Source organism: Halobacterium sp. DL1 (genome assembly GCA_000230955.3).
Classification (GTDB): domain Archaea; phylum Halobacteriota; class Halobacteria; order Halobacteriales; family Halobacteriaceae; genus Halobacterium.
In genome coordinates, this window is record CP007060.1 from 2,604,352 (window position 1) to 2,660,444 (window position 56,093).

A 56,093-nucleotide genomic window follows, 5' to 3' on the forward strand; every position below is an offset into this window, starting at 1 on the left:
AACACTTCGAGCGCGTGCGGGACTACGTCGACGTCGGTGTCGAGGAGGGGGCGACGCTCGCCACCGGCAGGGAATCGCCGGACCGCGACGGCTACTTCCTCGAACCGACCGTGCTCGTCGACGTGGACAACGGGATGCGGGTCGCCCAGGAGGAGATATTCGGTCCGGTGTTGACCGTCATCCCGTACGGCGACGACGAGGACCCGGTCGACATCGGCAACGACGTCGACTACGGCCTCGTCGCCGGCGTGTTCACGAACGACGTGCGGCGCGCCCACCGCGCCGCCCAGCGATTGGAGGCGGGGAACGTCTACGTGAACAAGTGGTTCGCCGACACGAACCAGACGCCGTTCGGCGGGTACAAGAAGTCCGGCATCGGCCGAGAGAAGGGCCTGGAGGCGCTGGACTCCTACCTCCAGTCGAAGAACATCGCCATCAACCTGGAGGAGGGGTCGGGCGGCGACCTGCCCGGCGCGTAACGAGAACTGCCGGTGCGCCCCGGCTTTTTGTGCGTCGGCGCCCTCCGGTGACTCATGACAGTGAGTGACAAAGTGGTGGCTGTGACCGGCGCGGGCGCCGGGATGGGGCGGGCGACCGCGGAACTGTTCGCCGAGCGCGGCGCGTCGGTCGTGGTCGTCGACCTCGAGGAGGACGCCGCCGTCGAGACGGCCGACCGCATCGCGGCCGACGGCGGTGAGGCGACCGCGGTCCGCGCGGACGTCTCCGACGCCGACGACGTCGAGGGGTTCGTCGAGCACGCCGTCGACACCTACGGGCGTCTCGACGTCCTCCACAACAACGCCGGCATCCCCCAGCGGTCGACGCCCGTCGAGGACGTGACCGAGGAGACGTGGGACCGCATCCAGGACGTGAACCTCAAGAGCGCGTTCCTCGGTGCGAAGTACGCGGTGCCCCAGATGCGCGAGCAGGGCGGCGGCGTCATCCTCAACACGGCGTCCACGGCGGCCATCCGCCCCCGGAACGGGTTGTCGGCGTACTGCGCGTCGAAGGGCGGGATGGTGACGCTGACGAAGCAACTGGCCCACGAACTCGCCGAGGACGGCGTCCGCGTGAACGCAATCTGCCCCGTCGCGACTGACACGGAGATGCTGCCGGAGTTCACCAGCGAGGGGCTCTCTGTCGACGAGATGGCGGCGACGATTCCGCTCGGGCGTCTCGCGGAACCCGACGACATCGCGCAGGCGGCGGCGTTCCTGGCGTCCGACGACGCCGACATGATCACGGGGACGGCCCTGGAAGTCGACGGCGGCCGCGACCTCTGAGCGGCGACCGCTCTCGCTGCTCCATGAGCATCGCTAGCGGAGTGGGTGATTGTTACCAACACCAGAATGCTTTTAGCCCTATCCTGTGAGAAACATTCACATGAGAATCGACAGACGGCGATTCCTTAAACGAACTGGCGGCGTAGCAACAATCGCGGCCCTGGCCGGCTGTACCGGCGGCGACGGTGACGGGGGCGGCGACGACACGACAACCAGTAGCGGTGGCGACACGACGACCACGAGCAGCGGCGGCGGCGGTAGCTCCGACCCGCTGAAGATCGGCGTCCTGCTGCCGTTCTCCGGCGACTACGCGTGGGTCGGCGCGAACGTCCTCCCGGTCGTCAACATGATCGTCGAGGAGATCAACGCGGAGGGCGGCATCGGCGGCCGCAACCTGACCGTGGTCCAGGGCGACACCGAGGCCTCGCCGGACGCGTCCGTGTCGGCGACCAACCGCCTCGTCAACGTCGAGAACGTCAGCGGCGTCATCGGCCCGACGAGCATCACCATGTCGGCGGTCATCGACACGCTCGTCGAGAACGAGGTGCCCGTCGTCACGCCGACCGCGGGGACCACGTCGCTGGACTCCCGGGGCGGCGAGTACATCTTCCGGACGGTGTCCTCAGACTCCCTCGGCGGCCGCGCCATCGCGAAGGCGGCACGCGAGCAACAGTACAACTCCATCCAGGACTACGAGCGGATGGCGCTCATGGTCGGGAACAAGGAGGTGTTCCAGTCGTTCAAGGAGCCGGTACGCTCCTCGTTCGAGGAGTTCGGCGGCACCATCACCACCGCGATGGACATCCGAACGGGCAAGGCCTCCTACACCTCCGAGGTCCAGCAGATGATGGACTCTGACCCGGATATCACGGTGCTCATCGCCTCGGTCGAGGACAGCATCAAGATCACGGAGGCCGGCTTCCAGGCGGGGTACGAGGGCAACTGGTTTGCGACCCAGGACCAGACCAACCAGGACTTCCTCTCCCAGAGCGAGAACCAGGTCACTGACGGGATGCTCGGGCTGAACGCCGCGACCTACCAGCCAGCCCAGGAGGCTGGCCGACTCGAGAGCTTCTTCGACCGCATCACGGAGTACGCCGGCTGGGAGGAGGGCGGGAAGGTGTTCGCGACGAACACCTACGACGCGATGAACGTCATGGGGCTCGCGATGAAGCAGGTCGCGGCCAACGACGGAGACCTCTCCGGGCCGAACATCGCGTCGGCCATCCCCGAGGTCGCCAAACCACCCGAGGAGCAGGTCACCAGTTACACGCAGGGTGCCTCCTCCATCGAGGGCGGCGCCGACGTCGACTACGAGGGGCTCGTCGGCCCCATCAACTTCGACGAGAACGGCGACATCGTCGCGCCGTTCGCCATCAAGAAGGCACAGGACGGCAGCTGGACCGAGGCGGGTCGCCTGCCACCAGAGGCACTCTAAGCGCGCCCTCCCTCCAGCATGGTTCTCGACAACCTCCTGCAGACGGTCGTGTTCGGCCTCATCGAGGGGAGTGTCATCGCCGTCGGCGCCGTGGGGCTAACGCTCTCCTACGGCGTGACGCGGTTCATCAACTTCGCGTACGGGGAGTTCCTCACGTACGGCGCCTACCTGACGGTGTTCCTCGCGGGCGGCCTCTTCGGGCTCTCGGTGCCGCTGCCGGCCGCCGCCGTGCTCGCCATCGTCGTCGTCGGCCTGCTCGGCGTCGGCGTCTCCCGCGTGTTCTTCGAACCCATCTCCAATCGCGGCGCGCTCCCCCTGCTCATCACCTCCATCGGCGTCTCGTTCGTGCTCCGGAACCTGCTCCAGGGGTGGGTCGGCGTCAGCGCGCGCCAGCTCCCCATCCCCCTGATGCGGCGCACAGACTACTTCGGGCTCGTCCGGCTCACGGACCTCGAGCTAGGCGTCATCGTCGTGAGCGTCGTCACCATGCTCGCCATCCACCTGCTGCTCCAGCGAACGATGCTCGGCAAACGCATGCGGGCGACAAGCGGCAATCGGGCGCTGGCCGAGGTGGCGGGCATCGACACGACGAACGTCGTCCGCCAGACGTGGTTCATCTCCGCCGGGGCGGGCGCCATGGCCGGCATCCTCTACGCGGTGCTGTTCTCGCCGTTCCGGCCGGGCGTCGGGTTCGAGTACCTCATCGTCGTCTTCGCGGCGACGCTGCTCGGCGGCATCGGGCGGCCGTACGGCGCGATGCTCGGGGCGGTCTTCATCGGGCTCGCGATGAACTTCGGGTCGACGTACCTCTCCGCGAACTACACGCGAGCCTACGCGTTCATCATCCTCGTCGGCGTCCTCCTGTTCAAACCGGAGGGCATCCGCGGAGGTGAGTTCTGATGGCGCTGCTCACGGGGTGGGCGGCGTTCTTCGTCGCCGTCGCCACCATCGGCTGCATCTACGGGCTGCTGACGCTCGGGCTGAACGTCCACTACGGCTACACGGGGCTGCTGAACTTCGGCCACGTCGCGTTCTTCGCGGCGGGCGCGTACGCGTCGGCCATCGTGACGATGCCGCCGCCGTCGACAGTGACGAACGCCAGCTACGTCGTCTGGTTCGACCTCCCGATGCCGTGGGGGTTCCCCGTCAGTCTCGCCGCCGCAGCGCTCGTCGGCGGCGCACTGGCGCTGCTCATCGGCCTGACGAGCGTCCGCCTCGGCACCCACTACCTCGCCATCGCGACGTTCGCGCTGGCGGGCGTGTTCAGCGACGTGCTCGTCAACGAGGCGTGGCTCACCAACGGCTCGTTCGGGATGAACAGCGTCCCGAAGCCCGGACAGGCCGCGCTCGGTCCGGACGCCTGGCAGCTCGCGTACCTCGCGTTCGCCGTCCTCAGCCTGCTCGCGGTCTACCTGCTCGTCGAACGCGTGCTCGAAGCACCGTTCGGCCGGCTGCTGAAGGGCGTCCGCGAGAGCGAGGCCGCCGCTGAGATGCTCGGGAAGAACACCACCGTGGTGAAGCTGAAGTCGTTCGTCATCGGCGGCATGATCGCGGGGTTCGCGGGCGGCGTCTACGCCCACTACCTCGGCAGCGTCGTCACCGCGCAGTTCGTTCCCCACGTGACGTTCACGGTGTGGGCCGCGATGCTGCTCGGCGGCGCGGCGTCGAACACCGGCGCGGTCGCCGGCGCCCTGCTGGTCGTGGCGTTCGAGGAGTCGACGCGGTTCATCACGACGGCCTACAACTGGGTCCAGGGGACGCTCCCCGACCCGCTGACCGGCGTGCTCCCCGCGCTCGCCGGCCCGCTCCCGGACAACCCGTCGTTCATCCCGAGCATGCGGTTCGTGGTCATCGGCCTGCTGTTCGTGCTCGTCATCCGGTACCGACCGGAGGGACTGTTCGGCGACCCCTCGGAGATCGAGGCGCTGGGGGAGGAGGAGTGACCGATGTCCACTGACGACACACCGGCCGGCGGGCAGCCGGCCGACGACGGTACGGAGTTGCTCGAAGTCGACAACGTCGTGAAGACGTTCGGCGGCCTGGTCGCCGTCGACGGCGCCACCTTCGGCGTCGAGCGGGCGTCCATCACGGGACTCATCGGCCCGAACGGCGCCGGGAAGTCGACGCTATTCAACTGCATCACGGGCGTCCACACGCCCGACAGCGGCGAGGTGCGCCTCGACGGCGACCCGATCCAGGGGCTCTCGCCGACCGAGATCGCGCGCCGCGGCGTCGGGCGGACGTTCCAGACGCCGAAGACGTTCCGCGGGATGACCGTCCGCGAGAACCTCGCGTTCGCCGCGAAGGGACAGCTCGGCGAGCGAGCGCTCAGCACCATCTTCCGGTCGGGCGCCGTCGACGACCAGGAGGCCGACATCCAGGCGACGGTCGACGAGACCCTCGAGTTCCTCGAACTCGACCACCTCGCCGAGGAGTACGGGAGCGCCCTCTCCGGCGGCCAGCGGAAACTGCTGGAACTCGGCCGGGTGCTGATGATGGACCCCGAGATCATCCTGCTCGACGAACCCATCGCGGGCGTCAACCCGTCGCTGACCGACGAACTACTGGCCCGGCTCCGCGAACTCAACGACCGCGGCCGGACCATCCTGCTCATCGAGCACGACATGGGCGTCGTGATGGAGAACTGCGACCGCGTCGTCGTGATGCACAACGGCCAGACGCTGGCGTCCGGCCCGCCCTCCATCGTCCAGGAGGACGAGCGCGTCGTCGAGGCCTACCTCGGGGGGTACGACCGATGAGCGACATCGAGACCGTCCGGCGGTACGACGACGCGGTGTTCTCCGCGCGCGACGTCGAGACCGGCTACGGCGACCTCCAGGTGCTGTACGGCGTCGACATCGACGTGCAGGACGACGAGATCGTGCTGGTGTTCGGGCCGAACGGCGCCGGGAAGTCGACGCTGATGCGCGCGCTGTTCAAGCAGCTGCCGCTGTGGGCGGGCACCATCGAGATCGGCGGCGAGGACTACTCGGGCCTCGAAGCCAACCAGATGGTGTCCCACGGGGTCTCCTACGTCCCGCAGACGTCGAACGTCTTCCCCAACCTCACCGTCGCGGAGAACCTCGACATCGGGGCCATCCACGCTAGCGACGCGGACGACCGCCGACAGCGGATGTTCGAACTCTTCCCGCGTCTGGAGGAGCGCCACAGCCAGGACGCGGAGACGCTCTCGGGCGGCGAGCGACAGATGCTCGCGATGGCGCGCGCGCTGATGCCCGACCCCGACGTGTTGCTCATCGACGAGCCCTCGGCGGGGCTGGCGCCCCAGCTCATCGAGCGGACGTTCGAGCACGTCGACCAGATCCGGCAGACGGGCACGGCGGTGTTGATGGTCGAGCAGAACGTCGACGCCGCGCTCGACGTCACCGACCGCGCCTACGCCCTCGACATGGGCGAGAACAAGTTCGAGGCCGACGCCGAGACCATCCGGAGCTCCCAGCGCGTGCGGGACCTCTACCTCGGCAAGTAGGTCGCTCGCGTCCGGACTTTCAGAACACCTTTTGCCGCCGCCCACGACCCACCGGACATGTTCATCGCTTTCCGCCGGGAGGTCGAGACGGCCCTCGCGGCCGCACTCGACGACCTCGGCTACCCGACCGGGGACCTCGGCATCGAGGAACCACCCGCGGACGTTCCCGCCGTACTCGCGTCCAGCGCGGCGTTCCGGCTCGCGGGCGAGGCGGGGGCACCGCCGCCGCAGGTCGCCGCCGAACTCGTCGACGCGCTCGACTTGACAGAGGCGGACTACGTCGGCGGCGTTAGCTCGCAGGGCCCGTACGTGAACTTCACGCCGAGCGAGGAGTACTACGCAGCCACGCTGGAGTCCGCGCAGGCCGACGACTGGGGGCGCCTGCCCGACACCGGCGACTCCGTCGTCGTCGAGCACACGAGCGCGAACCCGACCGGCCCCGTCCACGTCGGGCGCGCCCGCAACCCCATCCTCGGCGACGCCGTCTCCAGGGTCCTCGACTACGCCGGCTACGACGTCACCCGCGAGTACTACGTCAACGACGCGGGCCGCCAGATGGCCGTGTTCACCTGGGCCTACGAGCACTTCGACGAGGACGACCTCCCGGAACCCGGCCGCGACAAGCCCGACTACGACCTCGTTCGCTACTACCGGGCGGGCAACGAGTTCTTAGAGGAGGGCGAACCGGAGGCCGTCGAGGAGGCCGAGACGGAGATCGCGGCCATCATCGAGGGCCTCGACCGGGGCGACGAGGAGACCTACGAGCGCGTCGGCGAGGTCGTCGAGGGCGTGCTCGGCGGGATGCGCCAGACCCTCGAGCGCCTCCCCGCGGAGTTCGACGAGTTCGTCCGGGAGACCGAGTTCCTCCGGGACGGTTCGACCGACGAGGTGGTCGAGGACTTGAAGACGTCGGCACACGCCTTCGAGGAGGAGGACGCCTGGCAACTCGACCTCGAGGAGTGGGACATCGAGCAGTCGTTCGTCTTCCTGCGCTCGGACGACACGACGCTGTACACCACCAGAGACCTCGCCCACCACGAGTGGAAGTTCGACACGTTCGACCGCGCTATCACCGTGCTCGGCGAGGACCAGGAGCTCCACGCGAACAAGCTCCGTGCCGCCCTCGACATCCGCGGCAACGACACCGACCAGCTCGAGGAGCTGTTCTACGCGTGGGTGAACCTCCCGGGCGGCGAGTCGATGAGCACCCGACAGGGCACCGGCGTCGACATGGACGACCTGCTCGACGAGGCCGTCCTGCGCGCCGAAGAGGCGGTCCGCTCCCGGCTGGACGACCGCATCCGCGACGACGACCTGACCGAGGACGACGTCGAGCGCATCGCCCGCCAGGTCGGCATCGGCGCGGTCCGCTACGACATCGTCTCGAAGCAGCCGACGAAGGCCATCACGTTCGACTGGGAGGACGCCCTCGACTTCGAGGGGCAGAGCGCGCCGTACGTCCAGTACGCCCACGCTCGTGCTTGCGGAATTCTGGGTGAAGCTGGCGACGCGAACGCGGCGCTCGACGCGGACCTCCTCACGACGGACGAGGAGCAGAACCTCCTGCAGGCGGTGGCGCGGTTCCCGGTCGTCGTCGAGTCCGCGGCGGACGAACTCGAACCCCACCAGGTCGCGACGTACGCCCGCGACTTCGTGGACACGTTCAACGCGTTCTACCGGTCGTGTCCGGTGCTCGCCGACGACGTCGACGACGACCTGCGGGACGCGCGCCTGGCACTGGTCGAGGCGTCGCGGACCACGCTCGCGAACGCGCTGTCGGTCCTCGGCATCGAGGCGCCAGACTCTATGTGACCTACAGCGCGCCGACGAACGCCAGCGAACCGTAGAGGACGGCGAGCGCCAGCAGGACGTAGAGAATCAGCCAGCCGGTCGAGATCGAGTTGTCGGTTGCCATACCCAACCTCCGTCGTGCCGTTCGCTTAATCCTTCCCGTTCGACCCGAGGAAGCCGCCGGTCACCCGGGAGAGCAGCGACGGACTCCCGGTTTCGGACTCGTCTGTGACCTCCGCGAGCGCGGCGCCGGCGGCCGCCGACGCCTCCTCGTCGTCCTCCTGGAACGACAGCGGCGGCGACTCCCCGAGCAGTTCGTAGCCGAGTTCCCGGTAGGACTGGGCCGCGGGGCTCTCCTCGGCGTGGACGACCAGCGGTTCGCCCGCGTCCTCGCTGTCGGCGACGCCGCTGTCCTCCGGGATGGCGGCCAGCAGCGGGACGTCGAGGTCCGCGACCGCGTCCTCGGTGTCGGCGCTCCCGCCCTCCCGCGTCAGCACGAGTCCCGCCACCTCGCCACCGACGCGCTCGGCGAGCGCCAGCGTCTTCGCGGTGTTCTCGAGGGCCGCGACCTGCGGCGTCGACACCAACAGGACGTCGTCGGCGAGGCCGAGTGGCACCGTCGTGTCGTGGCTCAGGCCGCCGCCCGTGTCCACGACCACCACGTCGTAGGCCTCGCGGAGGTCCGCGGCCACGTCCCTGAGCTTCGAGGGGTCCGCGCGCCCGAAGTCCTCGATGTCCGTCCCGCCGACCATCACGTCGATGCCACCCGGCGCCGACCCGACAGCGTCCAGCGTCTCGGCGTCCCCCGCGAGGACGTCGTGGAGCGTCGCGTCGGCCGGTTCGACCTCGAGGACGGTGCCGAGGTTCGCCATCCCGAGGTCGTAGTCCACGAGCACCACCGACCGGCCGGCCTCCGCCATCGCGGCCGCGGCGTTCACCGCGGTCGTCGTCTTGCCGACGCCCCCCTTCCCGGAGGCGACGGCGAACACGTGCCCTGTCATGTGCCCGCATACGCAGAGCGCGACTTAAAGCGTTGGGCGCGAGTGGGGGTCAAAGCTTACTTACACGCTGGCCGGCTACTTCCGAGCAATGAGCGAGCAGGAGGGCGTACCGTCCGAGGACCGACGAAAGTACGAGTTCCAGAAGGTCATCGAGGAGCTCAAGGACTACTCCGGGAGCGGCACGCAACTCGTCACCATCTACATCCCCCCGGACAAGCAGGTTTCGGACGTCGTCGCCCACGTCACGCAGGAGCACTCCGAGGCGTCGAACATCAAGTCGAAGCAGACCCGGACGAACGTCCAGGACGCGCTCACCTCCATCAAGGACCGCCTCCGCTACTACGACACCTTCCCGCCGGACAACGGGATGGTCATCTTCTCCGGCGCCGTCGACTCCGGCGGCGGCCGCACCGACATGGTCACGGAGGTCCTCGAATCCCCGCCCCAGCCCATCGAGTCGTTCCGCTACCACTGCGACAGCGCGTTCCTCACCGAGCCGCTCCAGGAGATGCTCGGGGACAAGGGCTTGTATGGCCTCATCGTCCTCGACCGCCGGGAGGCCAACGTCGGCTGGCTGAAGGGCAAGCGCATCGAGGCCGTCAAGTCCGCGAGTAGTCTCGTTCCCGGGAAGCAGCGGAAGGGGGGCCAGTCCGCACAACGGTTCGCCCGACTCCGCCTCGAGGCCATCGACAACTTCTACCAGGAGATCGCGGGGATGGCCGACGATCTCTTCGTCCCGAAGCGCCACGAGATCGACGGCATTCTCGTCGGCGGCCCCTCACCGACCAAGGACGAGTTCCTCGACGGCGACTACCTCCACCACGAACTCCAGGACCACGTCCTCGGCAAGTTCGACGTCTCCTACACCGACGAGTCCGGCCTGAAGGAGATGGTCGACTCCGCCCAGGAGACGCTCGCCGAAGCCGACCTGATGGACGACAAGGCGGACATGGAGGAGTTCTTCCAGGAGCTCAACGGCGGCGACCTCGCCACCTACGGCTTCGACCAGACCCGCCAGAACCTCATCATGGGCTCCGTCGACCGCCTGCTCATCTCCGAGGACCTCCGCAAGGACGTCGTCACCTACGAGTGTCCGAACGACCACGACGAACGGGAACTGATCGCCCAGCGCGCGGACACCCCCGAACACGAGTGCGCGGAGTGTGGCGAGGAGGCCGAGATCCTCGAGCGCGAGGACGCCATCGACCACCTGATGAACATCGCCGAACAGCGCGGTACGGACACCCACTTCATCTCCACGGACTTCGAGAAGGGTGAACAGCTCCTCACCGCCTTCGGTGGGTTCGCCGGGCTGCTGCGGTACGGAACGGGCGTCTAAGACGCACTTTTTGCGCTGCACGGGGTAGCCTGCGGCCACCCCGTTCGGCAAAAACTTGTGGAAAAAGCACAGCGTCGCTCCCGATGGTCGCTCCTCGGCCCGAGCGCTCACTTCGTTCGCGCTCGGTGAACCGCGACCCTTCCGGGGTCTTCGACCCGCTCGGGTCGCGGATGCTCGCAGCCGGCTCTTTCTCGGTCAGTCGTCGGCGTGGGCCAGTTCGAACGGGTACGGCGGGAGCCGTAGTTCGTCGAGGCCGGGGAGGTGTTTGACGTCGTAGACGACTTTCAGTTCGTCAGTGACGGGGACGCCGTTGCAGGAGAGGCGGAACCCCTGGTCGAGGAGGTCCGGCGAGAGGATGTGGTCGATGGGCTGGGAGAGGTCGCCCTCCGTGACGGCCACCGCGCAGTTCGCGCAGGCGCCGCCGCGGCAGGCGTACGGCCACGCCCACCCGCGGCCCTCCGCGGCCTCGAGGAGGGACTCGCCGGGTTCGACGACGAACGTGCCGTGGTCGACGGGGCCGAGGTCCGCGTTCGCGGCCTTCTCGAAGAGGTCCGCATCGTCGAGGGCCCAGCCGCGTTCGTCGAGGGCCGTGTGGCTCAGGTACTCGACGGTCGTCTCCGCGGACACCGGCTGGTCGTCGACGTCCGCGGCGCTGTCGACGTCGCGGGGTTCGATGGCCTCGTCGCTCTCGATTGCCTCGTAGGCCGCCCGAACGAGCTTGAACTCCTCGACGGACCCGCCCTGGTCGGGGTGGGTCTGGATGACGCGGCGGCGGTAGGCTTCCCGGATCTCGTCGTCGTCCGCGCCGGGGTCGACGCCGAGAATCTCGTGTGGGGAGTCCACAGAGGGGGTTACGGCCAGAGCAGAATAAGTCTCACCGCTCCCTACACCATCGCGTCACTGGAAATATCGGGGTTGGCGTCGACGTAGGCGGCGAGTGTCTCGACGTAGCTCTCGAATGCCGGGCAGGCGGCGCCGCTGCCGGCGAGCGCCCGACGCGCGTTCGGGTTCACGTACCGCGTCGGGTGGGTGAAGTAGTCCAGCGTCTCCGGCGGGATGCCCGTCAGCGACCGGCCGAGCCCGGTGCCGAGCAGGCGCTTCGAGAGGCCGGGGGTCGACGGAATCGGCAGCACGCGCGTGTCCGTCGCTGCGGCGAGCAGGCGGGTGAGTTCCGGAATCGTCGGCGGGTTCGGGTCGCAGAGCTGGTAGACCGCGCCGGCGTCGCCGTGCTCGGCGAGGTAGTCGACGGCGTCCACGACGAAGTTCCGCGGAACGACGTTGAGTTCCGTCGAGCGCGCGCCGGGGAAGACGGGCAGCGGCGCGACGCCTGGACAGCGCCGAAGCCACCGAAGTACGAAGTACGGGCCGTCGTACTTCTGCGTCTCGCCGGTCTCGCTGTCTCCGACCGTGATGGCGGGGCGGTAGACGGTCGCCGGCAGCCCCTCGGCCATCCGCTCCTGGACCAGCACCTCCGCTTCGAACTTCGTCGCCTCGTAGTGGTTGTTGAACGACTGCCCGACGTCCAGGTCGCCCTCGCCGAAGACGCCGTCGTGGCGCCCGCTGACGTAACACGTGCTGACGTACTGGAAGCGACGCAGGTCGCAGTCCGCCGCGAACGCCAGGACATTGCGGGTGCCCTCGACGTTGACCGCTTCGCCGACCGCGCGGTCGACGGCGAGGTCGTAGACCGCGGCGAGGTGGAACAGTTCCTCGACCTCCCGCTCGAGCGCGGCGCGCGCGCTGGCGTCGAGGCCGAGGTCCGGGTCCGTGATGTCGCCCTCATGGACGACGATGCTGTTCTCCCACTCCCCGCCCGCGAGTTCCCGCGCCCGGGATGCCGCGGCGTCCCGGTACTTCGGCTGGACGAGGCAGTGGACGGTGTCGGTCCGGTCGAGCAGTCGATCCACGAGCGCGGACCCGAGGAACCCCGGGAAGCCGGTGAGGAAGACGCTCACCGCAGCCACCCCGGGAACCGGGAGAGCGTACGCGTCCCCGCGGTCATCAGGCGCGTCCACAGTTCTGTCGGGAGCGGTCCGGGGTCGATGCGGGCGCCGCGCTGGACGGCGACGGTCTGCGATTCGGTGTACTTCAACAGCCCTTCGTCGCCGTGCCGGCGGCCGATGCCGGAGTCGCCCATCCCGCCCATCGGCGCGTCCGTCGAGGCCCACGCGGCGGCGTACCCCTCGTTGACGTTGACGGTCCCACAGTCGACGCGCCGGGCGACGCGCTCGCCGTGCTCCCCGTCGCCGGTCCAGACGGACGCGTTCAGGCCGTACGGGGAGTCGTTCGCGAGCGCGACCGCCTCGTCCTCACCGCCGACCCGGTAGAGGCTCACCACCGGGCCGAACGTCTCCTCGGCGTAGGCTGCCATCTCCGGCGTGACGTCCTCGAGGACCGTCGGTTCGTAGAAGTACGGCCCGAGGTCGGGGCGCTCGCGTCCGCCCACGAGCACCGACGCCCCCTGCTCGACGGCGTCCTCGACGTGCCGGGTCGTCTTCGCCAGCTGGTCGGCGTTCTGAAGCGACCCGATGTCGGGAGCGTAGTCGAAGCCGGTGCCGAGACGGAGCGCCCGGGTTTCGCCGACGAACGCGTCGCAGAACTCGTCGTAGACGGCGTCGTCGACGTAGAGCCGCTCGGTGCTGATGCAGAGCTGTCCGGCGTTCGCGAAGCAGGCACGGACCGCGCCGCTGGCGGCCCGCTCGGGGTCCGCGTCGTCGAGGACGAGCAGCGGGTTCTTCCCGCCGAGTTCCATCGAGCAGTCCACGAGGTTGCGGCCGGCGCGCGCGGCCACCTCGCGGCCCGTCGCCGTCGACCCCGTGAAGCAGACGTAGTCCGTGTGGTCGACGAGCGCCGTGCCGACCCGGTCGCCCTCCCCGGAGACGACGGCGAACAGTTCCGGCGGCAGCCCGGCCTCGACGAGCAGGCGGCGCACGAGCAACGCGACGTGTGTCGTCTGCTGGGCTGGCTTGAGGACGACGCCGTTCCCAGCCGCGAGCGCCGGCAGCGCGTCCGAGATGGCGAGCGTTACCGGGTAGTTCCACGGCGAGATGACGCCGACTACGCCCACCGGCCGGTGGTGGACCGTCGTCTTCGTGAGCCCCGGGAGCGCGCCCCGCCGGCGCTCGCTCGACAGCAGGCCGGGCGCCGCGTCGGCGTAGTGGCTCGCCGTCGCCGCGACGTCCAGGACTTCCTCGAAGGCGTCGCGGCGGGCCTTCCCGGTCTCCAGTTGCGCGAGGTCCATCACTGCGCCCTGCTCGTCGAGTACGTCGTCGGCGTACCGGTCGAGGACGGCGACGCGATCTTCGACCGGACGGTCGGCCCACTTAGCCTGGGCCTCCCGGACCCGTGTAACGGCGGCCTCGACGTCCGCCTCAGTGCCCGCAGGAATCTCGGCCAGCGGCTCGCCAGTGTACGGCGCTTCGACCGTGATTCGTGGCCGCTCGCCCGTGACGACGAGGTCCTCGCGGAGGCCGGCGAGCGTTTTGGCGTCCGTCCACTCCGTGTCCATACGCGGTCTTGGGAGGCCAGCCTGTTAACTGCGGGCGCCGGCAGTCACTCGCGGCGCGCCACCGCCGCTGCCGCCAGCGCGGCGACGACTGCGGCACCGACGTCGAGTCCGGGAACGTCGGTCCCTGTCGCCTCTCCGGACGTCGACGGCGTTCGACTCGACGTGGGCGTCCTGGGGTTTGGCGTCGTGGACCCCCGTGTCGTCGTGGTCGTAGTCGTCGGCGGTGTCTGGAGCCTGAACTCGACGCTCGCAGTCGCCTCGACGGGGTCGCCGTCCACCCGGTATGCGGCGTCCGTCTCCCGGTCGAACTCGCCGTCGTCGTCGGTGTCGTGGACGACGGTCGCGGTGAACTCGCCGTCCGTGGCGGCCGCCCGCGGAATCTCTACCTGGGGGTGGGCGGCGCCCGCCGCGAAGTGGTCGCTGACGCCGACCACGCGCCCGGACTCGTTGCGCACCACGACGAACCCGCCGTCAGTCGTCACGAGCCCCACCTAGTAGAGGTCCAGTTGCTCGGTCTCCTGGTCGGGGAACCCCAGGGTCGCGCCCGAGGCGTCCCCGGCAGCGACCAGCAGGTCCGTCGGTACGATGCTCGAGGCGTTGACCGCGTACACCCCTCTCGGTACGTCCAGGGTCACGGAACCAGTGCGGTTCGCCGTCACCACTGCGCTGTCGCTGCGGGTGACGTTCCCGTCGAGCGAGCGGAGTTCGACCGTCAGCTCGGTTCCGGGCGCGACCGTGGTCTCGAAGGCGAACGGCTGGGTCTCGCCGGCGTCGGTCCACAGCAGGTCGTCGTCTGCCGCCTCGAAGGACACGGTGCGTGTGTCCGTGTGCCACTGCGTCTCGCCGGCGGCGTCTACCTCGTGGCCCTGGACTGTCCCAGCCTCCAGGGAGAGCGAGTGCGGGCCGTAGTTCCAGCGGTCGGCCCGCGGGTTCGAGGCGGACTGTCCGACGAGGTACCGCTCGGAGTCGAAGACCAGGTACAGCGTCTCCCGGTCGACGTCGGGGACGACGCGAATCGCGTCCGCGGCGAGCGACGCGTTCAGTGCGAGCTCCGGCGGGCACGCGGTCGGCCCGCGGAACGAGAGGTCCACGCCGTCGCCCGCGACGAGTGCGCGGAAGTTCGCCGCTGGCGACCCCTCACCCTGCGTGGACATCGCGTCCAGGACCGCGGTGGCGTTGCCGGCGAACGACACCCGGTGCAGGACGACGTCTCCGTACGCGACCCTGTTCTCGGCGTATTCGGCCTGTGCAGGTTCGACGAGCGTCCCGTCCGCCACAGCGTCCCGGATCGCGGACGCGTTCGCCAGGCGCGCGTACGTTCGCCCGGGGGCCGTCAGCGTGGTAATCGTGAGGTTGTCGCCCGTCGAATCCGCGGCGGACGGGGTGCCGCAGACGGGGGTACTGTCGGTGGTCCCTGTGGTGTCGACGGTTGTCGCTGCTGTCGGCACCGCGACCCCGGCGACGGCTGCCACGGCGAGGAGCAGACGGCCAGAATGGCTCTGGAGGGCATTTCGCCTGACTTCTGGCGGGTCGAAAATAAGCCTTGGCCAGACTAAATCAGTTGTTCGAGCTGATCGCGGCGCCGCTCGACGTCGAGTTCCGGGTCGACGGACTGGTCGGCGGCGACCCTGTCGAGGAACAGCAGCACGTCCACGCCGCGGCGCTCGGCCTCGGTGGCCACCCTGTCGGCGTCCTCACGGTGGAGGACGAGGCGGTCGAGGAGCGCGAGCAGCACGGCGAGGACGGCGCTCGTCTCGCCGTCGTCCGGAAACGCCTCGCTGACGGTCGAGAAGTCGGGGTAGTCCTCGGGGGCCTCGTCGGCGGGCGAGACCCGCAGGCAGTGCGCGCAGATGGTCGCCCCGACGCGGTCGTCCGGCAGGTGCTCGCGGACCGCTTCGAGGACGGGGAAAACAACTTCGTCGCCGCCGCAGTTCGGACAGGTCATGGCTCGACGTGGGGCGGACGGCGACTTAGCCGACCCGGACTAGTCGTCCGAGGACAGCTCGGCCTCGGCAGCGGCTGCTTCCTGCTCCAGGCGCTCCTCCTCCTCCTCTTCCTCGCTCTCCTCCTTCTTCGCCTTCACCTTCTTCATGCGGAAGATCTCCTCGCGCTCCTGCTCCTCGAGTTTCTGCTCGATGTACTCCTGGCCCTCGTAGAGGTCCGGGAGGAGCTTGAACTCCAGGGCGTTGACGCGGCGCTTGGTCGTCTCGATTTCGGTGAGCATCTTCTTCATCGCGGTCTCGACCTCCGCGGCGAGCACGATGGACTCGAGGAGTTCCTCGTAGGCCTCGGCGGCCTCGTCGATGCGGGCGCTCGTCCCGAGGATGCCGTAGCCGCGCTCGTCGAGGCTCTTCTTCACCTTCGAGGACTCGATCTGGGGGACGACGACGCCCATGATGTTGCGGGACTCGACGGTGATCTCGGGGTGCTCCTCGAGGGCCGCCGCGGCGCCGCGGACCGTGATGTCGCCCTCCATCGCGCGCGCCATGTTGATCTTCTTCTGGGCGGTCTCGTAGTTCCCCTCCAGGTCCTCCCGGACGTCCTGTGCCTGGTCGAGAATGTCCATGAACTCCATGATGAGGCCGTCACGCTTCTGCTCGAGCGTGTCGTGGCCCCGCTCGGAGAGTTCGATGCGGTCCTCGATCTCCATCAGATTCTTGCGGGTCGGCTTGATGTCCTGAGCCATGCTGTCTCTTGGACGGGGCTAGTTCTCGCAGGGAGGTAAACGTTTTCAGTCCCGCCCGAGAGCGACCCGCGAACGGCCGACGAAGACGACGCCTCCTCCCGGCGAACGCGTCGCTAGTGGTGCGGGAGAACAGAGAGAACGGGGAGAGCCTCAGTCGGCTGCCGCGGCTTCCTCGGCCTCGGCGTCCTCGACGTAGTACTCCTCGATGAGCTCCTCGTCGACGCGGTTGAGCTCGTCCTTCGGGAAGATGGAGAGGAGGTCCCAGCCGATGTCGAGGGTCTCCTCGACGGAGCGGTCCGTGTCGTAGCCCTGGTCGACAAACTCGTCCTCGAAGCTGTCCGCGAAGTCGAGGTAGAGGTTGTCGCGCTCGGAGAGCGCCTCGCGTCCGACGATGTTCACGAGGTCGCGGAGGTCCTCACCTTCCGCGTACGCCGCGTACAGCTGGTCGGAGACGTCGCCGTGGTCCTCGCGGGTGAGGCCCTCGCCGATACCGTCGTCCATGAGCCGGGAGAGGCTCGGGAGGACGTTGACCGGCGGCGTGACGCCCTGGCTGTTCAGGTCGCGGTTCATCATGATCTGGCCCTCGGTGATGTAGCCGGTGAGGTCCGGAATCGGGTGGGTGTCGTCGTCGCCCGGCATCGTGAGGATGGGGATCTGGGTGACAGAGCCGTCCCGACCCTTGATGCGGCCGGCGCGCTCGTAGAGCTGCGCCAGGTCCGTGTACATGTAGCCGGGGTAGCCACGCCGACCCGGCACCTCTTCGCGTGCCGCGCCGATCTCGCGGAGCGCCTCACAGTAGTTCGTCATGTCCGTGAGGATGACGAGCACGTGGTAGCCCTTCTCGAAGGCGAGGTACTCGGCGGTCGTCAGCGCCAGCCGCGGCGTGATGGTCCGCTCGACTGCGGGGTCGTCCGCGAGGTTCATGAAGACGACAGACCGTTCGAGTGCGCCGGTGCGCTCGAAGTCGTCCATGAACTCGTTGGCCTCCTCGGCGGTGATACCCATCGCGCCGAAGACGACTGCGAACTCGCTGCCCTCCTCGTCGCCGCCTTCCTCCTCCTCCGGCACGGAGGCCTGGCGGGCGATCTGGAGCGCGAGGTCGTTGTGCGGCAGGCCCGAGGCCGAGAAGATCGGTAGCTTCTGGCCGCGGACGAGCGTGTTCATCCCGTCGACCGCGGAGACACCCGTCTGGATGAACTCCTCGGGGTACTCGCGGGCGTGGGGGTTGATTGCCTCGCCGACGATGTCCTGGCGCTCCTCGGGAACGATGTCTGGACCGCCGTCGATGGGGTCGCCGGAGCCGTCGAGGACGCGACCGAGGAGGTCCTCGGTCACGGGCATCTTCAGCGTCTCGCCCAGGAACCGGACGGACGCGTCCTGGCCGATACCTTCGGTGCCCTCGAAGACCTGAATGGCGACGAACTCGTCGCTGGACTCGAGCACCTGGCCGCGCTTCACGTCGCCGTTAGGGGTCTCGATCTCGACGATCTCGTCGTAGGCGACTGGCTCGTCGACGTCGACGAACACCAGCGGGCCACTGATCTCGGTGATTGTCTGGTACTCTTTCATTAGTACTTGTCACGCAGTTGCTCGGTGAGCTCTGCCTTGAGGTCCTCGATGTACGTCTCCCAGTCCTCCTGGACGCCCATCCGGTTCAGCTTCGGCGCGGCGTCGACGTCCTGGATCTCCTCCGGGGGAACGCCGGCGTCGAGTGCGTCGAAGGCCTCGTCACTGAACGTCTGGATGGCCGTGAGCATCTTGTACGTCTTCGCGGGCTCGCAGTTCGTGTCCACGTCGTGGAGCGCGTTCTGCTGGAGCCACGCCTCACGGAGGTAGCGAGCCACCTCGAGGGTGAGCTGCTGGTCGTCGGGCAGCGCGTCCTTGCCGACCAGCTGGACGATCTCCTGGAGTTCGGCCTCCTCGTCGAGGACGTCGACGGCCCACTGCCGGACCTCCGGGAAGTCCTCGGAGACGTTCTCGCGCCACCAGTCGTCGAGCTGGTCCTTGTACAGCGAGTACGACTCGGTCCAGTTGATGGCGGGGAAGTGCCGGCGCTCGGCGAGGTCCGCGTCCAGCGCCCAGAACGTCTTCACGATGCGCAGCGTGTTCTGGGTGACCGGCTCGGAGAAGTCGCCGCCCGGCGGGCTGACCGCACCGACCACGGACACCGACCCCTCGTCGTCGTTGAGGGTGGTGAAGAGGCCGGCGCGCTCGTAGAACTGCGCGAGGCGGGCGGCGAGGTACGCGGGGTACCCCTCCTCGCCCGGCATCTCCTCCAGTCGGGAGGAGATCTCGCGCATCGCCTCGGCCCACCGCGAGGTGGAGTCGGCCATCAGCGCCACGTCGTAGCCCATGTCGCGGTAGTACTCCGCGATGGTGATGCCCGTGTAGATGCAGGACTCGCGGGCCGCCACCGGCATGTTCGACGTGTTCGCGATGAGGCAGGTGCGGGCCATCAGCGGGTTCCCGGTCTGGGGGTCCTCCAGTTCCGGGAAGTCCTCGATGACCTCGGTCATCTCGTTGCCCCGCTCGCCACAGCCGATGTAGACGACGATGTCCGCGTCGGACCACTTCGCCAGCTGCTGCTGGGTGACGGTCTTCCCGGAGCCGAACGGCCCCGGAATCGCGGCCGTGCCGCCCTTCGCGAGTGGGAACAGACCGTCCTGGATGCGCTGGCCCGTCACGAGCGGCGTCTTCGGCGTGTGCTTGTCTGTGGTCGGTCGCGCACGGCGGACCGGCCACTCCTGATGCATCGAGATCTCCTCGCCGGAGTCGAGGACCGCGACCGGCTCCTCGACGGTGAACGAGCCGGCCTCGATCTCGGTGACCTCGCCGCCGTCGCTGCGGGGCGGCACGAGCACCTTGTGCTCGATGCTGACCGTCTCGTCGACGGTGCCGAGCACGTCGCCGGCCGAGACCTCGTCGCCGACCTCGACGGTGGGCTCGAACGCCCACTCCTTCTCGAGGTCGATACCGGGCGCGTCGACACCGCGGTCGAGGAATGCGCCCATCTCCTCTTCGAGCACGTCGAGGGGGCGCTGGACGCCGTCGTAGATGGAGTCCAGCATCCCGGGTCCGAGGTCCACGGTGAGGGGTTCGCCCGTGTTGTCCACGGGACCGCCCGGGCTGACGCCCGAGGTCTCCTCGTACACCTGGATGGTTGTGATGTCGTCTTCGATTTCGATGACCTCGCCCATCAGACCCTCGTCGCCCACGTAGACGACGTCGTTCATCTGGGCGTCGAGGCCCGTGGCGGTCACGACCGGACCACTCACGCTCTCGATTTCGCCGGAGTCAGTGATTACTTCTGCTTGGCTCATTCGTTCTCACTCTCACCTTCCTCGTCGGCCATCAGGTCGATCCCGATGGCGCGCTTGATCTGGTCGCGCAGTCCACTGCCGCCGGCGGCGCCGCCGCCGATAGTCACGAACGTCGGTTCGACGCTCGTCTCGACGCTCTCACGGACCTTCCGCGAGAGGTGGTCGAGGTCCTCGTCGTGCATCACGGCGATGCCAACGTCTTCGTCGCCGAGGACCGACTCGACTGCGTCGTCGAGGCTCTCGTCCTTGTCGTCCTGGGGGACGTTCTCGAACTTCCGAACGCCCGCCAGTCGGAACCCGGTGGTGAACTCCGGGCTCCCGATGACGGCTATCTCCTGGCTCATAGGATGACGAGTTCCTCCTGAATTTCGTCCTCGCTCAGGCCGGCTTCCCGGCCGCGAGCGATGGCGCGGATGTTGTCTACTTCACGTTCCTTCGCGAGTACGTATGCGAGCACCGGACAGACCGACAGCGGGTAGACGTACGAGAGGTGGTCGGAGTACTCCAGCAGCGCCCGGTCGAGGGCGTGCTCGAAGCCGATGAGGCTCTCGGCGGTCTCCAGGTCGTCCAGTGCTCCCGAGAGTTCGTCGCCGTAGCGGCTCTCGCGGATGCGAGTGACGAGCTCCGAGCGGTTGCCCACGAGCTGATTCATCTCCGAGCGCGAGAACAGCGTCCCGCCCTCGATGAAGTACTCGCCGGGGTCGACGTCGGCGCCCGAGCGGGCGAGTCGGAGCGCGTTCCGGGCGTTCCGGAAGTCGATCTCGGCCTGCAAGAACTCCGCGTACAGCGCCTGCGGGCTGTCGCTGTCCCCCACCGTCCGGGGGACGAGATTCTCGTAGTACGCACGGTCCACGGCGTTCTCCAGGGGGACGAGTGTTCCGGTGGCCTCGTAGTCGCCGAACGCGGGTTCGACGTACGGACCGAACATCGTTCCCTCGAGCAGGTCGACGACCGCCTCGATGTTCTCGGCGGCGACCAGTCGGTCGAGGAACGTCTCGTCGAACTCGCCCGCGTCGATGAGGTCGGTGCGGATCTCGTCGTTGGTCGCGTCGGAGTACCGACCGCGGAGCACCGTCTTGACGTTCCACGCGTCGAACTTCCGGAGGTAGCGGGCGACCTGCTCGTACAGGCGGCCCTCGCTCCAGCGGAGCAGGTCGTCGAACGTCTGTGCGAGCGTCTCGTTGAGTGCGTACTCGATGAGGTCGACGCCGCTGTGGCGCGACCCGAGCGCGTTCACCGCGTCCTCGTACACAGACTCCTCCATGAAGCGGGCGATCTCGCTCGTCCCCATGCGGAGGAGCTTCCGGTAGTCGTCGTCGCTGAAGAGGCTGGCGCGGCGGTGACGGACGCGGGCGACCACGTACTCGTAGTTTGCCGTGCCGGACGCGCTCATTGGTCCTCGTCGAACAGTTTGGTGCTGATCTCCTTGAGGTTGTTCTCCCAGACGTCCTCGAGCACCGAGTCGAACGTGTTGTTCACTCGGACGCGAGACGCCTCGCTCTCTACAACCACGCCGCCGAGACAGTCGTACTCGCCGGCGTACTCGTATCCGTCGTAGTCGTCGAGGATCTCCGAGATGAGCGCCTCGTCGTCCGAGCGGCCGTGGACGCGGACGTCGTCGCCCTCGTCGAACTCCTCGGCGGCGGCGGCGAGCAGGTCGCGGGTGAGCGCGTCGCGCTGGTCGCCGTCGATGGCGGCGATGCGCTCGCGGACGGTCTCGCGGACCTCCTCGAGGGCGTCGCGGCGCGCTTCCAGGCGCATCTGCTTGGCCTCCAGTTTCGCACTGGATAGCTGCTGTTCGCGCTCGCGCTCGATCTCGCGGTCGGCCTCGGCTTCGGCCGCCTCGAGGGTGGCTTCGGCGTCAGCCTCGGCCTCCGCGACGAGTTCGTCGGCGCGCTCTTCCGCGTCTGCGCGAATCTCCTTCGCGCGCTCGCGGGCTTCGTCTCGGATGTCCTCAACTACTGTTTCCAGGCTCATGGAATAGGGGAAAACGGGGGAGTTACGCCGCGAACACGACGACGAGCGCGAGAATGACGAGAGTCTCCGGGAGGACCGTCAGAATGAGGCCCGTACCGAAGAGGTCGCGGTCCTCGGCGATTGCGCCGACGGCCGCGCTACCGATACCGCGCTCCGCGTACCCTGCGCCGAGAGCCGCGAGGCCGACTGCGAGTGCTGCGGCGGCGCCCTGCGGGATTGCCGGAGCTGCGCCACCGTCCTGTGCAACGATCGAAGCGATCTGAGCGAATGTGTCGAACATTTTACTTAGTCCTCAGTGGTGTAGTTTCGCGTGTAACCGAACGGGTTGTACTTCTCGCCACCGCCCTCATAAAACTTGTTAAAGAACTCCACGTATTCGAGGCGTAGAGACTGTAAGCCGGCCGATGTGACGCCCAGCCCAAGTACGAGAGCGTGGCCTGCGACAAGCACGATGACGCCGCCGAGAATGCCGGCGGGGCCCTGCCAGAGCAGACCGGGGAACAGCACCTCGCCGTGCGAGACGCCGTTCAGCATGAAGTGTGTCACGTGTCCGGGCATCTCGATAGTCCACAGCCCGAAGAAGTACGATACTGGTTCGCCCGCGTTGGCGGGCACCTCCTCGTAGGCGCCGAACACGAGCAGGTTCACGACGTACGCCATCGCCGCCTTGGCGAGGAGCACCGCCGCGAGCCGCGTGTACGACACCGTGTGGACGAGGGCGTACGTCGGGCTCTCGACGAACCCGACCGCGCCCTCGCCGATGGTCAGCAACACGAGACCGACGAGCGCCACGACGAGGGCAGCCAGCCCCACTTCGGGGGAGAACTGCGCGACCTCGTAGAGGAACTCGGGGCGCGGACCGCCCTCGCCCTGCACGTGCGTGCTGAACAGCCAGACGGTGACGCCGGCCATCAGCATCAGCTTGGCACCGGACTCCGTCATCGCGGTCTTCACGCCGTGTGCGCGGCTCTCGTTGACGAACCCGAACACGTACGCGACGACGAGGTGGAGTGCGCCCGCGACGAGGCTGAGCGTGAGCCACAGACTCGCGAAGGCGCTGACGTGGAGCCCCTTCTTCATGGGCGCGTCTTCGAGACCGACGACACCGTGCCACAGGTACTCCGTGATCAGGTGGAGTCCGAAGAACTCACCGTAGAGCACGCCGAAGATGGCGGTCGCGATGCCAGCGAGCATCGCCACGCCGCCGAGCTTGTTGATCATGTCGCTGTCGAAGCCCGCGTACAGCCAGTAGCCGATGGCCGTGTACAGAATCCCGTAGCCGAGGTCCCCGATCATGAAGCCGTAGAACGCCGGGAACGTCAGGAACAGGATGACCGTCGGGTCGATCTCGGTGTACTTCGGTCGGTTGATGACCTCCGTGAGCGCCTCGAACGGCTTCACGGGACCAGGGTTGTCCTGGACAACCGGCGGGCTCTCGTTGGATTCGAAGTCGACGGTCGTCCCGCCGTCGGCGGCCGCTGCCGGAGCGTCACCGTCGTCCTCGGCGGCCTCCGCGGCCTCCTCGTCCGAGGGCTGGTGGTGTTCCTCCGGTTCGTAGTCCGCCTGCTCGAGTTCCTCCACGGCGGCGTGCTCGCCGACCGCGGTCTGGACCGCGTCCTCGAACGTCGCGTACTCCTCGGTGGGAATCCAGCCCTCGGCGACGAACGCGTGGTCCGTCGTCGCGAACTGGAGCGGCACCTCGGTCTTCTGGACGTCGATGGAGAGCTTCTCCTCGGCGGCCAGCAGGAAGCCGGCGTGCTCCTTGCGGAGCTCGTCGAGTTCGCTCTCGACGCGCTCGAGGTCCGCCTCGACGTCCCGGCGCTCGGCGCGCAGGTCGTCGAGGTACGCCTCGGGGCGACCCTCGGCGTCCGGAATCTCCAGTCGTGCGAAGTCGACGCCGACGAGCGCGTCGTCGAGCGCCTCCGGGTTGCCGTCGCGCGGGTAGACGAAGACGCCGACCGTCTCGTCCCCCTCGAACACCTCGTACGCCTCGACGGCGTCGCTGGCGTCGAGTTCCGCGCGGATGTCCTCGGCGTCCCCGTGGCCGACGGCGACCTGCAGGCTGTCGTAGCCCGACAGCAGGTCGAGGTCGAGGCCCAGGTCGGCGAACGGCGCGACGCTGTCGATGCGCTCCTCGACCGACCGGAGGTCGTCCTCCAGTGCGGCGCGCTCGTCGTCGAGTTCGTTCACCTCGACGCGGATCTCCTCGAGTTCCGTCTCGAGGGCCTCCTCGCTGACGATGCGGGTCGGTCCCGCGTCCTCCGGCGAGACGTCCAGCATCGACTCCAGCGAGCGGACGGTGACGAGCTTGTCCGAGGCCTCGTCGGCGCCCGCGAGCGGGTCGCCGACGTCGAAGCCCTCGATGGAGCCGTCGTAGTCCGAGAGGTGGACCAGGTCGAGGTCGTGGATGGCCTCGATGACGTCCCCCTGCACGCGCTGGGAGCCCGCCACCGACACCTTGCTCATCTGCTCAGGTCTGAGCATCTACCGCCTCCGTGAACCGTTCGAGGGCGAACTCGACCGCGTCGTCGACGTTCTCCTCGGCCTGCGCCTGCAGCGCCTCGCGCTCGGCCTCGCCCTCCTCGAGGATGTGGTCGCGTTCGGCCTCGATGTCTTCCCGTGCCGATTCGATCCGTTCGTCCTTCAGTTCGCGAGCCTCCGCCTCCGCGTCGCTGCGGATTTCATCGGCTCGCGACCGGGCCTCGGACAGCCGCTTCTCGCGGTCCCCCTCGGCCTCCGCGACGATTTGGTCGGCGTCCGATTCTGCCGATTTGATATCTTCGAGAACCTCTGCTCTTGGCATGCGCTCTACCGGTTGAGGGTTTGCCCACGGCCTATATGGTAGTTGCGAAGTCCAGGCCGTAACGCAAGCTATTATGCTGGTACGGAGTCAATTCGGCGCCAATGGGAGTCCTGGAGAACAAGTCGCGGGCCCGCACCTTCTACAAGTACCTCTCGAAGGTGTACGACCGCGTCAATCCGTTCGTCTGGAACGAGGCGATGCGCGACGAGGCGCTCTCGATGGTCGACATCGGCGCCGACGACCGCGTCCTCGACGTGGGCTGTGGCACCGGCTTCGGCACCGAGGGGCTGCTCGAACACACCGAGCACGTCTACGGGCTCGACCAGAGCCGCCACCAGCTACAGCAGGCGTGGAAGAAGCTCGGGAAACACGACCCGGTGGCGTTCCACTTCGGCGACGCGGAGCGCCTCCCGTTCAAGGACGGGAGCTTCGACGTGGTCTGGTCCTCGGGCTCCATCGAGTACTGGCCGAACCCGGTGGCCGGTCTGCGGGAACTCCGGCGCGTCGTGAAACCGGGCGGGCAGGTACTGGTCGTCGGCCCGGACTACCCGAACTCGGCGGTGCTCCAGCGGGTCGCCGACGCCATCATGCTGTTCTACGACGAGGCGGAGGCCAACCGGATGTTCGCCGAGGCCGGCTTCGTCGACGTCGAACACCGCGTGCTGCAAGCCAAGCCTGGCAGCCCGCGGGCCATCGCGACCGTGGCCCGAGCGCCCGACCAACGGGAGGGCGCAGACTGAGCGAGCGGTGACCGGAGGGAACCGCGAGCCGCGTTGTCCGACGAAAGGAGGACAACGGAACGCTCGAACGGCGACCAGCGGGAGCCGTGAGAGTCGCGCGCCCGAGCAAGGAGTTGCCGAGTAACGCGACGGGCAGGCAGCACGAACACGTCTACGACCCTTCTTCGACTGTCGTCGTGGCGCCGGCGACGGGGCTACCGCGGACGCGCAGTTCGACCGCTACCTCGGCGCCCGTAGATAGCGCCGGGTCGTTGGTGGCTGCAACGCGGAACGATGCGGCCTCCCCCACCTGCCAGGTCGGGTCGGCGGCGAAGTTGAACGGGCCCGTCGGGCCGCCACGGAACCCGCGTGCCGCGAAGAACGGCACCGGCGGCTGGTGGCGCAGGGGCTCTCCGCCGACGACGACGCGCACGTCGAGGTCGCGGGTGTCTACCTCCGCCCCCGAGACGAGCGTCAGCGACACCCGTCCGTCGGCGGTCGCCTCGGCTACGACGCCGCGTTTCGGGGGCGGTTCGGCCGAGAGCTCCGGGAGCGCGAGCGCGACGCCTGCCGCGGCCACCACCGTGACGGCGAGCAGCAGGACGACGGCGACGGGTGCGTAGCCGCGAGCCACGCGGTCGGGTGGTCCCGTCCTCCGACAAGAACTCTCGCGTCGCTCGTGGTCGGAAGTGGACGTCTAGAACTGAGAAGTGGCGTCGGTCGTCGGGTTACGGCGCTGGGGTGGCAGTCACGTTCACTTCGAGCGTGACGTTATCGTAGGACGCCGTCACCGCGTACTCGCCCGCGGGGCTGAGCGTCCACAGCTCACCGTCGGCGCCGGTCGGACCGACCTCGTTATCGGCCAACGTGACGGTTGCGTCGACGGGCGCGCCCGTCGTGTTCTCAACCCGGACCTGGAGCGGACCGCCCGTGTACGTCTGCGAGACGAGCATCGTGGTGTTGTTCGCCGATGCGGTCGCCTGGACCTCCGCTGGGAGCTGGGAGAGGGTCTTCCACTGGCGCTCGACGAATATCCGCTCGGTCGTCGAGTCGCCGAAGACGACGAGACGGCCGTGGGCGTGGTCGACGCTCGATTCGAAGGCGTACCCCCGGAACACTCTCGTCGACGACGGGCCGCCGGAGGTGTTCCAGATCCACGGGTAGAGGTCCTTGATCATCGCTCTCGCGTCGGGGAGCGTGTTCGTGACCTCCGAGTCGAGGTTCCCCGGGCGGTAGGTCTCCCGGACGTACTGGCCGTCGATGGTCGAGAGCATCACGCCGTTCCCCACGGTGACGTGCAGCCGGAGGCTGGCCCGGTCGCCGGTGACGACCGCAGCGACCCGCTCGCGGACCGGCCCCTGAACGGTCGCGAGCTGTGCGCGGAGGTGGCTGATCCGCGTCCGGATGGAGTCGTCGACGATGGCGTAGGCGTAGAGCGTCCCCTCGCTCGTGGGGCGGCCGAGGTAGTCGCGCAGGCTCTCGGCCTCGGCGTGAATCACACCGATCTGGGTGACGTACGCCCTGGCGCTGATGTCGCCGGCGGCGAACGCAGCCCGCGCGTTCTGCTCGCGTTCACGGAGCGAGGCGACGCGCTCGGCGGCCCACGAGGTGGCGTTGTCGAGGATGGCGCGCTTGGCCGCCTGGTTCCCGGCAGAGTCGAGGCGCTGTTCGACGCGTTCGAGGCGGAACGACGCCTCGAAGTCGTCGTAACCGGCGTCGAGGGAGTCGGTCACCGAGGCGTTCGGCGACTGGAACCCGGCGGCCTGCGCGTCCGTCAGGAGGAGGACGCGGGTCGTGTTCTCGGAGACGCCGACGACCGGGTCGTCAGCCGGTTCGACGGGCGCCGTGACGGCCCCGCCAGCGGCGAGGGTGACGGCCGCGCTGGCGACGACGAGGAGGAGCGCAGCGAGCACGGGGCGGACGCGAGACATAGGGTGCCGTTCGGGGCGCCGGGTCAAAAACGATGCGGACGTGCCGTCGTTGAATTAACACGGATGGAAAGGACTTTGCCCGAGCGGGGTGGACGCAAGGACGTATGCGACAGGCCGCCCTCCTCGTCGCCCTGCTCTGCGTCGTCGCCGTGCCGGTGGCCGGTGCGGTAGGAGCGACGGGTGGGCTGTCGGCGGTCCAGCAGGACGGCCCGGCGAGGAACGGGACGGAGATCACGATCAACCTCCAGCCCGACGGGGACGCCCGCTGGAACGTCTCCGCCCGGTACCAACTGGACGACGAGAACGACACGGCGGCGTTCGGCCGGGTCGCCGAGCAGTTCAAGTCCGGCGAGACTGACAACGGCTTCTCCATCGACGTCTTCCGGGCGGTCGCGCCCCGGGTGAGCGAGCGTGTCGGGCGGCCGATGGAGATCCGGGACGCCCACCGGACCGCGAGGCGGGTCGAGCACGTCAACAACTCCACGGGCGTCCTCACGCTCCAGTTCACGTGGACGAACTTCACCCAGGTGAACAACGAGTCGCTGGTCGTCGACTCGTTCGCGGGGTCGTGGTTCGGCGACCTCAGCGAGGGCCAGACGCTAACCATCCGGCCGCCTGAGGGCTACGACACGCAGAGCGTCCAGCCGGCACACAGCACGGTCGGCGGCGCCTACCAGTGGGTCGGCCCGCAGGAGTTCGAGGGCGGGGAGCCGGTCGCAGAGTTCAGAGTGGCGACGTCGGGACCCGGTCTCCCGATCGGCAGAACGATGATGATGATGCTGCTCGGTGGGGCCGTGCTCCTGCTCGGCGGTATCTTCGCGTGGGCGTACGTCCGCCGGCAGCCGCCGTGGTTCGACAGCGGGGACGCCGACGAGGTGCACGCGGACGGCGACGGGGCGGCGACAGAGGCCGCAGTGGCGGGGGCGGCCGGCCGTGGGACGAGCGGTGACGGCGGCGAGGCTGCCATCGACCCAGAACTGCTGAGCGACGAGGAGCGCGTCGAGCGCCTGCTCCGCGACCACGGCGGCCGGATGAAGCAGTCGAAGATCGTCGAGGAGACGCGGTGGTCGACGGCGAAGGTCTCCCAGCTGCTCTCCGCGATGGACGACGAGGGGCGCATCGAGAAGCTCCGCATCGGCCGGGAGAACCTCATCTCGCTGCCGGGCGAGGGCGTCAACGACGAGTAAACAGCTCTCGTCGCCCCGGCTGTTCCGAAAACGTTTACGTCCGTCCTACCGATTCACGGAGTGATGAAGGTTCTCGTCACCGTCAAGGAGGTGGCCACCGTCGAGGACGACTTCGAGATCTCCGGCACGGAGATCGAGAGCACGTACCTCGACTACGACCTCAACGAGTGGGACGACTACGCCGTCGAGGAGGGCGTCCAGCTGGCCGAGGCCGGCGACGACGTGGAGGTCGTCGCTGTCACCATCGGCCCGGAACGCGCCGAGGAGACGATCCGGATGGCGCTCGCGAAGGGCGCTGACCGCGCGGTCCGCGTCTGGGACGACGCCATCGCGGACGTCGAACTGCTCGACGTCGAGACGAAGGCCCGCCTGCTCGGCGCGGTCGTCGAGGCCGAGGAGCCCGACATCGTGCTGTCGGGCGTGCAGGCCAACGACGACAGCTTCGGCGCGACCGGCGTCGCGCTCGCCGAGCAGGTCGGCTTCCAGTGGGCGGCGGTCGTGAACGCCCTCGACACCGAGACGGTGCTCGACGAGGGCCTCGCGTCCGTGCGCCGCGAACTGGAGGGCGGCGTCGAGGAGCTCACGGACGTGGAGCTCCCGGCGGTGCTCACCATCCAGACCGGTATCAACGAGCCGCGGTACGCCAGCCTGCGGGGCATCCGCCAGGCCCAGTCGAAGGAGATCGACCCCCAGAACCTCGACGACCTGGGGCTCGACGCGAGCGCCGCCGAGAGCAGCCTCGACGTGACCGCGATGTACGAACCGGAGAGCGAGAGCAACGCCCAGTACCTCGAGGGCGACGCGCGCGAGCAGGCCGCGAAGCTCGCTGACGTGCTCCGCGAGAAGGGGGTGGTCGGCGAATGACCGTGCTGGCCGTCGCCGACCACCGCCGCGGCGACCTCCGGGACGTCAGCTTCGAGCTGCTGACCGCGGGCCGCGAACTCGCGGACGCCGCGGGGACGGAACTCCACGCGGTGGCCGTCTCCGGGGATACCGAGGAGTTCGCCGACGACCTGAACCGCGAGGGCGTCGACGCCGTCCACACCGTCGAGTACGGCGAGGAGTTCAATCACGACGTCTACGCCCAGGCCGTCACCGCGCTCACGGAGGACCTCGACGCGGAGTTCCTGCTCGTGCCCAACAGCGTCAACGGCCTCGACTACGCGCCCGCCGTGGCGACCAGACTCGACCGCGCGTACGCTTCCGACGCGGTCGGCCTCGACTACGACGGCACGCTCGAGGTCACCCGCGAGATGTACGGCTCGAAGGTCGAGACCACCGTCGACGTCACGGAGAGCCCCTACGTGGTGTCCGTCCGCAGCGGCGAGTTCCCGCCCGCGGAGGGCGTCGGCGACGCCGAGATATCGGCGTTCGACTTCACGCCCGACGAGGACGCCATCGGCTCCACCGTGCGCGGCTTCGAGGAGGTCGGCGGCGGCGACGTCGACATCAGCGAGGCGGACTTCCTCGTCTCCATCGGCCGCGGCATCGAGGAGGAGGAGAACCTCCCGCTCATCGAGGCGCTCGTGGAGGCGACCGGCGCGACGCTCTCCTCCTCGCGCCCCATCGTGGACAACGAGTGGCTCCCGAAGAACCGGCAGGTCGGCCAGTCCGGGAAGCAGGTCACCCCGGACGTCTACCTCGCCATCGGCATCTCCGGCGCCGTCCAGCACGTCGCCGGGATGAAGGGCGCCGAGACCATCATCGCCATCAACACGGACCCGAACGCGCCCATCTTCGACATCGCGGACTACGGTATCGTCGGCGACCTCTTCGAGGTCGTCCCCGCGCTCATCGAAGAGTTCGGCGGCGAAGCGCCGAGTATCTAGGCTAGCATCCACGCCCGCAGGCCGCGGTTCACTCGCCTGAACGCAGTGAAGGCGAGAAGTTTTTAGCCCAGATTTTTGCGAGAAGCGGTCGCCGCAGGCGACCCGACGAGTAAAAAGGTGGTCGACCAGAGTTCGGCGGCGAACCACCGAGCATCGGAGCTAGCGGACAGTTCTTCTCACTCGCGCAGACCGTCTTCGAGACACTCCAGCACCAGCGGCCAGGCGTCCTCACCGGCGTGGGCGGTGGCGCGCTGGCGCGTCTCGTCACCCAGCGCGCCGAGTGGTGCGTACGGCGTGCCGACGTAGTGGCCGACGTCGTCGTAGGTGCGGTGCTCGAACTCGTGTGGGAACTCGTGCTCGCGGAGGCGCTCGGCGACGGCCTCGGAGAGCCGCCGGGCGTTCCAGACGTGATCGTCGCCCCCGGAGAGCAGGAGCACGGGGCCACCAGTCCGCTCGACGGCGGGGACGACGTCGGCGACGGGTTTGTCGTCGAGGTCCTCGAATCGCGGGGCTTTCTCGGCGGTGATATGGGGGACCACCTCGCCATCGTCGAGCCACGCGGGTTCGTCGCTCGGGGTGTCCCAGGGGACGCTCCCCGAGTAGGAGACGACGGCGCCGACCCACTCACGACGGGCGCCCAGCAGGAGCGCGAGTTCGGCGCCCCGGGAGACGCCGACGAGGGCGAGGCGGTCGCCCGCGACCGCCTCCTGGTCGCGGAGCCAGTCGGCGGCGGCGTCCACGTATGACAGTGGGATGCCTTCGAGTTCGTCGGGGAGTGCGTCGTGGTCGCCGAAGTAGTGGAGTGCGAGCGTCGCGAACCCCTTGTTCGCGAGGCGCCGCGGGCCGTTGTCGGACATGCGGCCGGCGGAGCCGTGGAGGTCGACGACGGCCGCGTCCAGTCGAAGGTCACTGACTACTGATTCTGTCCCGTGGCCGGGAACGCGTCCCGCCGCTGGGCGCGCTCGCGGCGAATCCCGTCATATATTTCCGCGCGAGTCCCCGAGGGGCGGGTAATGGAGTACGTGGAGGCGCGGCGTGACGCCATCGAGGAGCGCCTCGAGGAGACCGTCGCCGCGGTCGAGCCCTCGGAACTCGGCGCGGAACTCGAACACGTCGTGCTCGCGGGCGGGAAGCGCGTGCGGCCGACGCTCACGGTGCTCGTCTGCGAGGCCGCCGGCAGCGAGGGCGAGGACGCCCTGGACTTCGCGGTCGGCGTCGAACTCGTCCACAACGCTTCGCTGGTCGTCGACGACATCATCGACCAGTCGGACGTCCGGCGGGGGAAGCCGAGCGCGTGGGCGGCCTTCGATTACGGCCCCGCCATCGTCGCGTCGAACGGCCTGCTCGGGGAGGCGTTCGCGCTGTTCTCGCGGGACCCCCGGGCGATGGAGTGTGTCACCGACGCGCTCGTCGAACTCGGCGAGGGCGAGGCCATCGAACTCGTCGACCGCCCGGAGACCGAGACGGAGTACATGGAGCTCGCGCGCCGGAAGACGGGGGCGCTGTTCCGCGCCGCCGCGGAGCTCGGCGCCATCGCGGCGGGCGCCGACGGGCGCACGATAGAGGCGCTGGGCGAGTACGCCGAGCGCGTCGGCGTCGCGTTCCAGATCCGCGACGACGTGCTGGACGCGACGGCCGCTTCCGAGGACCTGGGGAAGCCGGCGGGCACCGACGAGGCGATGGACCGCCCGAGCATCGTCCGCGTGACCGACCGCTCGCCCGCGGAGTTGAACGCGCTCGCGGAGGCCGAGTCCGAGCGCGCGATGGAGGCCCTCGACAGCCTCGACCTGCCGGCGGGCGAGGCCTACGACTACCTGGAATATCTCGCGGAGTTCGTCGTTTCCCGGGAGGCCTGAGGCGGCTCAGGCCGCCTCCGGGTTGCCGCGCCACGACTCGACGACGGCGAACGTCAGCGTCGACAGCACGCTCACCAGCGTCCCCGCCGTCAGCACCGCGGCGAGCTCCGTGAGCGTCACGTAGTCGAGGAAGAACGCTGACAGCATGTGGAGCACCGCGGCTATCGAGAGCACGTAGAACGGCGCGTTGAGGTAGCGCCAGCGGAAGCGGTCCGCGAGATACTCGTCGGTGACCTGCCCGAGACTGGTGGTGAGCCCGGCGGCCGCGAACCACCGGACGGCGCCGAACGTGAGCGCCGCCAGCACCGTCGAGGGGGCGAGCGAGCCGCCCGCGGCCTGGCGCACGTCTTCCAGTTGTCCGAGCCCCTCGACGCCGCCGATGACGAGCAGCGCCGCCGCGACGACGTACGTGATGAGCGTCACTCTGCCCGTGTACAGCCCCGAGCGCACGCGCTCGACGGACCTGTCCACCGTGGACTCGAGGCCGAGCCCCCGGAACAGCACGTAGAGCCCGAACGCCGCCGAGGAGACGCCCAGCACCGCACCCGGCAACCCGAGCAGGTCCGCGAGCACCGCGAGCGGATAGATGAGCAGCAACACGCCGAGCGGGACGAGAATCGTCCCCCGCGTCTCGGGGTCGTTCATCACCTGTTTGAGCGTGTAGTACATCGACTCGAGGTCCTGGGCCTGCCGCACGACGACGCGCTTGACGGCGTCGATGGGGACCCGCGAGCGGATGACCGGGACGACGGACTCGTCCTGGGCGCCGTCCGTGACGACCACCGCGCGCACGGGTTCGTCCGTGCGGAGGGTGGCGAGCACCTCGTCGACCTCGCGGCCGACCTTCCGGTTGGCGGCGACGTCGCCGCGTTCGAGCCCCGTAACGGCCGCGACCTCGACGTTCTCCTCCGTGCTGTACTGGTCGTGGAGGTGGACGCCCTCGAAGAGGACGTTCACGTCGCTGTCCTCGGGGTCGGCTTCGGCGAGCGACACCGCGGCGTGTTCGACCTCGTTGCGACCGACCACCGGCGTCGGCACCCCCGTCTTCCGACCGAGGTCGTCGTCGAGGTCGACACACAGCACGAGCAGCATTCGCTGTACGGTACGGGAGGGCGGTATAACTGCTTTCGGGAGACTGTCACTCTGCGGGAGGGGGTGCTCGGCGTATCCCGAATCCGTGACGGTAGCGACCCGGGCCGGCAACCACGCGGCAAACGTCGGGCCGCCGGTGGATACGCCCGGCCGACCGCGAACGCCGTTTCGCACGCTTTTTGAGTCTGCGCGGAGTACGACTGCGTCAACGAATGATTTCCAAGGGCTGTGAGCAGTGCGCGGAAGGGGGGAAGATGGTCCTCTTCGTCTACGGCTACTGCGACCAGCGCGACTGCTTCTACTGCCCGCTGGGGGAGAACCGGAAGAACGTTCGGCAGGTGTACGCCAACGAGCGCCCCGTCGAGGAGGACGAGGACGTCGTCCGCGAGGCGAAGGCGATGGACGCCCTCGGCACCTCCATCACCGGCGGCGAACCCCAGGAGGCGATGAACAAGACGTGCCGGTACCTCCGCCTCCTCAAAGAGGAGTTCGGCGAGGACCACCACACGCACCTCTACACCGGCATCACGGGCGGCCGCGAGAACATGCGCCGCCTGAGTGAGGCGGGCCTCGACGAGATTCGGTTCCACCCGCCGTACGAGCAGTGGGGCGACCTCCACGGCACGGAGTGGGAGGAGATTCTGTACATCGCCCGCGAGGAGGGGCTCACCCCCGCCTTCGAGATTCCCGGCATCCGCGCCGAGGAGGAGTTCCTGGAGTTCCTCGACGAGGGCGCCGCGGACTTCTGCAACGTCAACGAGTTCGAGATGAGCGACGGCAACTACGAGCGCATGCAGGAGGAGGGCTTCGAACTCCAGGAGGACCACATGAGCGCCGTCGACGGCTCGAAGGAAGCGATCCTCGAGGAGATGGGCGACCACGAGCGCGTCTACTTCTGCACGAGCGTCTTCAAGGACGCCGCCCAGCACCGCTCGCGCCTGAAGCGCATGGCCAAGAATGTCCGCCGGGACTTCGACGAGGTGACCGAGGACGGCACGCTCGTCTACGGAAAGACGACGGTGAGCGCCGAGCGCATCCGGAACCTCGGCGTCCCCGAGGAGTTCTACACGGTGAAGACCAACCACGTCGAGGTGGCGTGGTGGCTCCTCGAGGAGATGGTCGAGAACGGCGACATCGACAGCGGCGAAATCGTCGAGCAGTACCCGACCTACGACGGCCAGGTCGTCGAGCGGACGCCGCTCGCGTAGCGGTCGTTTCCGCGGATTTCGTGGCGGAGGCTCCGAATATCGTCAGAAACGAGTACTCTCCAGAGCAGTACTCGGTCCGGAACGGCGCGCAAGCGGACACCAGGTGCTAGTATCGTTTTATCGCCTCTCCGAGCGTCTACAGTAACGGTGATAGATAATGTCAACCACAGACCGAACGATGCTGAACGGTGTCGATGTCTCCGCCCTCGAGGGAGCGGTCGAGACGATCAGCGACGACCACGACGTGGGTGCGTTCACGTTCCGGGCCGAGACGGAGTGGCAGAACTCCCTGCGGAGCGTGACCACTATCGACGAGTTCGACCAGGCCGGCGAGACGGTCCACAGTCGCAAGTTCACGCTCCAGGGTGACGAACCGGAGCAGATCCTCGGCGAGCGGACGGGTCCGAACGCCGTCGAACTCCTGCTCGGAGCGCTCGGCTCCTGCCTGACCGTGGGCTACGCGGCGAACGCCGCCGCCATGGGCATCGAACTCGACGACCTGCGCTTCGAGATGGAAGGCGGCGTCGATCTCCGTGGGTTCCTTGGCATCGACGAGGCCGTCCGTCCCGGCTACGAGACGATGACCTGCTCCGTCTACGTCGACGCCGACGCAACCGAGGAGCAGCTCCGGGAGCTACAAGAGCACGTCGAGTCCACCTCGCCGCTCGTGGACGCGATTACGAACGAGGTCCCCCTCGAGACCAATCTCGTCGTGGAGTGACCCGAACACCCCCCTACTTCTTCCCCAGCCGGTCGGGCGGGACACTATCACGAGGAGCGCGGTCCGCGGTTTCGCTCCCACGGGCGTCAGTCCTCGTAGCAGGTGAGGTTCGTCGCCGCGCAGGCAGCCTCTGGGTCGACGCTGTAGATGGTGACAGCGTCGTTCTGGAACACCTGCTCGACGCCGGGGCCGCCGAAGGTAGCGTCGGGGTAGCGCTCGCGCTCGACGGGGCCGTAGTAGACGTACTGGACGTCGTACTTGTCGAACAGGAGCGCCTGCGTCGCGCGGTCACCGGTGTACATGAACTGGACGTCCGTCGCGCGCTCCTCGTATGCGCCCTCGGGGCGGTAGCCCTTCTCGTGCTCCCAGCCGACGACAGTCGGGATGCCGGTGAACACCGAGGGTGCGCCCACCCAGGTGTAGATGGGTTCGCCGACAGCCGTCACCATCGCGGGCTGGCCGTCGACGTTCGCGCGGAGCCACTCGTACGCCTCGGCCTCCCGGGGGTGGTACGTCTCGACGAACCGCGTGGCGTCGAGTGTGGTGTCCCCTGAGTCGAGGACGCGGTCGCTGCCGAAGTGGTCCGACAGCGCGAGCGCGGGGAACGTCACCGCCGAGAGGACGACGAGCACGGCGACGGCCGCGCCCGCCACGTCGGACGCCGAGACGCGGCTAGTGGCGCCGCGGAGCCGGCCGGCGACGGGTTCTAGGAGCGCGGCGGTGGCGACGCCCGCACCGAGCCCCCAGAGCACCGATATCTGCATCGAGACCTTGTAGACGGTGTTCCAGCGGATGGCGTTCGGGTCGTGGGGCCACACCTTCGCGTAGGCGAGTTCGATGGCGACGAGGAGGCCGACGCCCGCGGCGGCGAGCACGGCGGCGAACCCGGCGCGGTCGGTGCGCCGGAGGTACCACGCGCCGGCCAGCAGCGGGAGCAGGACGGCGACCGAGGCAGCGTCGAGCAGCAGGCCGACGGCGGTGACGGCGACCCAGCCGACGGCAGCGAGGGCCGTCCGGCGTCCGGTGAGGCGGGCGCTGCGCGCGGGGGAGGGGGCGAAGACGGCGACGAATCCACCCCACGCGAGCAGGTAGGGACCGAGCGGACTGCGCGGCGGGAGCCAACCAATACCGTCGTTCGGCGGCGCCTGGAACAGCAGGAACGGCGACGCGAGCGCGGCGCCGCCGAGCGCGACCAGCACGCCGGCGACGGCGGCGAGGGCGTACCGCGACAGTTCGCCGCCCGGGCCCGCCGTCGGCACCCGGTTGCGGAGCCGTGCGGGCAACGAGCCGGCCGGATGGGCCGTGGCGAGCGCGACGGCGAGAAAGCCGATACCGGCGGCCGTCGGGAGACTCCACGTGCTCGTGATGGCGAGCGCACCCGCGAAGACGGGGAGCGCGCCGAACAGGAGCGCGACGCGGCGCCGGCGGTCCGTCGCGCGCCACCCCGCGAACGCGACGGCGACGGCGGGCAGCAGGAACGTGGGCGCGAGGACGTGGGCGTGGAGGTCCCCGTTGAGGTACGACCAGAACGGGTTGACGACGATGGTGTCCGGGACGACGTAGCGGGCGATCCAGTAGTTCCACGGGGCGAGCGTCGTGGCCTCGCGGAACGCGTCCGCGGTCGGCGCGCGGATGCCCGCGACGAGGAACCGGCCCCACTCGGTGACCAGTGACGCCGGGAGGAAGCCCGCGAGAATGCGGACGGGCGTCGCGAGGAAGCCGCCGAGGCAGACGAAGACGACACCAAGGACCCCCGCCAGCGAGCGCGAGCGGCCGCGGTCGTCAGCGATGGCGGCGGCGAGGCCGTAGGCGCCGGACGCGAGCGCCGCGTAGAACGTCGCGAGGCCGAGGTTGTAGGCGTACGACGGGGCGACGCCGACTGCGTCCGCGAACGCGGCGACCGAGAGGATGCCGCCGTAGTAGTAGCGCACCGGCCGGCCGGCGAACCAGATGTCCGGCGGCGGCAGGCGGTCCGCGAGCGTCATCGAGCGCAGCAGCCCGAAGTCGAGGAACTTCTCGCCGGCCGCGGCGTGGGCGGCCGGGTCGACGGCGCGCACGGCGACGAAGAACGCGAACGCCAGGACGAAGACGGCGAGCGGCGCGGCGACCGCACGCGGCTCGGGGAGGTCGGCGTCTCTGGCAGCGAATCCACCGACGGCGAAGACGGCGAGAATGCAGAGCGCTGCGACTGTCGTTCCCCAGCGCAGGTGTCCGACCCAGTAGGCGAGGAGGGCGAGGAGGGCGAAGGCGACGCCCGGCGCGAGTCCGGCGCCGCGGTCGGGGAACCCGGCGAAGAGGCGCGCGCAGATGGGGACCGCGGCCGCGGCGAACGCGACTGTCGCCAGCAGCCAGTAGGCGGCGATGGCGTACTCCATGGGCTGTATTTTCCACCGCCAGCCGGTATGTGTTTTGCGGCACGAGTCGCCCACGGGCGCCGACTCGCGGGTGGCGGTCCGCCGGCGCGTCGTCGAATGCGGCCCGGCACGGCCGGATTTTGCGAGTACGTGCCGCAAGGGTTTAGGCTGCCGGTCAGTAATCGCCAGTATGGCCGACTGCCCACTCGCCGACGAATGCCCCAGTTTCCAGGAACAGATCGAGGGGATGGGGTGCCAGCACTACGGCGACCGAGGGGGGATGGAGTGGTGTAACCACTACAGCCAGCCCATCTCGGACCTGAAGACCGCGCCCGTGGTGCACGGCGAGGAGGTCGTCGTCACTGTCGACGACATGCACGAGAGCGGCGCCGGCGTCGGTCGGCAGGCCGACAGCGGCTTCATCGTGATGGTCGACGGGGTGCTGCCGCCGGCTCGCGTCCGCGCCGAAATCTCGGAAGTGAAGTCGAACTACGCCCGCGCCGACCTCATCGAGAAACTCCCCGAGGAACCCGACGACGAGGACGAGGAGGAGGGCGAAGCCGACGACGACGGCGAGAACGACGAGGAGAGCGACGAGGAGGACGACGGTGGCATGCAGCGACTCGGCAGTCGCGACAACTTCTGGGGTAACTAGCGGAAGTCTTCGACCGAGAGGTCGTCAGTGAGGTGGAGGTCGTCGTCGAGTAACGTGGGCATGGTCACCGACTCGAGGTACTCTGCGAGGTTCTCAAACGACATCGCCGTCGACGTGGCCGACGCCGAGAGCAGATTGTGGCTGTCCGCCGTGTGTACCGACATCAACAGCGAGGCGAGACCGGTCTCCTTCCCGGGATAGCTGTGGCTGGTGAGCGGTACCGCGTCCGACGCGTCGGCCGTCTCGTCGGTCGCGAACTCGTACAGAACGGGGCTGCCCGTGAGTGGTTTCCGGAGCTGGAGCGTGGGGTCCCCGAGCACGGTGTACCGCTCGGTGCCGACTCCGGCGTGTGAGAACACGTCCAGCACCGCGTACAGCGGGAAGCCGTTGCCGAGGAGCACCGCGGCGTGGCGGCCAGCGGTACTGGCCACCGTGTCCTCGATGTCGTCGGTGGTGACGATGCCGCCCGTTGCGCCCGCGGTCAGCAGCGCGAATCCCTGCTCGTAGGACCGACAGCCGTTCAGGAAGAACGCGCCGACGCCCGTCGTGGGGAGCGTCCGGACGTCCAGGGTGCCGTCGGAGCACTCCATCCCGCGCTCGGTGACGTGACCGATGAAGTGCAGGAAGTCCGTCTCTGCCAGCAGCGCGTTCCGCAGTTCAGCCGTCGACAGTGACCGGGACACCTGCAGGTTCGTCTCCTCGGTCGCGTGGGTGTCGTAGGGCACCTCGTCGGGCGCGTCGATGCTGTCGTCGTTGTACACGACGTGGACGTCGAGGGGGCCGTCGTCGCGCGGCCACTCGAGCGCGCGCCGGAGCGACCCGAGCGTGGAGTTGATGGCGTTCGCGACGAACCCGTCCCCGAGCCAGACGTGGCCCGGAGTCTCCACGGGGTCGAGCGTACGGAGAGCGGTGGACTGCTCGGCGATAGACGTACGAACGGCAGCGTCGGGAGTGGAGCGCTCCGGCCCGTTATCGGGGGTCGGTGGCGGGCTGCGGACGGCGGCGAGTTCCGCGACGACGTGCGGGAGCGCGGGAGCGTACCGCGGGTCGGCGACGACGTCCGCGGTGAGGTGCCAGTCGATGAGACCGCGGGTCGCCGACCGCGGGACCTCCAGATACGCGGCCGTCCGCTCGTCGAGTGACAACTCGAAGAGGCGTTCGTAGTCGAGGGTCACGCGGTCGTCCAGTCGGTCGGCCTGCTCCGTCCGGAACGGGTAGCGGCCGACGGACCGCACGACGCTGTCGAGCGTGAACACGTGTTCGAGGCAGTCGCGGACGTCCGCCGCGAGCGCGTCGGCGTCGAACTCGCGGGTGGCGCCGGCCGCGCGGAGGCGGGGGGTGGTGCTCCGTTCGACGGTCGCGCCGAGGTAGTAGGCGAGCGGTGCGACCGTGAATATCGGTCCGTAGTCGGGTGGAACCTCGACGGTGACGCCCGACTCGGGGGGTTCGGCGGCCTCGGGGACCGCGAGGCTCTCCCCCAGTTCCAGGGCGGGTGGGTGGCCGCGCAGGGACGGCCACGAGCGGTCGGGGGTGAGGGTCTTCAGCGACGACCCGAACGTGGAGACCGCTCGCGCGAGGTCCTCCGGGTCGCTCGTCGTCCGAACCGTCGCTGCTGGGCGCTCGTGGTGGGAGCGGATACCGACCAGCACTCGCGTCGGCCTGCCAGCGTCGATGGAGACCTCGTCCGCATCGTCGTAGCGCGCGGCGACGGTCGCGTCCGTTACCTTCACGAACGTCTTCGCTGCGGGCACTGTCACTTCGATCTCGTACGTATCCCGAGGGAGGCGTTCGGTCGCGGCGGGGTCGTCCGTGTGGTGGACGACCTCGCCGTCCCGCATGAAGATGGCAGCGGCGAACACGGGGAAGTGGAGTTCGCCGGCCTCGATGGCGACGACTGCGTCGACCGGCATCGCGAACTCGTCGGTCGACGCGGGGGTCGGGTCGACGGTGCGGTCGGTCCGGAGCGTGAACTGTTCGCCCTCGGCGGCGTCCCGGACCACGAGCCCGTCACCGTCGTCGAGTGCGTCGATGTCGATCGTCACGTCCTGCCACGACCGGTGCGCGGGGCCCGGTGCATGGTCGAGGGTATCGGCGTTTCAGCAAAAACGTTCTGCCCCAGGCCCAGGGATTTTTGCGCCACGGCGACGAGCAACGGGTATGGATGGGGAGGTTCCGGACGCGGACGCGGTGCTGACCCGGGTCGGCTTCGACGCCGACGAGAGCGTGTTAACGCGCCGGCAGGCGGAGGTGCTGGCGCTCCGGGAGCGTGGCGCCTCGCAGGCGGCCATCGCCGACAGACTCGGGACGTCGCGGGCGAACATCTCGAAGGTGGAGTCGAGCGCCCGCGAGAACGTGCGGAAGGCCCGCGAGACGGTGGGGTTCGCGGAGGCCCTCGACGCCCCGGTCCACGTCGAGGTCGAACCGGGAACCGACCTCTACGACGTGCCTGACGCGGTGTACGCGGCGGCCGACGACGCCGACGTGAAGGTGCCGCTGTCGGCGCCCGAGGTGATGAAGCGCGTGAGCGACGTCAGCGAGGACGCCGTGACCGACCGCGAGGTGCACCGCCACCTGCTAGTCACGGTGACGGCCAACGACGAACTCCGCGTGCGGGTCGGCCCCGACGAAGCGCCTTAGGCGGTCGCCCGCCGAGAGAGGGTATGGAACGCCGACTCGACAGCGAACACTCGGGGCGCGCGAACGCCGCGACCCACTTCGACGGCGGGCGCAGGCGGTGACGGTCGCGGTCTCCTGGAGCGGCGGGAAGGACTGCGCGGTGGCGCTGCGGGAACTGCGCGCGACCCGCGGCGTCGACGTCGCTGAACTCCTCACCACGGTCCGCGAGGACGTCCAGCGCTCCTCGATGCACGGCGTCCGGCGCGAGCACCACGAGGCGCAGGCCACCGCGGTCGGCCTCCCGCTCCATGTCGTCGAACTGCCCGCAGACGTCGATAACGACGAGTACGAGGCCCGGATGCGGGCGGCCCACGACGCGATGGCGGGCGGCGGCGTCGAGCGCGTGGCGTTCGCGGACCTGTTCCTCGAAGACGTCCGCGCCTACCGCGAAGCGAACCTGAATGACTCTCCTATCGACGGCGTCTGGCCGCTCTGGGGCCGTGACACGAGGGAACTGGCCCGTGTGTTCGCCAACGACTTCGACGCGGTCGTCGTCTGCGTGGACGACGACGCACTCGACGCCGACTTCGCCGGGCGAACGTTCGACCGCGGGTTCCTCGCCGACCTCCCCGACGACGTGGACCCCTGTGGCGAGCACGGGGAGTTCCACACGTTCGTCCGGGACGGCCCGGGCTTCGAGGAGCGCGTTCCCGTCGAACCGACGGAGCGCGTCACGAAGACGGTCGGCGACGGCACGTTCCACTACTGCGAGCTAGAATAGCTCCTCCTCGCGGAGTTCGGCGACGACTTCGCGGACGCGCTGGGCGTCGTCCGTGGGGACGACCAGCACGCGGTCGTCGAACGCCGCGACGACGAGGTCGTCGGCGCCGACGACGGAGACGTGTTTGTCGTCGCTGGCGAGCACGTTCCCCGACGCGTCGATGGCGAGCGAGTCGCCCAGCGTGGCGTTCTCCCCGTCCAGCAGGCGGGCGAGCGCGTCCCAGGCGCCCACGTCGTCCCAGTCGAAGGCCGCGGGGACGACGCGCACGTCCGCCGCGCGCTCCAGCACCGCGTAGTCGACGCTCACCGGGTCGACAGCCGCGAAGGCCGCGCCGGGGTCACCCGACTCCAGGCCATCCACGACGGGTGCGAGCGGGCCGTTGCGGGCCTCGGCAAGGAACGTACTGGGCGTCCACGCGAACATCCCCGCGTTCCAGAGACAGCCCCGTTCGAGCAGTCGCTCGGCCGTCTCGGCGTCGGGTTTCTCGCGAAACTGCTCGACGGCGAAGTGGTCGCCACAGTCGTCGCCGGGTTCGATGTAGCCGTACCCCGTCGCGGGCCGGTCGGGTTCGACGCCGAGCGTGACCAGCGCCTCCGTCCGCTCGGCGACGTCGACGGCTGTCTCGGCCGTCTCGCGGAAGCCCTCGCCGACGACGTGGTCGCTCGGGAGACAGAGCATCGTCGCGTCCGGCGTTCTGTCCAAGACTTCACTGGCCGCGTAGGCGAGCGCCGGTCCCGTGTCGCGGCCCTCGGGTTCCACGAGGACGGTGGCCTCGGGGACTTCCTCGCGGACGCGGTCGGCGTACGACTCGCGAGTGACGACGAACAACTCGTCGGCGAACGCGGCGCGGTCGGCGGTCCGTCGGAGCAGGCTCCGGTCGTCGTCACCGAGCGCGAGGAACTGCTTCGGGCGGTGGCTCCGACTCGCGGGGTAGAGGCGGGTGCCGGTGCCGCCCGCGAGCAGGACGGCGGCGGTCCTGGTCACGCGCCGACGCCTCCGCGGGGTGCAGGGGTCACACCGGGACGTTGACGGGCCCAGGTGATAGGGCTGTCTCACCCGCCATCCACGTCCACTTTCACCCCGCTACCAAGGGATTAAATACGATAGGGAACCAACCCCGATACGTCTCCCATCGAAAACACGCGGAGACGGAATACGACCATGAGCGACCTTTCAGACACCGCTCAGGAGATCCACGACGAGTTCTCCGAGCACGTCGACGCAACCGTCGACGACGTAGAAGAACGGCTACAGACACTGGTTACCGAGTACAAAGTCCCGGTCGACGAGGCCCGGCGCTCCGTCGAGAACCACTACCTCGACGAGGCCGGCCTCGACCGCGACGACCTCGCCGGCGGGGGCGGCAACGAGACCGTCCAGGTCGAGGACGTCGACGAACCCGAGCAGTGGGTGGACCTCACGGCGAAGGTCGTCGAACTCTGGGAGCCGCGTTCGGACTCCGTCGGGCAGGTCGGCCTGCTCGGCGACCCGACGGGCACGATCAAGTTCACGAAGTGGGCGAAGTCCGACCTCGCGAACCTGGAGGAGGGCAAGACCTACCGCCTCGGAAACGTCGTCACCGACGAGTACGAGGGGCGGTACTCCGTGAAACTGAACAAGACCACGTCCATCGAGGAGGTCGACGAGGAGTTCGAGGTCGGCGACAACGAGGACGAGGTCGAGGGCGCGCTGGTGGACATCCAGTCCGGCAGCGGCCTCATCAAGCGCTGCCCGGAGGAGGACTGCACGCGCGTCCTCCAGAACGGGCGCTGTTCGGAGCACGGCGAGGTAGAGGGGGAGTTCGACCTCCGCATCAAGGGCGTGCTCGACGACGGCCGCGACGTCCACGAGGTCATCTTCGACGAGGAAGCCACCGAGGCCCTCACGGGCATCGACCTCGAGGCGGCCAAGCAGATGGCCAAGGACGCCCTCGACACCACAGTCGTCGCGGACGAGATGCGGAGTTCGATTCTCGGACGCTACTACCGCGTCACCGGCCCGACGTTCGGCCGGTACGTGCTCGCCAACGACACGGAGGAACTGGACGCGCCGGCCGACCCGGAGGCCGTGCTGATCAAAGCGAGGTCGATCTGAAATGAGTAACGCACCAACCCGCGAGGTCGCCCGCCGCGTCTTCGCCAGCGAGTTCAACGACGCCGAGTTCACGTTCAAGGAGTCCGACGACGAGCGCGCGCCGCTGTACGCGCTCCTGCCGACGGGGGAGCGCGCCAACCGCGTGTTCGTCGTAGGGACGCTCACGGAGACGGAGGACATCGGCGAGGACTCGGAGTACTGGCGAGGCCGCGTCGTCGACCCCACCGGGACGTTCTTCGTCTACGCCGGGCAGTACCAGCCCGACGCCGCGTCGGCGCTCCGCGAGATGGAGACGCCGACGTACGTCGCCGTGGTCGGGAAGCCGCGAACCTTCGAGACGGACGACGGCTCCGTCAACGTCTCCCTCCGGCCGGAGTCCATCACGCCGGTGAGCGAGGCCACCCGCGACCGCTGGGTCGTGGAGACGGCCGAGCGCACGATGGAGCGCCTCGGTGCCTTCGACGAGGAGGGCAACGAGTACGTCGAGCGCGCGAGAGCCGAGTACGGCGAGGACGTCTCCGAGTACCGGCAGGCCGTCCTCCAGGCGCTCGAGGACTTCGACGTTCAGGAGACGGAATCGGCGCCTGACGCCTGACGGCGGCCACGGAGCGCCGCCCTCACGCGGGGCGTGCGAGCGTCTGACAAATCCTTATTACGCTCCGCCCGAATAGCGTAGTAGACAGATGGGGAACAAGAACAAGACAATCTCGTTCCGCGTGAACGAGGACACGTTCGACGCGCTCCGCGACATCGCAGAGGAGCGCGACCTCTCGCTGTCCGCGGTGTTCCGGGACTACGTCGACTCGCTCGTCGCCCACGACGGCAAGGTCCGGGTCGTGCCCGAGAACCAGGCCGAACCGACGGACGGCGAGGAGTTCCCGCCGAAAGTCGAGGTCTCGAAGAGCTTCGTGCGCGAACACGAGCGCCTCGAACTCGAGGCCCAGCACCTGCGCGACCAGCTAGAGGAGCACAAGGGCTACATCGACCACCTCCGCAGCCAGGTCGAATCGGACGGCGACGTGGAGGAGGTCATCCAGCTCGAAGAACTGGACGAACAGAACGACGACGAACCGTACCAGCTGGGCTGACGCACCGCCCGGCGGGTCAGGCGAACGCGGTCCTGTTTCTGGCCGTCAGCGCGACGAACCCGAGCAGCAGCGCCGCCGCGACCCCGAGCAGCACCGACACCCACCAGTTCCCGGGGTGAGCGAGGTAAGCGCTCGTCGCCGCGGCAACCGAGAGGAACGCCGTCCCGAGGGCCATCACGGAGACCGTCTCGAACTCCATCGTCCATCCGTCTGCGGGCCACCGGTAAAACGTTGTCCAGATGATTGTATCGTAGCGATAGGTTGGTGGCCAGTAGCACGGGCCGGGAGCGCATTTGTGCCGCTGAACGAGGTGAACGGACGCGATGACGGCGAACTACCGAGAGTCGAAGACGGCTCGTGGACGCGTTCCGAGCGACGAATAGCCTGTTTTCTCCGACCGTAGACAAAGTATCCGACAGCGACGTCACCGCCAACGGAGGTGAGGCACGTGCGGCGTAGCGAGGCGTTCCTGCCCGCCAGCCGGGAGACGGTCACCGCGGGCGCTACCGAGTGAGTTCGCGCTTCCGGTCTGTCGCGCGCTGGCGGGCGTCCTGGCGCCCGTCCACGTCAGCGAGGTCCTCGACGGCTTCGAGCGTGCGCACGGCGTTGTCGAGGAACGAGTAGAGGTCGCCGGGGTAGGCGTACACCATGTAGTCGTCGGTCATCACGCTCACCATCGACTCGGGGTCGAGGCCCTCCGCGCGCAACTCGAGGAGGTAGCGGATGAACTTCCGCTCGGGGTGGCCGCAGTACGGGTTCGACTGGCAGCCGCAGTCGAGGAAGTCCTGAGAGAAGTCCAGAACCTTGTCCCGGGTCGCCTCGTTCAGCTCCGAGAGGTCGCCGCTGAACAGCACGTCGAGGGTCGCGCCGCTGAACGCGCCCTTCGGGAACCGGGTGTCGAGCTGGGAGGCGATCTGCCGGTGGTTCTTGACGTAGATCTTGTCCGTGACGGCCACAGTCACCCCGAAGTAGGCCGCTGGCCCGCAAAAGCGTGTCGTCTACGTCCCCGGCGACTCGTTGGCACGGCCGCCCCCATGTCGTAACGTATTTGAATTTCAGTACGCTACCGTTGGATGCAGTGTCCGGGTTGGGGTAGTGGCCTATCCTTCAGCCTTGTGGAGGCTGAGACGCGGGTTCAATTCTCGCACCTGGACCTCGTTCTTCGAACGGTCAACCGACGAGCACCTCGTGTGCTCGTCGTAACCGTGAGCTGTCGTGGATCCTGCGAGATTGAACCCTGTTAGCGGTAGCCCGCACAGCGACTGAAGGGAGCGAGCAGGACCCGCTGGCTCCGGTTCAATTCTCGCACCTGGACCTTCTCCGACGCCGAACCCAGGAGCGTGGAGCCCAGCGGGTGAGCGTTTTAGTGGATTCCCCGAGAACAGTGGACCATGAGCGTCCAGCACGACGACCTCACGTTCGAACGGCTCGGCCACGCGAGCGTCCGGATAGAGACCGGTGACGGCCTCGTCGTCTACGTCGACCCGTGGAGCGAGGTCCTCGAAGACGACCGCCGGGACGGCGACGTCGTGTTCGTGACCCACGACGACTTCGACCACTACGACCCCGACGCCATCGACGCGGTCGCCAGCGACGACGCCGATATCGTGGTGTACGATGCCGTCGACACCACCGACCTCGACCGGAACCAGACCGCGCTGGCCTACGACGAGTCCATCACCGTCCGGGGAGTCGACGTGCAGGCTGTGCCGGCGCACAACCGCGCCGACGGCGAACACGTCGACGACGACGGCGAGCCGTTCCACGCCGAACACGAGGGCGTCGGCCTCCTGCTCGGGTTCGACGGGACGACCGTCTACTTCACCGGCGACACGGACTTCCTCCAGGCCCACAACCACCTCGAGGCCGACGTGTTCGTCCCGCCGATCGGGGGGCACTACACGATGGACCGCCACGAGGCCGCCGAGTTCGCGGAGTCCGTCGACCCCGACCTCGTGCTGCCGGTGCACTACGACACCTTCGACGCCATCGAGACGGACGCGGGGGCGTTCATCGAGGACGTGGAGGCCAGGGGCATCTACGCCGAACTGTTCTGACGGCGCCACCGCCGCTGCCGGTGGTTCACCGCCGGGCAGTTCGCGCTCCTCCGTGCGAACGTCGAAACACCTAATCCGTCCACCACGTTCAGTCGATACGTATGCACCGCAGAGCCCTCCTTGCCAGCGTCACGGCTGGCGCAACCGCAGCGCTAGCGGGCTGTACCGGCCTGCTGGGCGACGAAGTCGTCCGGAACGACAGCCACGCGTTCGAAGCGTCGGGCGACAGCCCGCTGGACGTCAGGAACCGGAACGGCGACGTCGCGGTCGGGAGTCACGACGGAGAACAGGTCGAGGTGGACGTCGAGCTACGAGGACCCTCCGACGACGCAGTCGAGGGCGTCTCGGTCACCGGCGAACAGCGTTCGGACGCGTTCGTCGTGGCCGCGCAGGGCGACGGCACCGCCGAGTGGTGGACGAGCGTGAGCGTCGACCTCTCCATCCGCGTTCCAGCGGCGATGGCCGTCGAGCGCGTGCGGACCAGGAACGGCGACGTGGAGGTGACGGACGTGGCTGGCGGGGGCGCGTTCCGCACCGAGAACGGCCAGGTGACCGTCCGAGACGTCGAGACGTTCGCGAGCGCGGCCACGACGAACGGCGACGTGAACGTCGACGTGCCCGCGCCGCTGGACGGGGACGCCACGATAGAGACGGTGAACGGCAGCGTCGACGCCTCGCTGTCGCCGGACCTCGACGCCACAGTTGCCGCGTCGACGACCAACGGGGGCGTCGCACTCCACGAACTCCAGCTGGCGGACGCCGACGTGAACGAGACGCACGTGTCGGGGACGCTCGGTGACGGCACGCACGGCCTCTCCGTTGAGACGACGAACGGCCACGTCGACCTGCGAGCGCTCGAGAGGTAGCCTACTCGTCGGTTCGCTCGACGCCGTCCAGGGAGAGGACGAAGTCGGCGCCGAACGCCGTCGACGGCGTCTGGAACCCGTCGGGAGCCTCGCCGTCGAGCGCGCGCTGGGCGGTGGCGGTGGCAGCGTCCACGGTGAGCGCGTACGTCTCGGGAGTGACGAGCCGTGAGACGACCGTCTCCCCGGTCCGTTCGTCGCGGGCTTCCCCCCAGACGAACGCCCGACCCGAGGCACGCGTCTCGGCGTCCGGGCCGGAGACGAACCGGCGGACGACGCGCTGCAGGAGGTCGTTGACCGGGTCGAGGTCGAGGACAGGTGCGACGTAGCGAACACCCCGCAGGAGGCGGCGCGCGTTCGTCGGCACCGGGACGTACACCTCGACGTTCTCGACGCCCGTCGAGTGGTAGGCCGTCGACACGTCGCCCCACGGGAACGTGACCGCCGTCCGCTCGCCGTTCCCGAAGTCGATGCGGCGCTCGCGGTGGGCGGGGGGTACGGAGACGATACGACCGTCCCGGCGGACCGCGCCGCCGTCGCCGGCCTGACGCACCGCGGTCACCGCAGTCCCCGGCGAGAGGCCCCCGTGGGGCTCGAATCCGAGGGCGAGGTGGGTCGCGTCCGGGAGTCGCTCCACGAGGTGCGCGGCGAGACAGTCCGTCGGCACCACGTCGAAGCCGACGCCCGGGAGGAGCGTCACGCCGGCGTCCGCAGCGTCGTCGTCGTGGGCCGCCAGCGACTCGAACACCGGGAGTTCACCGGTGATGTCGAGGTAGTCCGTGCCCGTCGCGAGACAGGCGCTCGCCAGCGGGCCGGCGGTGTCGACGAACGGCCCGGCGCAGTTCAGCGCGACGTCGACACCGTCGAGGTGTGACTCGGGGCTCTCGTCGAGGGCGAAGGCTCGCGACTCGCAGTCGAGGCGGGCGGCCACCTCGCCGAGTTTCCTCGCGTTGCGCCCCGCGAGCACGGGGTCGAGGCCGCGCTCGACGGCCGTCTCGGCGACCAGTTCACCCGTGTAGCCGTACGCGCCGTAGACGAGCAGCGTCATACCACCGGCTATGCTCTCGGGCTCCTTACCAGTAGTTGCTAGCGCGGCTTCTTCACCCAGAATCTCCCGAATCGAATGGGCTGAATCGGTGAGTCGGCCTGCACAAATGGGCGCTGCGGCTTGTTGCCGTTCGAGCAGCGCTAACGGGCCACGACTGTTCGCTCGGCCACCGTCAGTTCCGCAGCCACTCTGGTGCCTGCACAGACTGCGAGGAGTTCTCGTGTAACTGCTTCAGGCACCGCGTGATGAACTGGACGATGTCGCGGCCGGCCTCCGGCGACATCGTGATGACCATGCCCGCGGCGTCGTCCTCGATGAAGTGGAACAGGATGGCGTCGTCGTAGAAGTTCACCGTGCAGTGGTTGTTGCCCAGGTCGAACGGCGCCACCCCCACCTGCTTGCGGTTCTGGTCGCGGTAGTACGCGAACAGCTCCGTAAGCTCCGCCTCAGTGTAGAGGTCTGCGACGTCGTCACGCAGGAACAGGACGTCGTGGTCGGTCTCCGTGTACGCAATCGCGCCACGCAGGTACTCGCCGGCCTCACTCCGCAGGAAGGACACCAGTTCTTCAGCTGCAGTATCCGCCATGCCACCCCTTCGGCTGGCGGGAGGTATCACTGTTCGTACTCCTGCATTGGTTGCCTCGATTCTACCGCCCGCTTGCGAACTCACGGGACTGGATTCTCCCCGTGGTCCGTCAACGAGCGGAACACTCGCCTCCTGTCCCGACCGGCTGATTCGACCTCCGCTCTGGATAACGAACCAGTGTTGGGAGCTACAGTTACAGTTGTGCGTGCTCGACGCCGTTCATCTCGACGAGCGTCTCGTAGAGGTCGGCGTACGTGTCGGCGCAACTGTCTGCAGGGTCGCGGTGGGCCGCGCGGCTACGCAGGGTGTCCCAGTCGCCAACGAGCGCGAGGTGCTTGCGGGCGCGAGTGAGCGCGACGTTCAGGCGCCGCGGCCCTTCGGCGGAATGTTCGAGGAAGCCTGCGTTCCCCTCGGGGTTGCTGCGCGCGAACGAGACGACGATAGCGTCGCGCTCGCCGCCCTGGAAGGAGTCGACGGTGTCCACCGTGAGGCCGTCGGTTTCCCGGTCGAGAGTCCCGAGGCGGGACCGTATCTCGCGCACCTGGCCGCTGTACGCCGCGATGACGCCCACGTCGGCGGGCGAGACGCCTGCGTCGAGCAGGCGGGTGACGCGATCGACGACAACCTCGGCCTCCTGGGGGTTGCGGACTGACGCGCCGCGCTCCTCGCGACGTTCCTCACCGGCGACATCCACCAGCGATACGGGCGGGAAGCCATCCAGGGTCCAGTCGGCGTTCCGGTCCGCGGTCTCCAGTCGGCCGTCGTAGAACGCCTCGTTCGGGAACGTTGCTATGGCCTCGTGCATCCGGTACTGGCGGCAGAGGAGAACGGCCACCCGGTCGCCGTAGCGCTCGACCAGGGTCTCGAACAGCGACGGCCGCATCTCCCCCTCGCCTGCCTCCGTGACGCTGTACGGCGGGAGCTGTCGGTGGTCGCCCGCGAGCACGAGTTTCTCGGCGCAGGCGTGTGCGATGGCGGTGGCCGCGCGGCTCGCCTGCGTCGCCTCGTCGACGACGGCCACGTCGAAGGCGTCCCGGTCGAACGCCGCTGCGCCGTTCGTCGTCGCCGCCACCACGTCGGCGCCGTCCACGGGCGTCCCCCGGTACTGTTCGGCGACGACGCGGTTCCGCGAGTGGCGGCCGTATCGGGCGACAGTCACGTCCGAATCGGCGGCGACGGCCGCGTGGAGCGTCCCTTCCTCGGCGTCGTCTGGCGTGCTGTCGCCGACGAGGAGGTTGTCCACGGCCTGGTTCGAGTGGGCGGTGACGAGCACGCGCTCGCCGCGCGCGACGGCGTGGGCGACGAACGCGACGAGCGTCCGGGTCTTCCCGGTGCCCGGCGGCCCGTGGATGCAGACCACGTCGTCGGCGGCGACGGCCCAACCGAGCGCCCGGCGCTGGTAGCCGTTCAGTTCGACGCCGGAGCGCTGTCCGCTCGGCAGCGCGCCGAAGGCGAGGTCGCGCTCGCCGGTGAGCAGGCGGCGCTTCGCGGGCGTCTCCCAGACCGCGTCGAGGGCGTCCAGCCGCCGGTCGTACGGCACCGGGTTGAGCAGCGTCCGCAGCCAGAACGGCTCCGCGTCGTCGAGCGCTGCGGCGACCCGGCCGGAGTCGTCCACCCGTTCCCACTCCGGCTGGAGCGTCACCACCGGGCCGTCGACGTCAGTGACACGCGCCGGAATCGGAAACGCCGCGTCGAAGGCGTCCACCACGACGCTGTTGTCGGGGTAGAGGTCGAAGGCGCCCACGAGGTCAACGTCGCCCGAGACGCCGTCGTCGGGCGCGTACTGCACGAGGAGTTCCGCCGGGTGGTCCGCGCCGTAGTCGGTCGTGCTCACGAGGACGAACGGGCCGTCGACGGCGCCCTCGCCGACTAGCTGGCCGAGATCGCCGTCCGCGTGGTCGGCCCAGGTCGCGTCGCGTTCGGCGTCACGCTCCCCCGCGACCACCGAACGGAGGTCGTCGAAGAACGCGCGGCGCTCCCGGCCCGCGAGGGGGTCGGCTGCGGTCACGGTCTCGGGAGGGGCGTCAACGTCCGCGAACGGGTCGCCGTCTGGTGCCTTCTCGGGATGCCAGAACCGGACGCGCCACGCGACCGCCGTCGCGACGACGTCGTCGACGGGCGTGTAGCGGTCGGTGCCGTCGAGACCGAACGCCTCGTCGTGCCACCCCACCGTGCCGGCGTCGGGGTTCCAGCGCACGTACTCCGCGGACGGCTCCGGGTCGTTCTCGCGGTGGAGTGGGACGACGCGGCCGCGGCCGTCCGGCGCGTCCACGTCCACGACGCTCGCGGCGTGATCGAGACACGCCCGCACCGCCTCGGCGTCCACGCCGTAGTACGCGCTCTCCGGGCGGAGCGTCCGCTCCGACGCGGCAAACAGGTCGGCGTCGTGGAGCGACCACTGCTCGTACAGGGCTTCGGTGTCCGGCGAGGACGCTGGCATCGGGAGCTACGACTTGGGGCCTGTCGGGTCAAGTGCGTAGCGGTCTGGCCACGTCCGATCCACGCGGCCCGGTGTGCGTCGGCAACGTCCGCGAAGGCGACGCGACGTCGAATCCCCCGGCCACACTCAAGTAAGCAACATGGTAGATTATAGATAAAGACAGAATTAATATGTATTCGGATGCCTCTCCCTGTAATCTCAAAAACACCAGTAGGCACACTAACACCCACGTAATCACGAGGTTTGGCCCGAAGCTGAAATTTCCGGATTTAGAACCGCCTCGAACCAAAATTTGGCACTCAAAGGACATCTAACGCCGTGAGTATGCATTTTGGAGCGTAGATAGTCCAAGACAGGCCGGTACAACCAACCAGTATAGACGACAGTAATTCTATCCGTGTGGTTTCTATCAGACCGGTCGAATGGGCGTGGAGCCGGAACTGTTCGGCAGCATCCCATTACAGGCATACATTTGTAATGTGTAGGGCAAACCATGTGGGGTCTTGCCACACCTGTTCGGCAGGGTGGAACAAATATTTTCAGACGTGTCGTTGGGAGCGGACAGTGACCGCAGAGGTGAACAGCTGCCGTTTATTCCCGCACCCATACGTGGTATTTTCCGGCGATTCCGCAATTCCTCCGGAGCGGGCGCCGGGAGCGACCGAACTGTCCTGACCTGGTGAACGAGAGTGCGAGTGAGTTCAAACTGCCAGCAAATCGTTCCGCTCTAGTGAATACGGTTCCTCGGACCGTTTTCGGCCTTGTTTCGCTATCTCTGAGGCGGCGCTAGTCGGCCGGGACTGGCGAACTTCGGGGCGACCCGCAGTTATTTGGTGGGCGACACAGACTGTTGTCGTGATGACGCAGACAGCTTGGGTACACATGCTCGGCGGGAGCGTCGAGTACGTCGAGAGCGAGAACTACCGGACGCGAACACTGAAGGCCGGCGATGGCGAGAAGCCGCCGCTCGTCCTCCTGCACGGCATTGGCGGGCACGCCGAGACGTACGTCAGGAACATGCTACCGCTCGCGGAGGCACTCGAGGACCGCGCCGTCTACGCCATCGACTTCATCGGGCACGGCTACTCCTCGCGCCCCACCGACATCGACTACCACATCACGGACTACATGGACCACGTCGAGGAGTTCGTCCACGCGCTCGGCCACGACTCCGCTCACATCCACGGCGAGTCCCTCGGTGGCTGGGTCGCAGGCCGCCTCGGCCTCGACCGCCCGGAGCTCGTCGAGACGGTCGGACTCATCACGACCAGCGGCGTCTACCACATCGACACCTCCGGGAGCGTCGAGGAGGACGCCAAGGCCGAGAGCATCGAGGGCATCGAGGACCTCTACGAGCGCAGCATGGAGATGCTCGACGAGGAACTGACCCGCGAGCGCGTCGCCGACCGCCTCCAGTGGCTGTTCGTCGAGGACGTCGACGACGAGCTCGTCGACATCCGCCAGGCGATCTACTCCCAGCAGGCCAACCAGGACGCGATGCGCATCATCTACGAGACGTTCGTCGAGGACGTGAAGGACGAGGAGATGTACTTCACGACAGCGGAGCTCCGGGAGATGGACGTTCCGACGCTCGTCATCCACACCGAGCACAACCCGAGCGCCCAGAAGGAGCTCGTGGAGTACGTCCACGAGCAGCTCCCGGACTCCGAGTACCACCTCTACGAGCACTCCGCGCACTGGCCGCAGTGGGAGGAACAGGACCGGTACGAGGCGGACACCATCGACTTCCTGCAGCGCCACACCTGAGTCGAACGCCGGCCATCAGTCACCCCCGGTTCCTCTCCGACTACCGCTACGGGGTGAGGACGATCTTCCCAACGAAGCTCTCCTCCAGCACCGCACGGTGGGCCTCGGCCGCGTCCTCCAGCGGGTAGGTGCGGTCGACGACGACCTCCAGGCGGTCCTTCGCGAGGAGCTGTCCGAGGCGGGCGAGAATCGGACCGATGTCGGGGGCCTCGGGACGGGACGCGAGGTTCGACATGCTCAGCAGGTGGACGTCGAGTTCCTTCGACCGCGCCGCCGTGACGTCCGGAATCGTCGCCTCGTCGCCCGTGATGACCGCGACGTCTCCGCCGAACGCCGCGAGTTCGACGTCCGTCCCCAGGTACGTGTCGGCCATGTGGTCGAGCACGACATCCGCGCCGCCCGTCGCCTCGACGGCGGCCTCGGTGAAGTCCTCGCGCGTGTAGTCGAGGACCGTCTCGGCGCCCAGGTCCCGCACTGCGTCGTGGTACTCCGGGCGCGCCGTCGCGACGGGCGTGGCGCCCAGGGCGGCAGCGAGCCCGACTGCCACGTGGCCCACGCCACCGCTCCCCCCGTGGACGAACGCCGTCGCCCCGGGTTCGAGGCAGCCGTGGTCGACGAGCGCGCGCCAGGCAGTGACGCCGACGAGCGCGACGGCGGCCCCCTCCTCGAAGCTCACACCGTCGGGCAGGGGTGCGAGCAGGTCCGTCGGAACGACCGCGAAGTCGGCGAAGGAGCCGCCCGCGAACCGCCCGACGTGCAGGCCGGTCGCGAACACGCGGTCGCCCGCCTCGTACCGGTCGACGTCGGCACCCACGTCGGCGACGATTCCCGCGATATCCGACCCTGACGTCTTGGGCAAGCGGGGCTTGCCCATCTCGCGGAACTTCGCGTCCACGGGGTTGACGCTCGCCGCACGCATCTCGACGAGCACCTCGTCGGGTGCGGGTCCGGGACGGTCGAGGTCCTCGACGCGAAGGACGTCTGGGCTACCGCTCTCGTGGTATCGGACGGCCCTCATAGTTCGACGTCGAGAGGAGCGGGCAAGACTGTTTCCCCGACGTCCGGGAGCCTAGTCCTCGAACTCGTCGCTGTGTTCGCGTGACCCGCTGAACTTCCGTCCCTTCCCCCACCAGTAGAGCGCCTCGGGCATGTCCTCCTCCGTCCACGTCACTGTCTCCCAGTCGGGTTCGAAGATGAGGTAGCCGCCCGCGAAGATCTCGACTTCGTGGCCCGCGGGGTCGTCCTGGTAGATGTAGTTCGCCTGGCTGATGCCGTGGTGGCCGGGTCCGCCCTTGATCTCGATTCCGTGTTCTTTCAGCACGTCGGCCGCCCGGAACAGGTCGCCGCGGGACTTCAGGTAGTAGGCGACGTGGTTGAGCGACGCCTCCGGCTCCTCGACGAACGCGATCTCGTGGACGAGCGGAGAGACGCTGAGCCACTTCCCGACGTCCTCGCCCTCGATGACGAGTTCCTCGCGGAGGTCGAAGTCGAGGACGTCCTGGAACCACTCCGAGCACGCCGTCACGTCGGGGACGTAGCAGTTCACGTGGTCGATACGGCGCGCGCCAACCCCACGGTCAACGTACTTCTGGGGCTGGTTCTTCAGGCGGGAGCGCTGCTCCTTCGGGACGTCGGGTGTCTCGATGTCGTAGAACAGTTCGAACGGCTGCTCGGCCGGTCCGGTAAACCGGATGGACTCGCCGTGCCCGGGTTCGGCGCCGGCCTCGCGCCACTCGACGTCGTAGCCCGAGTCCTCGACGCGCTCGGCGTACCGTTCGAGGTCCGCGGGCTCCTCGACGCGGAACGCGATGTGACCGACGCCGCTCTCCTCGGCTTCGGTCAGCGTGAGCGAGAACTTGTTGAAGTCGCCCCAGCCGCGCAGGTAGACGCTGTCCCCTTCCCTGCACTCCTCCTCCAGTCCGAGGACGTCGTGGTAGTAGTCGTACGTCTCCGCGAGGTCCGGCACTAGTAGCTCTACGTGACCGAGGGTGCAGACAGCCATGGGAGAGACTGGTCGGCACGGCCGCATATATCTTACTCCGAGTCCGGGACGCTGGGACGCGAGATGGCTCGACCCGTCGGGGAGGGCAAACCTATTTGCCGCCAGCGGCGCCACTCCGTGGCATGACACTCGACAGTGAGACAGTCGCGGAGATCGCCGACGACCTCTACGACGCGCTTCGCTCCGGGGAGCCGATCGCGCCGCCCACGGACGACCACGACATGGACATCGAGGACGCATACGACGTCCAGTCCGCGTTCGTCGACCGCCGCCTGGACGACGGCGCGTCGGTCGTCGGCCACAAGATCGGACTGACGAACGACGGCATCCAGAGCCAGCTGGGCGTCGACGAACCGGACTTCGGACGCCTGCTGGACACGATGGTCGTCGAGGACGGCGTCGTCGACAGCGAGGCCCTCCTCGCGCCGCGCGTCGAACCCGAACTCGGCTTCCTGCTCGCGGCGGACCTGGCGCCGCCGGTCACGACGCTCGACGTGCTGCGCGCGACCGAGGCAGTCGTCCCCGTCGTGGAGGTCATCGACAGCCGGGTCCGGGACTGGGAC

At 68.6% G+C, this 56,093-nt stretch carries 57 protein-coding genes and 1 tRNA gene (2 of these 58 only partly in view); 27 read left to right on the forward strand and 31 right to left on the reverse strand.

Translation table 11 applies throughout. The annotated features are described in order from the left end of the window. From HALDL1_15555 to HALDL1_15590, 8 genes are all read left to right on the forward strand, one after another. Positions 1-479: the 3' end of an aldehyde dehydrogenase gene (locus HALDL1_15555; GenBank protein AHG04849.1), read on the forward strand. Its footprint begins 991 nt before the window's first position; the window shows 479 of its 1,470 coding nt (coding positions 992-1,470); its start codon lies off the left edge, out of view; the stop codon is at positions 477-479. Positions 480-533: 54 nt separating this feature from the next. Beyond that, positions 534-1,283 carry a 3-ketoacyl-ACP reductase gene (fabG, locus tag HALDL1_15560; protein ID AHG04850.1) on the forward strand — a complete coding sequence of 250 codons (750 nt, stop codon included), beginning with the start codon at positions 534-536 and terminating at the stop codon, positions 1,281-1,283. Between the two features lie 94 nt (positions 1,284-1,377). Further along, positions 1,378-2,721, forward strand: a complete 1,344-nt coding sequence (locus HALDL1_15565) for an ABC transporter (protein AHG04851.1) — start codon at positions 1,378-1,380, stop codon at positions 2,719-2,721. Between the two features lie 18 nt (positions 2,722-2,739). Beyond that, positions 2,740-3,621 carry an ABC transporter permease gene (locus HALDL1_15570; GenBank protein AHG04852.1) on the forward strand — a complete coding sequence of 294 codons (882 nt, stop codon included), beginning with the start codon at positions 2,740-2,742 and terminating at the stop codon, positions 3,619-3,621. Continuing rightward, a complete protein-coding gene (locus HALDL1_15575; protein AHG04853.1) occupies positions 3,621-4,664 on the forward strand; it encodes a branched-chain amino acid ABC transporter permease in 1,044 nt (347 codons plus the stop codon). The genes HALDL1_15570 and HALDL1_15575 overlap by 1 nt, the downstream gene beginning before the upstream one ends. Positions 4,665-4,667: 3 nt before the next feature. Continuing rightward, complete coding sequence (locus HALDL1_15580) at positions 4,668-5,480, forward strand: branched-chain amino acid ABC transporter ATPase (protein AHG04854.1); 813 nt, start codon at positions 4,668-4,670, stop codon at positions 5,478-5,480. Beyond that, a complete protein-coding gene (locus tag HALDL1_15585; protein ID AHG04855.1) occupies positions 5,477-6,211 on the forward strand; it encodes a branched-chain amino acid ABC transporter ATP-binding protein in 735 nt (244 codons plus the stop codon). Before HALDL1_15580 ends, HALDL1_15585 begins: the two co-directional genes overlap by 4 nt. 57 nt (positions 6,212-6,268) lie before the next feature. After that, positions 6,269-8,023, forward strand: a complete 1,755-nt coding sequence (locus tag HALDL1_15590) for an arginyl-tRNA synthetase (GenBank protein AHG04856.1) — start codon at positions 6,269-6,271, stop codon at positions 8,021-8,023. Position 8,024: 1 nt separating this feature from the next. Here HALDL1_15590 and HALDL1_15595 read toward each other — a convergent pair whose 3' ends face one another. Continuing rightward, positions 8,025-8,126: a hypothetical protein gene (locus HALDL1_15595; protein AHG04857.1), complete on the reverse strand. Its 102-nt coding sequence runs from the start codon at positions 8,124-8,126 to the stop codon at positions 8,025-8,027. 25 nt (positions 8,127-8,151) lie between these two features. Beyond that, positions 8,152-9,003: a ParA domain-containing protein gene (locus HALDL1_15600; GenBank protein ID AHG04858.1), complete on the reverse strand. Its 852-nt coding sequence runs from the start codon at positions 9,001-9,003 to the stop codon at positions 8,152-8,154. A gap of 88 nt (positions 9,004-9,091) precedes the next feature. On the opposite strand from HALDL1_15600, the gene HALDL1_15605 reads away from it, so the two are divergent. After that, the gene (locus HALDL1_15605) at positions 9,092-10,342 is read left to right on the forward strand and encodes a peptide chain release factor 1 (protein ID AHG04859.1); all 1,251 of its coding nucleotides are present in this window, start codon (positions 9,092-9,094) and stop codon (positions 10,340-10,342) included. Between the two features lie 195 nt (positions 10,343-10,537). On the opposite strand, the gene HALDL1_15610 is transcribed toward HALDL1_15605, so the two are convergent. The 15 genes from HALDL1_15610 to HALDL1_15680 form a co-directional block, all read right to left on the reverse strand. Next, on the reverse strand, positions 10,538-11,185 hold the full coding sequence (locus tag HALDL1_15610; GenBank protein AHG04860.1) for a ferredoxin: 648 nt from the start codon (positions 11,183-11,185) through the stop codon (positions 10,538-10,540). A 41-nt stretch (positions 11,186-11,226) separates the two neighbouring features. Continuing rightward, positions 11,227-12,297 (reverse strand): hypothetical protein, encoded by a 1,071-nt coding sequence (locus HALDL1_15615; protein AHG04861.1) that lies wholly within the window; start codon positions 12,295-12,297, stop codon positions 11,227-11,229. Further along, entirely contained in the window at positions 12,294-13,850 is a 1,557-nt protein-coding gene (gabD2, locus tag HALDL1_15620) for a succinate-semialdehyde dehydrogenase (protein ID AHG04862.1), read from the reverse strand. Before gabD2 ends, HALDL1_15615 begins: the two co-directional genes overlap by 4 nt. A 44-nt stretch (positions 13,851-13,894) precedes the next feature. Continuing rightward, a complete protein-coding gene (locus tag HALDL1_15625; GenBank protein AHG05408.1) occupies positions 13,895-14,341 on the reverse strand; it encodes a hypothetical protein in 447 nt (148 codons plus the stop codon). Then, positions 14,342-15,322, reverse strand: coding sequence for a hypothetical protein (locus HALDL1_15630; protein ID AHG05409.1), 981 nt, complete (start codon positions 15,320-15,322; stop codon positions 14,342-14,344). Positions 15,323-15,402: 80 nt separating this feature from the next. Further along, positions 15,403-15,795, reverse strand: a complete 393-nt coding sequence (locus HALDL1_15635; GenBank protein AHG04863.1) for a hypothetical protein — start codon at positions 15,793-15,795, stop codon at positions 15,403-15,405. A gap of 39 nt (positions 15,796-15,834) precedes the next feature. Continuing rightward, positions 15,835-16,536, reverse strand: a complete 702-nt coding sequence (locus tag HALDL1_15640; GenBank protein AHG04864.1) for an ATP synthase subunit D — start codon at positions 16,534-16,536, stop codon at positions 15,835-15,837. Positions 16,537-16,686: 150 nt separating this feature from the next. Further along, complete coding sequence (locus HALDL1_15645) at positions 16,687-18,105, reverse strand: V-type ATP synthase subunit B (GenBank protein ID AHG04865.1); 1,419 nt, start codon at positions 18,103-18,105, stop codon at positions 16,687-16,689. Further along, positions 18,105-19,856 carry a V-type ATP synthase subunit A gene (locus HALDL1_15650; GenBank protein ID AHG04866.1) on the reverse strand — a complete coding sequence of 584 codons (1,752 nt, stop codon included), beginning with the start codon at positions 19,854-19,856 and terminating at the stop codon, positions 18,105-18,107. The genes HALDL1_15645 and HALDL1_15650 overlap by 1 nt, the downstream gene beginning before the upstream one ends. Further along, positions 19,853-20,200: an ATP synthase subunit F gene (locus HALDL1_15655; protein ID AHG04867.1), complete on the reverse strand. Its 348-nt coding sequence runs from the start codon at positions 20,198-20,200 to the stop codon at positions 19,853-19,855. The genes HALDL1_15650 and HALDL1_15655 overlap by 4 nt, the downstream gene beginning before the upstream one ends. Next, on the reverse strand, positions 20,197-21,249 hold the full coding sequence (locus tag HALDL1_15660; GenBank protein ID AHG04868.1) for an ATP synthase subunit C: 1,053 nt from the start codon (positions 21,247-21,249) through the stop codon (positions 20,197-20,199). The genes HALDL1_15655 and HALDL1_15660 overlap by 4 nt, the downstream gene beginning before the upstream one ends. Next, entirely contained in the window at positions 21,246-21,833 is a 588-nt protein-coding gene (locus tag HALDL1_15665) for an ATP synthase subunit E (protein AHG04869.1), read from the reverse strand. Before HALDL1_15665 ends, HALDL1_15660 begins: the two co-directional genes overlap by 4 nt. A gap of 22 nt (positions 21,834-21,855) precedes the next feature. After that, entirely contained in the window at positions 21,856-22,113 is a 258-nt protein-coding gene (locus HALDL1_15670; GenBank protein AHG04870.1) for an ATP synthase subunit K, read from the reverse strand. 5 nt (positions 22,114-22,118) lie between these two features. Beyond that, complete coding sequence (locus tag HALDL1_15675; protein ID AHG04871.1) at positions 22,119-24,317, reverse strand: ATP synthase subunit I; 2,199 nt, start codon at positions 24,315-24,317, stop codon at positions 22,119-22,121. Then, positions 24,304-24,636, reverse strand: a complete 333-nt coding sequence (locus HALDL1_15680) for an ATP synthase subunit H (protein AHG04872.1) — start codon at positions 24,634-24,636, stop codon at positions 24,304-24,306. The genes HALDL1_15675 and HALDL1_15680 overlap by 14 nt, the downstream gene beginning before the upstream one ends. A gap of 101 nt (positions 24,637-24,737) precedes the next feature. Between HALDL1_15680 and HALDL1_15685 the strand changes: the two genes are divergently transcribed. Further along, the gene (locus HALDL1_15685; GenBank protein AHG04873.1) at positions 24,738-25,376 is read left to right on the forward strand and encodes an SAM-dependent methlyltransferase; all 639 of its coding nucleotides are present in this window, start codon (positions 24,738-24,740) and stop codon (positions 25,374-25,376) included. Between the two features lie 151 nt (positions 25,377-25,527). Here HALDL1_15685 and HALDL1_15690 read toward each other — a convergent pair whose 3' ends face one another. Both HALDL1_15690 and HALDL1_15695 read right to left on the reverse strand, forming a co-directional pair. Beyond that, complete coding sequence (locus HALDL1_15690) at positions 25,528-25,989, reverse strand: flagellin domain protein (GenBank protein AHG04874.1); 462 nt, start codon at positions 25,987-25,989, stop codon at positions 25,528-25,530. Positions 25,990-26,083: 94 nt separating this feature from the next. Next, positions 26,084-27,286 carry a hypothetical protein gene (locus tag HALDL1_15695; protein AHG04875.1) on the reverse strand — a complete coding sequence of 401 codons (1,203 nt, stop codon included), beginning with the start codon at positions 27,284-27,286 and terminating at the stop codon, positions 26,084-26,086. Positions 27,287-27,390: 104 nt separating this feature from the next. On the opposite strand from HALDL1_15695, the gene HALDL1_15700 reads away from it, so the two are divergent. The 3 genes from HALDL1_15700 to HALDL1_15710 all read left to right on the forward strand — a co-directional run bounded on the left by HALDL1_15700 (position 27,391) and on the right by HALDL1_15710 (position 30,302). Then, a complete protein-coding gene (locus tag HALDL1_15700; protein ID AHG04876.1) occupies positions 27,391-28,473 on the forward strand; it encodes a hypothetical protein in 1,083 nt (360 codons plus the stop codon). A gap of 63 nt (positions 28,474-28,536) precedes the next feature. Continuing rightward, the gene (locus HALDL1_15705) at positions 28,537-29,337 is read left to right on the forward strand and encodes an electron transfer flavoprotein subunit beta (GenBank protein AHG04877.1); all 801 of its coding nucleotides are present in this window, start codon (positions 28,537-28,539) and stop codon (positions 29,335-29,337) included. After that, positions 29,334-30,302 (forward strand): electron transfer flavoprotein subunit alpha, encoded by a 969-nt coding sequence (locus HALDL1_15710; protein ID AHG04878.1) that lies wholly within the window; start codon positions 29,334-29,336, stop codon positions 30,300-30,302. The genes HALDL1_15705 and HALDL1_15710 overlap by 4 nt, the downstream gene beginning before the upstream one ends. 176 nt (positions 30,303-30,478) lie before the next feature. On the opposite strand, the gene HALDL1_15715 is transcribed toward HALDL1_15710, so the two are convergent. Continuing rightward, entirely contained in the window at positions 30,479-31,159 is a 681-nt protein-coding gene (locus tag HALDL1_15715) for a hypothetical protein (protein ID AHG05410.1), read from the reverse strand. A 156-nt stretch (positions 31,160-31,315) separates the two neighbouring features. Here HALDL1_15715 and HALDL1_15720 point away from each other — a divergent pair, with 156 nt between their 5' ends. Beyond that, positions 31,316-32,158, forward strand: a complete 843-nt coding sequence (locus tag HALDL1_15720; GenBank protein AHG04879.1) for an isopentenyl pyrophosphate isomerase — start codon at positions 31,316-31,318, stop codon at positions 32,156-32,158. 6 nt (positions 32,159-32,164) lie between these two features. On the opposite strand, the gene HALDL1_15725 is transcribed toward HALDL1_15720, so the two are convergent. Beyond that, the gene (locus tag HALDL1_15725; protein AHG04880.1) at positions 32,165-33,250 is read right to left on the reverse strand and encodes a hypothetical protein; all 1,086 of its coding nucleotides are present in this window, start codon (positions 33,248-33,250) and stop codon (positions 32,165-32,167) included. 212 nt (positions 33,251-33,462) lie between these two features. Between HALDL1_15725 and HALDL1_15730 the strand changes: the two genes are divergently transcribed. Then, positions 33,463-34,458 (forward strand): radical SAM protein, encoded by a 996-nt coding sequence (locus tag HALDL1_15730; GenBank protein ID AHG04881.1) that lies wholly within the window; start codon positions 33,463-33,465, stop codon positions 34,456-34,458. 157 nt (positions 34,459-34,615) lie between these two features. Next, positions 34,616-35,179 carry an osmotically inducible protein C gene (locus HALDL1_15735; protein AHG04882.1) on the forward strand — a complete coding sequence of 188 codons (564 nt, stop codon included), beginning with the start codon at positions 34,616-34,618 and terminating at the stop codon, positions 35,177-35,179. An 86-nt stretch (positions 35,180-35,265) separates the two neighbouring features. Here the strand turns inward: HALDL1_15735 and HALDL1_15740 are convergent, their stop codons facing one another. After that, a complete protein-coding gene (locus HALDL1_15740; GenBank protein AHG04883.1) occupies positions 35,266-37,554 on the reverse strand; it encodes a hypothetical protein in 2,289 nt (762 codons plus the stop codon). A 169-nt stretch (positions 37,555-37,723) separates the two neighbouring features. Here HALDL1_15740 and HALDL1_15745 point away from each other — a divergent pair, with 169 nt between their 5' ends. Continuing rightward, complete coding sequence (locus HALDL1_15745) at positions 37,724-38,188, forward strand: deoxyribonuclease (protein ID AHG04884.1); 465 nt, start codon at positions 37,724-37,726, stop codon at positions 38,186-38,188. Here the strand turns inward: HALDL1_15745 and HALDL1_15750 are convergent. Beyond that, on the reverse strand, positions 38,185-40,230 hold the full coding sequence (locus tag HALDL1_15750; protein AHG05411.1) for a hypothetical protein: 2,046 nt from the start codon (positions 40,228-40,230) through the stop codon (positions 38,185-38,187). The genes HALDL1_15745 and HALDL1_15750 overlap by 4 nt on opposite strands. 115 nt (positions 40,231-40,345) lie before the next feature. Between HALDL1_15750 and HALDL1_15755 the strand changes: the two genes are divergently transcribed. Both HALDL1_15755 and HALDL1_15760 read left to right on the forward strand, forming a co-directional pair. After that, a complete protein-coding gene (locus HALDL1_15755) occupies positions 40,346-40,825 on the forward strand; it encodes an RNA polymerase sigma70 (GenBank protein AHG04885.1) in 480 nt (159 codons plus the stop codon). 97 nt (positions 40,826-40,922) lie between these two features. Further along, complete coding sequence (locus tag HALDL1_15760; protein AHG04886.1) at positions 40,923-41,585, forward strand: ATPase; 663 nt, start codon at positions 40,923-40,925, stop codon at positions 41,583-41,585. Here HALDL1_15760 and HALDL1_15765 read toward each other — a convergent pair. Then, the gene (locus HALDL1_15765; protein AHG04887.1) at positions 41,577-42,569 is read right to left on the reverse strand and encodes a mannose-1-phosphate guanyltransferase; all 993 of its coding nucleotides are present in this window, start codon (positions 42,567-42,569) and stop codon (positions 41,577-41,579) included. The genes HALDL1_15760 and HALDL1_15765 overlap by 9 nt on opposite strands. Before the next feature lie 177 nt (positions 42,570-42,746). Here HALDL1_15765 and HALDL1_15770 point away from each other — a divergent pair, with 177 nt between their 5' ends. The 3 genes from HALDL1_15770 to HALDL1_15780 all read left to right on the forward strand — a co-directional run bounded on the left by HALDL1_15770 (position 42,747) and on the right by HALDL1_15780 (position 44,767). After that, a complete protein-coding gene (locus tag HALDL1_15770) occupies positions 42,747-43,679 on the forward strand; it encodes a replication protein A (protein AHG04888.1) in 933 nt (310 codons plus the stop codon). Between the two features lies 1 nt (position 43,680). After that, complete coding sequence (locus HALDL1_15775) at positions 43,681-44,274, forward strand: rpa-associated protein (protein AHG04889.1); 594 nt, start codon at positions 43,681-43,683, stop codon at positions 44,272-44,274. Between the two features lie 88 nt (positions 44,275-44,362). Then, a complete protein-coding gene (locus tag HALDL1_15780; protein ID AHG04890.1) occupies positions 44,363-44,767 on the forward strand; it encodes a CopG family transcriptional regulator in 405 nt (134 codons plus the stop codon). Between the two features lie 16 nt (positions 44,768-44,783). Here HALDL1_15780 and HALDL1_15785 read toward each other — a convergent pair whose 3' ends face one another. Beyond that, positions 44,784-44,966, reverse strand: a complete 183-nt coding sequence (locus HALDL1_15785) for a hypothetical protein (protein AHG05412.1) — start codon at positions 44,964-44,966, stop codon at positions 44,784-44,786. 304 nt (positions 44,967-45,270) lie between these two features. Then, positions 45,271-45,723 (reverse strand): helicase, encoded by a 453-nt coding sequence (locus tag HALDL1_15790; protein AHG04891.1) that lies wholly within the window; start codon positions 45,721-45,723, stop codon positions 45,271-45,273. Positions 45,724-45,848: 125 nt separating this feature from the next. On the opposite strand from HALDL1_15790, the gene HALDL1_15795 reads away from it, so the two are divergent. From HALDL1_15795 to HALDL1_15805, 3 genes are all read left to right on the forward strand, one after another. After that, positions 45,849-45,921 (forward strand) — tRNA-His (locus HALDL1_15795). Between the two features lie 237 nt (positions 45,922-46,158). After that, positions 46,159-46,824, forward strand: a complete 666-nt coding sequence (locus HALDL1_15800; protein ID AHG04892.1) for a hydrolase — start codon at positions 46,159-46,161, stop codon at positions 46,822-46,824. A gap of 101 nt (positions 46,825-46,925) precedes the next feature. Then, positions 46,926-47,690, forward strand: coding sequence for a hypothetical protein (locus tag HALDL1_15805; GenBank protein AHG04893.1), 765 nt, complete (start codon positions 46,926-46,928; stop codon positions 47,688-47,690). A gap of 1 nt (position 47,691) precedes the next feature. Here HALDL1_15805 and HALDL1_15810 read toward each other — a convergent pair whose 3' ends face one another. From HALDL1_15810 to HALDL1_15820, 3 genes are all read right to left on the reverse strand, one after another. Next, positions 47,692-48,735: a saccharopine dehydrogenase gene (locus HALDL1_15810; protein ID AHG04894.1), complete on the reverse strand. Its 1,044-nt coding sequence runs from the start codon at positions 48,733-48,735 to the stop codon at positions 47,692-47,694. A 172-nt stretch (positions 48,736-48,907) separates the two neighbouring features. Continuing rightward, positions 48,908-49,321, reverse strand: coding sequence for a hypothetical protein (locus HALDL1_15815; protein ID AHG05413.1), 414 nt, complete (start codon positions 49,319-49,321; stop codon positions 48,908-48,910). A 193-nt stretch (positions 49,322-49,514) separates the two neighbouring features. Beyond that, positions 49,515-51,761, reverse strand: coding sequence for an ATPase AAA (locus HALDL1_15820; protein ID AHG04895.1), 2,247 nt, complete (start codon positions 51,759-51,761; stop codon positions 49,515-49,517). An 858-nt stretch (positions 51,762-52,619) separates the two neighbouring features. Here HALDL1_15820 and HALDL1_15825 point away from each other — a divergent pair. Beyond that, complete coding sequence (locus tag HALDL1_15825; protein AHG04896.1) at positions 52,620-53,528, forward strand: 2-hydroxy-6-ketonona-2,4-dienedoic acid hydrolase; 909 nt, start codon at positions 52,620-52,622, stop codon at positions 53,526-53,528. 46 nt (positions 53,529-53,574) lie between these two features. Here HALDL1_15825 and HALDL1_15830 read toward each other — a convergent pair whose 3' ends face one another. Both HALDL1_15830 and HALDL1_15835 read right to left on the reverse strand, forming a co-directional pair. Next, positions 53,575-54,546, reverse strand: a complete 972-nt coding sequence (locus HALDL1_15830) for a zinc-binding dehydrogenase (GenBank protein AHG04897.1) — start codon at positions 54,544-54,546, stop codon at positions 53,575-53,577. 51 nt (positions 54,547-54,597) lie between these two features. Next, on the reverse strand, positions 54,598-55,530 hold the full coding sequence (locus tag HALDL1_15835; GenBank protein AHG04898.1) for a 2,3-dihydroxybiphenyl 1,2-dioxygenase: 933 nt from the start codon (positions 55,528-55,530) through the stop codon (positions 54,598-54,600). Positions 55,531-55,652: 122 nt separating this feature from the next. Between HALDL1_15835 and HALDL1_15840 the strand changes: the two genes are divergently transcribed. Beyond that, a protein-coding gene (locus HALDL1_15840) for a 2-keto-4-pentenoate hydratase (GenBank protein ID AHG04899.1) crosses the window boundary here: on the forward strand, positions 55,653-56,093 show its 5' portion. 339 nt of this gene lie beyond the right edge of the window; 441 of the gene's 780 nt are visible here — the first part of the coding sequence; it begins with the start codon at positions 55,653-55,655; its stop codon lies beyond the right edge, outside the window.

Bases quoted from the DNA above. Each gene is read 5' to 3' on its own strand.
- fabG (AHG04850.1), top strand. From the start codon at position 534: ATGACAGTGAGTGACAAAGTGGTGGCTGTGACCGGCGCGGGCGCCGGG.
- HALDL1_15570 (AHG04852.1), top strand. From the start codon at position 2,740: ATGGTTCTCGACAACCTCCTGCAGACGGTCGTGTTCGGCCTCATCGAG.
- HALDL1_15575 (AHG04853.1), top strand. From the start codon at position 3,621: ATGGCGCTGCTCACGGGGTGGGCGGCGTTCTTCGTCGCCGTCGCCACC.
- HALDL1_15580 (AHG04854.1), top strand. From the start codon at position 4,668: ATGTCCACTGACGACACACCGGCCGGCGGGCAGCCGGCCGACGACGGT.
- HALDL1_15585 (AHG04855.1), top strand. From the start codon at position 5,477: ATGAGCGACATCGAGACCGTCCGGCGGTACGACGACGCGGTGTTCTCC.
- HALDL1_15590 (AHG04856.1), top strand. From the start codon at position 6,269: ATGTTCATCGCTTTCCGCCGGGAGGTCGAGACGGCCCTCGCGGCCGCA.
- HALDL1_15595 (AHG04857.1), bottom strand. From the start codon at position 8,126: ATGGCAACCGACAACTCGATCTCGACCGGCTGGCTGATTCTCTACGTC.
- HALDL1_15600 (AHG04858.1), bottom strand. From the start codon at position 9,003: ATGACAGGGCACGTGTTCGCCGTCGCCTCCGGGAAGGGGGGCGTCGGC.
- HALDL1_15605 (AHG04859.1), top strand. From the start codon at position 9,092: ATGAGCGAGCAGGAGGGCGTACCGTCCGAGGACCGACGAAAGTACGAG.
- gabD2 (AHG04862.1), bottom strand. From the start codon at position 13,850: ATGGACACGGAGTGGACGGACGCCAAAACGCTCGCCGGCCTCCGCGAG.
- HALDL1_15635 (AHG04863.1), bottom strand. From the start codon at position 15,795: ATGACCTGTCCGAACTGCGGCGGCGACGAAGTTGTTTTCCCCGTCCTC.
- HALDL1_15640 (AHG04864.1), bottom strand. From the start codon at position 16,536: ATGGCTCAGGACATCAAGCCGACCCGCAAGAATCTGATGGAGATCGAG.
- HALDL1_15645 (AHG04865.1), bottom strand. From the start codon at position 18,105: ATGAAAGAGTACCAGACAATCACCGAGATCAGTGGCCCGCTGGTGTTC.
- HALDL1_15650 (AHG04866.1), bottom strand. From the start codon at position 19,856: ATGAGCCAAGCAGAAGTAATCACTGACTCCGGCGAAATCGAGAGCGTG.
- HALDL1_15655 (AHG04867.1), bottom strand. From the start codon at position 20,200: ATGAGCCAGGAGATAGCCGTCATCGGGAGCCCGGAGTTCACCACCGGG.
- HALDL1_15660 (AHG04868.1), bottom strand. From the start codon at position 21,249: ATGAGCGCGTCCGGCACGGCAAACTACGAGTACGTGGTCGCCCGCGTC.
- HALDL1_15665 (AHG04869.1), bottom strand. From the start codon at position 21,833: ATGAGCCTGGAAACAGTAGTTGAGGACATCCGAGACGAAGCCCGCGAG.
- HALDL1_15670 (AHG04870.1), bottom strand. From the start codon at position 22,113: ATGTTCGACACATTCGCTCAGATCGCTTCGATCGTTGCACAGGACGGT.
- HALDL1_15675 (AHG04871.1), bottom strand. From the start codon at position 24,317: ATGCTCAGACCTGAGCAGATGAGCAAGGTGTCGGTGGCGGGCTCCCAG.
- HALDL1_15680 (AHG04872.1), bottom strand. From the start codon at position 24,636: ATGCCAAGAGCAGAGGTTCTCGAAGATATCAAATCGGCAGAATCGGAC.
- HALDL1_15685 (AHG04873.1), top strand. From the start codon at position 24,738: ATGGGAGTCCTGGAGAACAAGTCGCGGGCCCGCACCTTCTACAAGTAC.
- HALDL1_15695 (AHG04875.1), bottom strand. From the start codon at position 27,286: ATGTCTCGCGTCCGCCCCGTGCTCGCTGCGCTCCTCCTCGTCGTCGCC.
- HALDL1_15700 (AHG04876.1), top strand. From the start codon at position 27,391: ATGCGACAGGCCGCCCTCCTCGTCGCCCTGCTCTGCGTCGTCGCCGTG.
- HALDL1_15705 (AHG04877.1), top strand. From the start codon at position 28,537: ATGAAGGTTCTCGTCACCGTCAAGGAGGTGGCCACCGTCGAGGACGAC.
- HALDL1_15710 (AHG04878.1), top strand. From the start codon at position 29,334: ATGACCGTGCTGGCCGTCGCCGACCACCGCCGCGGCGACCTCCGGGAC.
- HALDL1_15715 (AHG05410.1), bottom strand. From the start codon at position 31,159: ATGTCCGACAACGGCCCGCGGCGCCTCGCGAACAAGGGGTTCGCGACG.
- HALDL1_15720 (AHG04879.1), top strand. From the start codon at position 31,316: ATGGAGTACGTGGAGGCGCGGCGTGACGCCATCGAGGAGCGCCTCGAG.
- HALDL1_15725 (AHG04880.1), bottom strand. From the start codon at position 33,250: ATGCTGCTCGTGCTGTGTGTCGACCTCGACGACGACCTCGGTCGGAAG.
- HALDL1_15730 (AHG04881.1), top strand. From the start codon at position 33,463: ATGATTTCCAAGGGCTGTGAGCAGTGCGCGGAAGGGGGGAAGATGGTC.
- HALDL1_15735 (AHG04882.1), top strand. From the start codon at position 34,616: ATGTCAACCACAGACCGAACGATGCTGAACGGTGTCGATGTCTCCGCC.
- HALDL1_15740 (AHG04883.1), bottom strand. From the start codon at position 37,554: ATGGAGTACGCCATCGCCGCCTACTGGCTGCTGGCGACAGTCGCGTTC.
- HALDL1_15745 (AHG04884.1), top strand. From the start codon at position 37,724: ATGGCCGACTGCCCACTCGCCGACGAATGCCCCAGTTTCCAGGAACAG.
- HALDL1_15755 (AHG04885.1), top strand. From the start codon at position 40,346: ATGGATGGGGAGGTTCCGGACGCGGACGCGGTGCTGACCCGGGTCGGC.
- HALDL1_15770 (AHG04888.1), top strand. From the start codon at position 42,747: ATGAGCGACCTTTCAGACACCGCTCAGGAGATCCACGACGAGTTCTCC.
- HALDL1_15775 (AHG04889.1), top strand. From the start codon at position 43,681: ATGAGTAACGCACCAACCCGCGAGGTCGCCCGCCGCGTCTTCGCCAGC.
- HALDL1_15780 (AHG04890.1), top strand. From the start codon at position 44,363: ATGGGGAACAAGAACAAGACAATCTCGTTCCGCGTGAACGAGGACACG.
- HALDL1_15785 (AHG05412.1), bottom strand. From the start codon at position 44,966: ATGGAGTTCGAGACGGTCTCCGTGATGGCCCTCGGGACGGCGTTCCTC.
- HALDL1_15800 (AHG04892.1), top strand. From the start codon at position 46,159: ATGAGCGTCCAGCACGACGACCTCACGTTCGAACGGCTCGGCCACGCG.
- HALDL1_15805 (AHG04893.1), top strand. From the start codon at position 46,926: ATGCACCGCAGAGCCCTCCTTGCCAGCGTCACGGCTGGCGCAACCGCA.
- HALDL1_15810 (AHG04894.1), bottom strand. From the start codon at position 48,735: ATGACGCTGCTCGTCTACGGCGCGTACGGCTACACGGGTGAACTGGTC.
- HALDL1_15815 (AHG05413.1), bottom strand. From the start codon at position 49,321: ATGGCGGATACTGCAGCTGAAGAACTGGTGTCCTTCCTGCGGAGTGAG.
- HALDL1_15820 (AHG04895.1), bottom strand. From the start codon at position 51,761: ATGCCAGCGTCCTCGCCGGACACCGAAGCCCTGTACGAGCAGTGGTCG.
- HALDL1_15825 (AHG04896.1), top strand. From the start codon at position 52,620: ATGACGCAGACAGCTTGGGTACACATGCTCGGCGGGAGCGTCGAGTAC.
- HALDL1_15830 (AHG04897.1), bottom strand. From the start codon at position 54,546: ATGAGGGCCGTCCGATACCACGAGAGCGGTAGCCCAGACGTCCTTCGC.
- HALDL1_15835 (AHG04898.1), bottom strand. From the start codon at position 55,530: ATGGCTGTCTGCACCCTCGGTCACGTAGAGCTACTAGTGCCGGACCTC.